Annotated in this window: 38 protein-coding genes (1 of these 38 only partly in view); 27 read left to right on the forward strand and 11 right to left on the reverse strand. The window is 59.2% G+C overall.

From position 1 onward, the window contains the following. The 10 genes from tssH to BUA42_RS05480 all read left to right on the forward strand — a co-directional run. Positions 1 to 1,697, forward strand: partial view of a type VI secretion system ATPase TssH gene (gene tssH / locus BUA42_RS05435; protein WP_072776612.1) — the 3' portion only. Its footprint begins 1,015 nt before the window's first position; the window shows 1,697 of its 2,712 coding nt (coding positions 1,016-2,712); the start codon falls outside the window, past its left edge; the stop codon is at positions 1,695 to 1,697. 99 nt (positions 1,698 to 1,796) lie between these two features. Beyond that, positions 1,797 to 3,740, forward strand: coding sequence for a type VI secretion system Vgr family protein (locus BUA42_RS05440; RefSeq protein ID WP_218588612.1), 1,944 nt, complete (start codon positions 1,797 to 1,799; stop codon positions 3,738 to 3,740). Between the two features lie 67 nt (positions 3,741 to 3,807). After that, positions 3,808 to 4,341, forward strand: coding sequence for a DUF6931 family protein (locus tag BUA42_RS05445; protein ID WP_245818956.1), 534 nt, complete (start codon positions 3,808 to 3,810; stop codon positions 4,339 to 4,341). A 3-nt stretch (positions 4,342 to 4,344) separates the two neighbouring features. Next, positions 4,345 to 4,650, forward strand: coding sequence for a PAAR domain-containing protein (locus BUA42_RS05450; RefSeq protein ID WP_072776614.1), 306 nt, complete (start codon positions 4,345 to 4,347; stop codon positions 4,648 to 4,650). Between the two features lie 9 nt (positions 4,651 to 4,659). After that, positions 4,660 to 6,105, forward strand: coding sequence for a type VI secretion system-associated FHA domain protein TagH (gene tagH, locus BUA42_RS05455; RefSeq protein ID WP_072776615.1), 1,446 nt, complete (start codon positions 4,660 to 4,662; stop codon positions 6,103 to 6,105). A 34-nt stretch (positions 6,106 to 6,139) separates the two neighbouring features. Continuing rightward, positions 6,140 to 7,480: a type VI secretion system baseplate subunit TssK gene (tssK, locus tag BUA42_RS05460; protein ID WP_072776616.1), complete on the forward strand. Its 1,341-nt coding sequence runs from the start codon at positions 6,140 to 6,142 to the stop codon at positions 7,478 to 7,480. Positions 7,481 to 7,495: 15 nt separating this feature from the next. Then, a complete protein-coding gene (gene tssL, locus BUA42_RS05465; protein WP_072776617.1) occupies positions 7,496 to 8,923 on the forward strand; it encodes a type VI secretion system protein TssL, long form in 1,428 nt (475 codons plus the stop codon). Then, positions 8,920 to 12,489 (forward strand): type VI secretion system membrane subunit TssM, encoded by a 3,570-nt coding sequence (gene tssM, locus BUA42_RS05470; protein ID WP_072776618.1) that lies wholly within the window; start codon positions 8,920 to 8,922, stop codon positions 12,487 to 12,489. The genes tssL and tssM overlap by 4 nt, the downstream gene beginning before the upstream one ends. Then, positions 12,489 to 13,172: a type VI secretion system-associated protein TagF gene (gene tagF / locus BUA42_RS05475; protein WP_072776619.1), complete on the forward strand. Its 684-nt coding sequence runs from the start codon at positions 12,489 to 12,491 to the stop codon at positions 13,170 to 13,172. The genes tssM and tagF overlap by 1 nt, the downstream gene beginning before the upstream one ends. Then, a complete protein-coding gene (locus BUA42_RS05480) occupies positions 13,169 to 13,891 on the forward strand; it encodes a PP2C family protein-serine/threonine phosphatase (RefSeq protein ID WP_072776620.1) in 723 nt (240 codons plus the stop codon). The genes tagF and BUA42_RS05480 overlap by 4 nt, the downstream gene beginning before the upstream one ends. Before the next feature lie 11 nt (positions 13,892 to 13,902). On the opposite strand, the gene BUA42_RS05485 is transcribed toward BUA42_RS05480, so the two are convergent. Further along, the gene (locus BUA42_RS05485) at positions 13,903 to 16,074 is read right to left on the reverse strand and encodes a serine/threonine protein kinase (protein WP_072776621.1); all 2,172 of its coding nucleotides are present in this window, start codon (positions 16,072 to 16,074) and stop codon (positions 13,903 to 13,905) included. Between the two features lie 34 nt (positions 16,075 to 16,108). Next, positions 16,109 to 16,690 (reverse strand): OmpA family protein, encoded by a 582-nt coding sequence (locus tag BUA42_RS05490; protein ID WP_072776622.1) that lies wholly within the window; start codon positions 16,688 to 16,690, stop codon positions 16,109 to 16,111. Between the two features lie 222 nt (positions 16,691 to 16,912). On the opposite strand from BUA42_RS05490, the gene BUA42_RS05495 reads away from it, so the two are divergent. From BUA42_RS05495 to BUA42_RS05560, 14 genes are all read left to right on the forward strand, one after another. Continuing rightward, positions 16,913 to 17,731, forward strand: coding sequence for a M15 family metallopeptidase (locus BUA42_RS05495; RefSeq protein ID WP_342715942.1), 819 nt, complete (start codon positions 16,913 to 16,915; stop codon positions 17,729 to 17,731). 287 nt (positions 17,732 to 18,018) lie between these two features. Then, positions 18,019 to 18,957, forward strand: a complete 939-nt coding sequence (locus BUA42_RS05500) for an NAD(P)/FAD-dependent oxidoreductase (protein ID WP_072776624.1) — start codon at positions 18,019 to 18,021, stop codon at positions 18,955 to 18,957. After that, a complete protein-coding gene (locus BUA42_RS05505; RefSeq protein ID WP_072776625.1) occupies positions 18,944 to 19,777 on the forward strand; it encodes a methyltransferase family protein in 834 nt (277 codons plus the stop codon). Before BUA42_RS05500 ends, BUA42_RS05505 begins: the two co-directional genes overlap by 14 nt. After that, positions 19,770 to 20,483 carry a bifunctional 2-polyprenyl-6-hydroxyphenol methylase/3-demethylubiquinol 3-O-methyltransferase UbiG gene (gene ubiG, locus BUA42_RS05510; RefSeq protein ID WP_072776626.1) on the forward strand — a complete coding sequence of 238 codons (714 nt, stop codon included), beginning with the start codon at positions 19,770 to 19,772 and terminating at the stop codon, positions 20,481 to 20,483. Before BUA42_RS05505 ends, ubiG begins: the two co-directional genes overlap by 8 nt. Then, on the forward strand, positions 20,480 to 20,872 hold the full coding sequence (locus BUA42_RS05515) for a DUF4149 domain-containing protein (protein ID WP_072776627.1): 393 nt from the start codon (positions 20,480 to 20,482) through the stop codon (positions 20,870 to 20,872). The genes ubiG and BUA42_RS05515 overlap by 4 nt, the downstream gene beginning before the upstream one ends. Positions 20,873 to 21,117: 245 nt before the next feature. Further along, entirely contained in the window at positions 21,118 to 22,383 is a 1,266-nt protein-coding gene (locus BUA42_RS05520) for a DEAD/DEAH box helicase (protein WP_072776628.1), read from the forward strand. A gap of 152 nt (positions 22,384 to 22,535) precedes the next feature. After that, the gene (locus tag BUA42_RS05525; RefSeq protein ID WP_084066116.1) at positions 22,536 to 23,273 is read left to right on the forward strand and encodes a succinate dehydrogenase/fumarate reductase iron-sulfur subunit; all 738 of its coding nucleotides are present in this window, start codon (positions 22,536 to 22,538) and stop codon (positions 23,271 to 23,273) included. Then, a complete protein-coding gene (locus BUA42_RS05530; protein ID WP_072776630.1) occupies positions 23,273 to 23,602 on the forward strand; it encodes a succinate dehydrogenase/fumarate reductase transmembrane subunit in 330 nt (109 codons plus the stop codon). The genes BUA42_RS05525 and BUA42_RS05530 overlap by 1 nt, the downstream gene beginning before the upstream one ends. Further along, positions 23,599 to 23,937: a succinate dehydrogenase, cytochrome b556 subunit gene (gene sdhC, locus BUA42_RS05535; RefSeq protein WP_072776631.1), complete on the forward strand. Its 339-nt coding sequence runs from the start codon at positions 23,599 to 23,601 to the stop codon at positions 23,935 to 23,937. The genes BUA42_RS05530 and sdhC overlap by 4 nt, the downstream gene beginning before the upstream one ends. 1 nt (position 23,938) lies before the next feature. Next, a complete protein-coding gene (locus BUA42_RS05540) occupies positions 23,939 to 25,702 on the forward strand; it encodes an L-aspartate oxidase (protein ID WP_072776632.1) in 1,764 nt (587 codons plus the stop codon). Then, positions 25,699 to 26,655: a fumarate hydratase gene (locus tag BUA42_RS05545; protein ID WP_072776633.1), complete on the forward strand. Its 957-nt coding sequence runs from the start codon at positions 25,699 to 25,701 to the stop codon at positions 26,653 to 26,655. The genes BUA42_RS05540 and BUA42_RS05545 overlap by 4 nt, the downstream gene beginning before the upstream one ends. A gap of 67 nt (positions 26,656 to 26,722) precedes the next feature. Next, positions 26,723 to 27,391: a fumarate hydratase C-terminal domain-containing protein gene (locus BUA42_RS05550; RefSeq protein WP_072776634.1), complete on the forward strand. Its 669-nt coding sequence runs from the start codon at positions 26,723 to 26,725 to the stop codon at positions 27,389 to 27,391. 3 nt (positions 27,392 to 27,394) lie between these two features. Beyond that, positions 27,395 to 28,501, forward strand: a complete 1,107-nt coding sequence (locus tag BUA42_RS05555; RefSeq protein WP_072776635.1) for a sulfite oxidase — start codon at positions 27,395 to 27,397, stop codon at positions 28,499 to 28,501. Further along, positions 28,501 to 30,069: a thiamine pyrophosphate-binding protein gene (locus BUA42_RS05560; RefSeq protein WP_072776636.1), complete on the forward strand. Its 1,569-nt coding sequence runs from the start codon at positions 28,501 to 28,503 to the stop codon at positions 30,067 to 30,069. The genes BUA42_RS05555 and BUA42_RS05560 overlap by 1 nt, the downstream gene beginning before the upstream one ends. A 2-nt stretch (positions 30,070 to 30,071) precedes the next feature. Here BUA42_RS05560 and BUA42_RS05565 read toward each other — a convergent pair whose 3' ends face one another. The 3 genes from BUA42_RS05565 to BUA42_RS05575 are packed head-to-tail and all read right to left on the reverse strand — an operon-like array spanning position 30,072 to position 32,355. Continuing rightward, positions 30,072 to 30,689 (reverse strand): glutathione S-transferase family protein, encoded by a 618-nt coding sequence (locus BUA42_RS05565; protein WP_072776637.1) that lies wholly within the window; start codon positions 30,687 to 30,689, stop codon positions 30,072 to 30,074. Between the two features lie 26 nt (positions 30,690 to 30,715). Beyond that, the gene (locus BUA42_RS05570; RefSeq protein ID WP_072776638.1) at positions 30,716 to 31,459 is read right to left on the reverse strand and encodes a sulfite exporter TauE/SafE family protein; all 744 of its coding nucleotides are present in this window, start codon (positions 31,457 to 31,459) and stop codon (positions 30,716 to 30,718) included. Further along, entirely contained in the window at positions 31,456 to 32,355 is a 900-nt protein-coding gene (locus BUA42_RS05575) for a LysR family transcriptional regulator (protein ID WP_072776639.1), read from the reverse strand. The genes BUA42_RS05570 and BUA42_RS05575 overlap by 4 nt, the downstream gene beginning before the upstream one ends. A 121-nt stretch (positions 32,356 to 32,476) precedes the next feature. Here BUA42_RS05575 and BUA42_RS05580 point away from each other — a divergent pair, with 121 nt between their 5' ends. The 3 genes from BUA42_RS05580 (at position 32,477) to BUA42_RS05590 (ending at position 35,508) form a co-directional block, all read left to right on the forward strand. After that, complete coding sequence (locus BUA42_RS05580; RefSeq protein ID WP_072776640.1) at positions 32,477 to 33,454, forward strand: Bug family tripartite tricarboxylate transporter substrate binding protein; 978 nt, start codon at positions 32,477 to 32,479, stop codon at positions 33,452 to 33,454. Positions 33,455 to 33,523: 69 nt separating this feature from the next. Then, positions 33,524 to 34,021, forward strand: a complete 498-nt coding sequence (locus tag BUA42_RS05585; protein ID WP_072776641.1) for a tripartite tricarboxylate transporter TctB family protein — start codon at positions 33,524 to 33,526, stop codon at positions 34,019 to 34,021. Then, a complete protein-coding gene (locus BUA42_RS05590) occupies positions 34,018 to 35,508 on the forward strand; it encodes a tripartite tricarboxylate transporter permease (protein ID WP_072776642.1) in 1,491 nt (496 codons plus the stop codon). Before BUA42_RS05585 ends, BUA42_RS05590 begins: the two co-directional genes overlap by 4 nt. On the opposite strand, the gene BUA42_RS05595 is transcribed toward BUA42_RS05590, so the two are convergent. The 6 genes from BUA42_RS05595 to BUA42_RS05620 all read right to left on the reverse strand — a co-directional run bounded on the left by BUA42_RS05595 (position 35,501) and on the right by BUA42_RS05620 (position 42,235). Beyond that, positions 35,501 to 36,919 carry a 3'-5' exonuclease gene (locus BUA42_RS05595; RefSeq protein ID WP_072776643.1) on the reverse strand — a complete coding sequence of 473 codons (1,419 nt, stop codon included), beginning with the start codon at positions 36,917 to 36,919 and terminating at the stop codon, positions 35,501 to 35,503. The two genes, BUA42_RS05590 and BUA42_RS05595, sit on opposite strands and share 8 nt — an antisense overlap. Positions 36,920 to 36,923: 4 nt before the next feature. After that, a complete protein-coding gene (locus BUA42_RS05600) occupies positions 36,924 to 37,424 on the reverse strand; it encodes a hypothetical protein (RefSeq protein WP_072776644.1) in 501 nt (166 codons plus the stop codon). A 24-nt stretch (positions 37,425 to 37,448) separates the two neighbouring features. Next, complete coding sequence (locus BUA42_RS05605) at positions 37,449 to 39,272, reverse strand: putative nucleotidyltransferase substrate binding domain-containing protein (RefSeq protein WP_072776645.1); 1,824 nt, start codon at positions 39,270 to 39,272, stop codon at positions 37,449 to 37,451. A 107-nt stretch (positions 39,273 to 39,379) separates the two neighbouring features. Further along, positions 39,380 to 41,161, reverse strand: coding sequence for a sodium:solute symporter family protein (locus BUA42_RS05610; RefSeq protein ID WP_072776646.1), 1,782 nt, complete (start codon positions 41,159 to 41,161; stop codon positions 39,380 to 39,382). Positions 41,162 to 41,166: 5 nt separating this feature from the next. Beyond that, positions 41,167 to 41,451 (reverse strand): DUF4212 domain-containing protein, encoded by a 285-nt coding sequence (locus BUA42_RS05615; RefSeq protein ID WP_072776647.1) that lies wholly within the window; start codon positions 41,449 to 41,451, stop codon positions 41,167 to 41,169. A gap of 97 nt (positions 41,452 to 41,548) precedes the next feature. Next, on the reverse strand, positions 41,549 to 42,235 hold the full coding sequence (locus BUA42_RS05620) for an adenylate kinase (RefSeq protein ID WP_072776648.1): 687 nt from the start codon (positions 42,233 to 42,235) through the stop codon (positions 41,549 to 41,551). Positions 42,236 to 42,381: the final 146 nt, after the last annotated feature.

Consider the following 42,381-nt stretch of genomic DNA (forward strand, 5'->3'; position numbering starts at 1 on the left):
GCACTTTACGGACCATTGGTGCGACGACGTGGGCGGAGTATAAAAAGCACATCGAAAAAGACCCTGCTTTGACAAGGCGTTTTCAGGTGGTGCAGGTGGATGAGCCGGACATCCCGAAAGCGGTGATGATGATGCGCGGCATCGCTACCATGCTTGAAAGGCACCACAAAGTTCAGGTTCTGGATGAAGGTATTGAAGCTGCGGTTTCTCTCTCTGCGCGATACATTCCGGCGCGGCAATTGCCGGACAAATCTGTCAGCGTCTTGGACACAGCCTGCGCGCGTGTTGCGGTCAGCCAGCATGCGGTTCCCGCCGAAGTGGATGACAGCCGGAAACGGATCGATGCGTTGACGACCGAGTTGGAGATCATCGAACGCGACGAGACCGCAGGTATGAATGTTGGCCAGCGTCGCGATACCATTTCGGCGCTGAAGGAAGAGGAAGAAACCCGATTGGCCGAACTCGATGCGCGGTGGGAGGCGGAAAAAGCGGTTGTCGCTGATATTCTCGATTTACGTGCCAAGCTGCGCGAAGGCGGTGCCCCTGTAGATGCGCCCGAAGCCGCCGGCGAAGAGGCGGCGGAAGCCAGCCCAATGACCGCCGAAGAACGGGCGGAACTACTGCAGCAGTTAAAGTCGAAGAACGCCGAACTCGTCGAACTGCAGGGGGAAAATCCTTTGATTCTGCCAATTGTTGACGCGCAGGCCGTCGCTAGTGTTGTTGGTGACTGGACGGGCATCCCCGTGGGTCGCATGGTCAAGGATGAACTGGCAACGGTTCTGGAACTGAAGGACCACCTCGCAAAGCGTGTGATCGGGCAAGACCACGCAATGGAGATGATTGCAAAGCGCATTCAGACCAGCCGTGCGGAACTTGACAATCCCAACAAACCCATCGGGGTTTTTCTGCTGGCGGGCACCAGCGGCGTTGGCAAGACCGAGACCGCGTTGGCCTTGGCCGAAGTGCTTTACGGTGGTGAACAGAATGTCATTACGATCAATATGTCGGAGTATCAGGAGGCGCACACTGTTAGCAGCCTGAAAGGTGCACCTCCGGGATACGTGGGGTATGGCGAAGGTGGTGTGTTAACCGAAGCAGTGCGGCGCAAACCGTATTCGGTGGTGCTTCTGGATGAAGTCGAAAAAGCCCACCCGGACGTGCATGAACTTTTCTTCCAGGTGTTCGACAAGGGCGTCATGGAAGACGGAGAGGGACGTGTGATCGACTTTAAAAATACCCTCATCCTTCTCACATCGAACGCGGGCTCGGACCTGATCATGGACATGTGCTCGGATCCGGATTTGATGCCCGAACCAGAAGGGATCGCGAAAGCTTTACGCGATCCACTTCTGAAGATTTTCCCGGCGGCGCTTTTGGGCCGGCTTGTAACGATACCCTATTATCCTTTGAGCCCGGATATGATCGGCAAGATCACTCGCCTGCAGCTTGACCGCATTAAGAAGCGTGTCACTGATGCACATGGTGTTCCTTTCGACTACTCGGACGCCGTGGTGGATACAATCGTCTCACGCTGCCAGGAGCTTGAGTCCGGTGGACGCATGATCGACGCGATTGTGACCAATTCCATGTTGCCCGACATCTCGTCCGAATTCCTGCGTCGAATGATGGAAGGGAAGTCGGTTTCGAAGGTCTCGATTGATGCGAAGGACAGTGATTTTGTCTACGAATTCGATTGACGCGGATGTGCGTTTGGCGCGGGCGAGCGCAGATACATGGTTGGTAAGTTAACGATTTCTGGGCTAGGCTGACATTGTGAGGGAAAGGCTTTTGACATGTTGATCGACCTTGATCCAAGCAAGTTTCCATTGCGGTTGGAAGGTGATTGCACTGAAAAGAAACTTCTTCCGATCGTGGCAAGGGTGACTGAGCGGATCAGCACGATCCCGACGATTGAAGTCGATTTCTTTTGTGAAAACGGCAAGCTCGCTCTTGAAGAGATCGTTGGCAAAACGATGCACCTCGTTGCTGAAAGCGATGACAAGTCAAAGAAGCGCTGGTTCCGGGGAACATGTGTATCGGCGGAATTTGTCGAACGATTCACTGTCGGGGGGCACTACAAAGCCGTTGTACGCCCGTGGCTTTGGTTTCTCACCCGGCGTACCGACTTGCGCATTTTCCAAGAGATGAACGTGGTCGACATCATCCAGGCTGTACTTGGAGAACACAATTTTTCGGGCCATCTGAAGCTGAAATTGGGAAAGAGTTACGACAACCGGACTTATTGCGTTCAATACAGAGAAACCGATTTTGATTTCATTAGTCGGCTCATGGAGGAGGAGGGCATTTACTACCACTTCGAACATGATCCGGAAACCGAAGAGATGGTGCTGTCGGATGGACTCCAAGACGCACTCTCTGTGCCTGAACCATCGTCTTTGATGTACAATCCAACGCGCATGCGCTCCACGATTGAGATCACTGACCCGTTGGTCTTCGATTGGATGGGGTCAGAGCAAGTACGCAGCGGGAAGGTTAGCCTGGAAGACTACGATTTTGAAAATTCGACATCTTCCATGAAAGCGTTGAGCACCGTGGCCGCCGGTACGTATTCGAAAGCAGCGGATGTCCGATACGACTACCCTGGACGATATCGGAGTTCTTCATTGGGTGAGCACTATGCAAAAGTCCGCATGGAGGCGGAAGCCATCCAGCATCATATCGTCAATGGCACGTCTGACGCCGTTCATCTTGCGGTTGGTCGAACCTTTTCGGTCACCAAATTGGAGCGTACAAAGGACCCGGCGAATGTTCTTCTAGTCGCTTGCAAGCACGATTTCGTTCAATTGGAAGCCATTGCGGATGGCTATTTCGAGAAAGCGGGCGAAGTGCTTGAAACTGCTGGTATAGGCGACATGCATGAACCGCACAGGGTAAGGTTCGAAGCTGTCGACAAAACCAAACAGTACCGTGCGCCGATTGTGACCTCATGGCCCAATGTCGGCGGGATACATACTGCGGTCGTGACGGGGCCGCCGGGAGAAGAGATTTACACGGACAAGTACGGTCGGATCAAAGTCCAGTTCCATTGGGATCAGGATGGCAACAAGGACGACAATACGACGTGTTGGGTCCGCACGATGATGCCATGGACAGGAAAGAACTGGGGAGCGATTGCCGTTCCGCGAATTGGGCAAGAGGTTGTCATCGACTTTGAAGAGGGCGACCCTGACCGACCTCTTTGCGTCGGCATGCTGTACAATGACCGGACGATGCCGCCGTACAAGCTGCCAGACAACAAGACACAATCGGGTGTGAAAACGAATTCATCGCCCGGAGGCGGTGGCTTCAATGAGCTGATGTTCGAGGACAAGGCGGGTGACGAGTTGGTTCGGTTCCAGTCTGAGAAGAACTACGAGGAAATCGTCAAGAACAACGCAACGGTTGAGATCGGTGTCCAGAAGAAGGATCCCGGTGATCTCACTCTGACGGTGGAAAACGATTACACGAAAACAATCAATTCGGGCGACGAAACAACCATTGTTCAGAGCGGAGATAAGACGGTCGATGTTCAATCTGGCAAGATTGTTATGACAGCTGCACGATCGATCGAGCTGACGGTAGGATCATCAACGATTTTCATGGATCCGTATTCGATCAGCATCACAAGCCCGACGATTACGGTGGAAGGTACCGGCAAGGTGGATGTGACCTCACCGCTCACAACGGTTAACGCGGACGGTCTTCTGACGCTGACCGGTAATCTGGTTGCGATCAATTGAGGGCTGGATGATGACCGCGCGTTTCGCAAACCTGACAAAAGTGCCGAACGAGCCAGCGGCAAAGTTCTTGGCGAAAAGCAACCTGACGCTGGACACGAAGGTAACTGCCCCGACAAGTGCGCCGGTCGACGTTGTATTGAAAGAATTGGCAGAGGCTGAAAAAAGCGACATTGACATGCTGCGCTTGCTTGCCGCGATCCTGCCTGTCCGGGAACGTGTTTGGTGGGCCTGTCTTGCTGCGCGGGATATCATCGGTCCAGGTGTGGAAAGCGAAACTCCGTCTGTCCGAGCTGCCGAGGCATGGGTGTTCCGACCAACTGACGAGAACCGAGAAGCGGCAATTGTCAGTCTTGATCAGGCCACAGTGAAAGACCTCACGCGGCATTGTGCTATGGCGGTGGCCTATTGCGACGACACCCTTGGTCCGGGCGAGATGGCCGAGTTTCCCGCACCGCCCGGCGCCAGCGCCTTGGCGGCGTTCTCTATGAACCTTGAAGCTCTCGTGGCGCATCGCGCGGATTGGGACGGGCATCTTCATATTTTGATCGACCGAGCGCTCGACATCGCGCGGGGCGGTAATGGCAAAGGTGAGAAGGCTTAATTCATGGGCAAGCCACAGGCACGAATGTTCGATTTGCATGGCTGCTTCACGCCAGGACCGCCACCGGCACCGCCGGTCCCGATTCCAGTGCCTACCCCGATCAATCCGCCATGCTGCGCCACGGTGCATGTTGTCAAACAACCCGCAGCGCGGATTTTCGATCTCGCCAATCCGGCCTTTCCCCATCCGATCATTATGGGTTCAAGCACCGTGATGATTGGAAAGTTGCCAGCAGCACGTATCGGTGACCAATGCATCTGTACAGGCGCTATCGTGACGGGTGCGTTCAATGTTTTGGTTGGAGGGTAATCGCAGCGCATGGGCGTGACGCTTAAGTTCCAGTCTTCGGGGATGGTGCCCGGCAATGGCGATCCGGTGCCGATGCGAGGTGGCAGCTTGACCGTGGGCCGCGGGCCCGCGAATGATCTGACGTTGCCGGACCCGGACCGCGTTTTGTCGAAGAACCACTTTGTGATCGAGGATCACAACGGCCGGGTTGTGATCGTGGATTTTTCGACCAACGGGACGTTTTTGAACTATTCGAAAGTACCGCTGGGAAGGACGCCAACGACGTTGAATAACGGCGATGTCTTATCAGTTGGGGCTTATGAGCTGGTTGTCGAAATTGGCGACGATTTGCCGGATCTTGATGATCTTTTGGCTCCCGCGCCTGGTGTGGCTGAACCGACTGCCCCGGCCTCCTCTGATCCATTGGATGTTTTGGATTCTCCCGCCGGCGAAGGTGATTTTCTTGATGACCTGTTGGGGGCTGAGTCCGGCCCGACCGGGCCCAAGCAGTTGGATACCACGGATCCGATTGATGAGCTTCTGCCGCCCTTGGGAGAGCAAGAAGATCCGTTCTTCAAAAAGCCTCAGGATGGGCGCGAGGGCAGCGGGGCGTCCCTGCCGATGCACAATCCGTCTGCGAGCGACAGTTTCTCGGCTTCAGCAAGCCTGATCCCGGACGATTGGGATGATCTTCTTGCACCAGACACGCCGGAGTTGGATGCACTGGAAGACGAGGAAGAACCTTCTTCGCTTAGTGCCAATGTGACGCCAGAGCCTATCAGCTCAGAGCCTGCAGCTGTACCTGACATGCCTTCACCAGCAGAAGAGCAACCTGAGCAAGTTGAGCCTGCGAAGGTGTCGACTGCGATCCCAAGCTCACCTGTCTCAGAAGGGGACCAATCTGCGGCGCGCGCGTTTCTGCAGGCACTCGATGTCGAAGACCTAGAGATCAAGGACGCGGACCTTCAACCGACAATGGAACGGGCCGGTCGCATCCTGCGCAAGATGATTGTGGGCCTGCGCGAAATCCTTATGACGCGGACATCGATCAAATCGGAATTTCGGATCGACCAGACGATGATAAGCGCTGGCGGCAACAATCCTCTGAAGTTTTCGCTAAGTGAAGACCAGGCGGTCGAAGCGCTGATGAAACCGAAGTCGAAGGGTTATCAGGCCCCAGAAACAGCCGCAGCCGAAGCCCTGGACGACATCAAGGCGCATGAGATCGCCATGGTCACGGGCATGGAAGCGGCGATCAAGGGCGTTTTGGCAAAGCTTGATCCCGAGATTCTGGCTGGGCAGATCGAAACGTCTAGCGCCATCGGCAGCATGTTTAAGGGCAAGAAGGCGCGATACTGGGAAGTGTACGAAAAGATGTATGCGCAGATCTCGGACCAGGCAGAAAATGATTTTCATGAACTGTTCAGCCGCGAATTCGCGCGTGCGTACAAGGAACAGCTCGACAAGTTGAAATAGCGCCTTTTGGCGTAACTGAACGGGAGACCGCCCATTGTCGTGGGAGAACAAGGTGCTTTGGACCGAGGGGTTGTTTTTGCAGCCTCACCATTTTCAGCAGGCTGACCGCTATACCGAGTCTTTGGTGGCCGGACTGGCTAGGCGGACAACGCCGTATGCCTGGGGGTTTGATGCGCTTGAGATTGACGAAGAAGCACTGAAAGTTGGCAAGTTTGCAATCAAGTCTTGTGCCGGGCTGACACAGGATGGTGTGACGTTCCGGGTGCCGCAGGCGGAAGACCATCCGCCGTCTCTGGAAGTGCCTGAAAACGTAAAGGACTGCGTTGTCTTGCTGACCGTACCGCAGAGACGCCAAGGGGCGACAGAGGTCGACCTGACAAATGTGGATCACTCGGCGTCCCGTCTCCGTCCCGCGGAGGTCGAAATCACGGACACGATGGGAGCGGACAAGAAGCCAGTGCCGATTGGTGTCGGCAAGTTGCGCCTGCAATTCGCGTTGGAGGTAGACGACCTGGCCGATCTCTTGGCGATCCCCATTGCCAAGATTATCGAGGTTCGGCCGGACAAGGAAATACTCTTGGATCGGGCGTTTATCCCAAGCTGCGTAGACATCCGCGCAGCCCCGGCGTTGGCCGGGTTCGTGAGCGAGTTGGAGGGGCTTTTGTCACATCGCATGCAAGCATTGGCTGGGCGGCTGTCTGAAAGTGGCCCGGCGCGCGGCACGGCGGATATTTCCGACTTTCTGCTGCTGATTGCCGTGAACAAAGCACTTCCGTTGTTCAGGCATTTCGCCAGCATCGAGAACCTGCATCCCGAGCTGGCTTATCGCGCATGTGTCGGTTTGGCTGGAGAGCTGGCGTCATTCATGGCAGACAACAAGGAAGCGCCGCAGTTTCCGCCGTACAAGCATGACAACCTGCCCGCGACTTTCACGCCTGTCATTCGGATCCTGCGCCAATATCTCAGCGCGGTGCTGGAACAGAGCGCCGTCTTGATTGCACTGGAAGAGCGCAAATACGGTATCAGTGTTGGTGTGATTGCGGATCGCAAGCTGCTTTCGACAGCGGGCTTCGTTCTGGCAGTGAAAGCGGATGTGCCTGCCGAGGATGTGCGGCGCCATTTTGCTGGCCAGTCCAAGATCGGGCCTGTGGAAGAAATCCGCCAGTTGGTGAATTCTGCCTTGCCCGGGATCACGTTGCGCCCGCTTCCTGTTGCGCCGCGGCAGGTGCCGTTTCAGGCGGGAACCGTTTATTTTGAGTTGGATGCGGATAGCCCATCCTGGGGAAAAATGACCACTTCGGGCGGGATCGCCGTGCATGTTTCAGGTCAGTATCCCGGGTTGAAGATGGAGCTTTGGGCGATCCGGAATAGCTAAGGGAAATTAGTCGCGATGTCTGACGAAGACCCGTTTGCCGAACCTGACGACACCGACAGGACGGTCATCAAGCCAAACCCCGGAGGGCGGCGCACTGCAAAGCCGCCGGCGCCACCGGCTTTGACACCGCAGCCGCAGCCTCCACAGCCAGAACCGCAAGCAGAGGCTGTGGATGCGTTTGGAATTCCGGCCCTGAGCCCCGATCCGTCAGGCCAGCCCGCCGCGCGTGGCTCGCAGGAACCAGAGACCGAGCTTGTCCTGACAGGAATGAATCGTCTGAACGCCTGCGCCGCGCCATTGTTCTCGCTCATCAGCCGCATTCGCAACAGGGCGCAGCACATGGACGCCGAAAAGCTGAGGCAGTCGGTGGTGTCGGAGGTGCGTGCATTCGAGAACAGGGCGTTGCAGGCTGGCATTCCCGCGCAGACGGTCAAAGCGGCTCGTTATGCGCTGTGCGCAACCTTGGACGATGTGGTTCTAAACACACCGTGGGGAGGACAGTCGAGTTGGGGTTTGCAATCGATGGTCGGCACTTTCCACCGTGAGACGGTGGGCGGGGATCGCTTCTATGACCTTCTTGCGCGGTTGCAGAAAGAACCGGCGAACAACATCGACATGCTCGAGTTCATATACATGTGCCTGTCGCTTGGGTTCGAGGGGCGGCTCCGTGTCGAACAGGGTGGGACGGACAAGCACCTGCGCATTCGACAAGGACTTGCGTCGGTCATCAGAACGCAGCGTGGCGCGGTTGAACGCGACTTGTCTCCGAACTGGAGAGGGGTGGATAAACCGCACAAAGTTTTGTCCGCGTGGAAGCCGGTGTACGCAGCTTTGGGGGTGACCGGCCTGTTGCTCGTCACAGAATTCGGCGGGTTGAGTTACGTCCTTTCGAACCGTACGGAGAACCTTGTGGGTCAATTGTCTGTCGTAGAGGCTGGTCCTGTCGCAGAGTTGCTCCGCCGCGCTCCGCCGCCGCCTCCAGCCCCTCCGCCGCAGGAAAGCAATGTCGAGAAGGTGGTGGCATTTCTTCAGCCAGAGATTGACGAAGGCCTGGTTACCGTCTTTGGCAAGGGGAATGCTTTGATCATCCGCATCGCTGGTTCGGGCATGTTCGGATCGGGCTCGGACGCGTTGGTCGATCGGTTCAGAGTACCCATCTCACGCGTTGCGCAGGCTTTGAACGACGAGCCCGGCAAGATCATCGTGGTGGGGCATTCGGACAACGTACCTATCCGGTCTTCGCGGTTCCCGTCGAACATGTTTCTGTCCCTGGCGCGGGCAAAAACGGTCATGGAATCCATGGCCGGCGCGATTGACGATGACAGCCGCCTGAGCGCTGAAGGCCGTGCTGATGCGGATCCGATTGCGGATAACAGTACGCGTGAGGGGCGGGCAACGAACCGGCGGATTGAAGTGGTTCTGATCCAGGAGCAGGACGCATGAAGGTCTTACGTGTTTTTACATCCATTTATTTCGTTTTGTTCTTTACTGCTATCGCTCTGTCGCTGGCGGCCTGGTATTTTGGCCCTCTGATCGGCACCGGCGATAGTAGACCTCTGGCTTCGACCGCAGTGCGATTGGTGATGGCAGGGCTGATCTTCCTGGTTTTCGGAATGATTGGCCTGACCGTGTTCATGATCCGCGGAAAGCGCGAGGCAGAGTTGACCGAAGAAATCGCTGAAAGCGTCGACACAGGCGATTCCGGCGACGACATGGTTACAGGTGAGATCGCCGAATTGCGGACCAAGTTGAAAACCGCAATGACGGAGCTGCGCAAGTCCAAGAACGGACGCAAGCATCTGAACGAATTGCCGTGGTACATCATGATTGGACCGCCGGGCGCGGGAAAAACGACGGCGATCGTGAACTCCGGGCTGCAGTTTCCGCTTGCAGATGAGATGGGCAAGACTGCGATCGGCGGGGTCGGCGGCACGCGGAATTGCGATTGGTGGTTTACCAACAATGCCGTGTTGATTGATACCGCAGGACGATACACGACACAGGAAAGCGATGCGCAGGTCAACAATGCATCTTGGCTGGGCTTTCTGGGGCTGCTCAAGAAATTCCGCAAGCGGCAGCCAATCAACGGGGCGATTGTGGCGATCAGCCTAAGCGATTTGGCCTTGCAAGACGAAGTGACGCAAAAAGGCCATGCCGCCGCAGTGCGTGCGCGCCTGACCGAGCTTCGCGAAAAGTTAGGTGTGCGGTTTCCGGTTTACGTGCTGTTCACCAAAGCCGATTTGATTGCCGGATTCACGGAGTTTCACGACAACCTTGGCAAAGAAGATCGCGAACAAGTTTGGGGCTTCACGCTGCCGTTGCAGAGTGCCAAAGGCGAAGTTTCTCCTGTCGCCGAGTTTGATGAGGAGTTCGCGCTTCTGCTCGAAAGGCTCAATTCCCAGTCTCTGGAACGGATGCAGAGCGAGACCGATGCACAGCGCCGCACCCTTATCGCAGGGTTCCCGTCGCAGGTGGCGTCGATCAGGCGGGTCGCGAAGGCGTTTTTGACCGAGGTGTTTCAGGAGAACCGGTTTCAGCACCGACAGATGCTACGCGGGGTCTATTTTACCTCGGGCACCCAAGAAGGCACTCCAATCGACCGACTGATGCTAAGTATGGCGCGGACCTTTGGTATCGGCCGTCAAGCGATTGGCAGCGGGCAAGGCTCTGGTCGATCATACTTTCTCACGCGGCTGTTCGAGGGCGTAATTTTCCCCGAAGCAGGCCTGGTCTCAGCTGACGACAAGGTTGAAAAACGCTATCGTCTCACAAAATGGGCTGCGATCATCGCCACTCTGATGGTGGCGACTGGGACGGGTGCGCTGTTGGTGCGGTCCTTCAACGGAAATACTGAGTTGATCGCGCAAGCGAATGCGGCGGTGACGGATTACCGGACGGCGTCTGCGGTCTTGCCAGGGAGCCCTATAGGCGACACCGATTTAGTGCCGGTTGTGGACGCGTTGAATATCTTGCGGGACATGCCCGCGAACCCCACAGTTGCCGATCCTGAGCCCGAAGCGCGGCTCACCTACGGTCTTTATCAAGGTGAGGTCATCGGCACGCAGGCAGCGCAAACCTATCGCCGGGCGCTGAATCAACGTTTACTGCCGCGCCTCCTTTTGCGTCTTGAAGAGCAGATCAGCGCAAACATGAACAACCCCGATCTGCTCTATGAAGCGCTGAAGATTTATCTCATGCTCGGGCTTCAAGGGCCCATGAACCAAGATTTGGTGAAAGAGTGGATGGCGCTCGATTGGTCGCTTGCCTATCCCGGCCCATCGCGGGATCAGTTTCGTGCTGATCTGGAAGGGCATTTGGACGCCATGCTTGATCAGCCAATGCAGGAGATCGCGTTGAACGGTCCACTGGTGGACCAAGTGCAAGGGCTCTTGTCCGAGATGCCTCTGGCGCAACGAGTTTACAACGGGATCATCAACAGCCCTACAGCGGTTGCACTGCCCAAGTGGCGCATCACGGATGTCGGCGGTCCCGCTGTTTCCCGGGTACTGGTGCGGTCGTCGGGTAAGCCGCTAACCGATGGTGTGGATGGCATCTTCACCCACGATGGCTTTAATCAAGTTTTCCTCGGAGAAGCGCTGGGCGTCGCGGTGCGACTTCAACGCGAGAGTTGGGTGCTTGGTCCGCGCGGCGAGGCAGAGCAGTCGGAGCAGGCGCTCGCGGCTCTCAGTCGCGATGTTCTCGATCTCTACTACAACGATTACATCTCGCGTTACGACACGCTTCTTGGTGATATCGACATCATTCCACTTGAATCACTCAGCCACGCCGTTGAGGTGACGAATGTCCTTTCGGGGCCGACGTCCCCAATTGTAAATATCCTCGAGGCGGTTTCCGACGAGACGCGGCTTGCCGAGGAACGCGCTGGCGGCGTGGCCGATAGCCTTGCCGGTGGAGCGGCGACAATTGCGGAAGACGGGGTTGAAAGGAATGCAGGGTTCAGGACGCGAATCCTTCTCGAAGCGCTCGCGCAATCGGCAGCGGTAAGCGGGCAAGAGGCGCCACAGCCGCCAGGGACCTATGTTCAGGACCGGTTTGGCTGGCTGCACCGCTTAACCGAGGCCCCGGAACCGGGCGTACCGTCCCAGCTGGACGAGTTGATCGGGTTGCTGACGCAAGTTTACCAAGAGCTCAACAAGATGAGTTTCTCGGGGTCTTCCGACGGTGGTCAAGGGGGCATGGCGATCCGTCAATTTCAGGAAGCCGCAGCGCGTGCCGAAGGTCCTTTGGAACGTTGGGCGACGCAGATAGGGTCCGGGTCGACAGGGATCACGACAGACAACACGCGTTCCGGGATCAATGCCCGTTGGCAGGCGAGCGTGCTTCCGTTTTGCGAACAAGCCCTGAGCGATCGATACCCGTTCAACCGTCGCGCTCGAGCAGATGTTGCCTTGGCGGACTTCCAGAAACTGTTTGGACCGGCAGGTCTGATCGACAGCTTTGTGAACGAAAACCTGCTGAACTACATTGATACAAGAACAAGACCTTGGTCTTGGAAAACGGTCAACGATGTCGATCTTGGGATCAGCCCTGCAGTCCTTCAACAGCTGCAATACGCGGCAGAAATCCGGGATGCTTTCTTTGCCGGGGCAGCACCGCCAGCCATCCAATTCCAGATGATGCCACAGGCACTGGATCCGAAGGCACAGGCGGTCCTCTTAGAGGTGCATGGCAAACGTGTTCATTTCGCACATCGCGGTGGTGCGCCGACACCCATCTCCCTTGATTGGCCCGGCGGGCTTGGCCTCGCCCGGATCGCATTCGAGCCCGAAGCCAGCAACGTGGAAAGTATTCTCCAGAAGGACGGCCCGTGGGCCTGGTTCAGACTTCTTGACGCCGCCGAGGTACGACGGACCAATGTGTCGGACCGCAAGCGGGTCATCTTCAACGTCGGCGGGCGGATCGCGATCTTTCAATTGCAGTCTGGATCGGTTCTGAACCCTTTTGCGCTACCGGCGCTCTCGAAATTCAACTGCCCCAAGACGTTCTAATGACTGTCGCTGCGGTAGGTGCCTTTGGAAAAATCCCAGCGGCGGGCGATTTCCTCCGTATTAGGGCACCATCCGGCTTTGTGCAGGTCTGGGATGAATGGTTGCAGAAGTGCCTCGTTTCAGGGTCGCACACATTTGGCTCGCATTGGGAGTCGCTTTACATGTCAGTCCCGATCTGGCGTTTCTGCCTTTCCGCCGGCCTCGCTGGGCCTCAGAGGATCATGGGCGTCCTGATGCCGTCGGTGGATCGGGTTGGGCGGCGGTTTCCCCTGACACTCATGGCTGTCTTACCGGAAAACGGATCGGTATTGCTCGACCACTTTTCGCGGGACGACATGTTTGCGGCCATGGAGGATCTCGCACTAGCGACGTTGGAGGATGATGCTTCGCGCGCTATCTTGGAAGACGGACTGTCCGGCCTGAATACCGACGTTTCAGGCTTCGATGCGTCCATTGCCAAGACTGCAAACGCTTTGGTTCTGCGTCATTCGCATGGGTCGAACCTGACGCCGTCAATCTTGGCATCTGACTGCTTGTCGCCGACGTTTCAGGCTCCCAGCATCTGGAGCGCGGTCATGGAAGGCGACGTCCGTCTGATGCTGTGCGACGGTTTACCGGACGGATCGAACATGCAAGGTTTGTTCGATCTGGATGCGGACATTTGGAAGGCAGATCCAGCATGAACGTGGTCCATCGCGTGCGATACAGTGCTCGCAGTCATATCGGTTTGAAGCGCAGTGTAAACGAAGACGCTGTATTGGCATTGCCCGAGCAGAATATCTGGGTGGTTTCGGACGGTATGGGAGGACACGAAGCCGGAGACTATGCCAGTCGTCTGATTACTGACCTCATTGCGACCATTGACCCTGAATTGTCTGCGACCGAGCGGATGCATGCACTGAGGCAGGCCATTCAGCAGGCCCACAAGGTGATCCGTGCGGAGGCAGAGGAACGAGGCGTGGCCGTGATCGGTGCGACCGTAGCGAGCCTGATGCTGTCGAATTCTCATTTTCTAGGTATCTGGGCCGGGGACAGCCGAATTTACCGCGTGCGGCACGGGGCAATTCAGATGCTTACGGCGGATCATTCCGTCGTGGCGGGCCTCGTTGAGTCCGGGCAGATGAGCTGGGACGAGGCGGAGCATCACCCGCATTCCAACGCCATTACCCGCGCCGTTGGCGTGGGCGAAGAGCTTGAGCTGGACAAGGTGCGCGGCGAGGTCGAAGCGGGAGATCGGTTTCTTCTTTGCTCAGACGGGCTGACCAAGTACGCGACTTTTCAGATGCTTGAAGACATTCTGAAGAAAGAACCTTTGGAAACGGTCGTGGATCAGCTGATCCAGATAGCTTTGAACGGTGGTGGTGCGGACAACATCACCGTGGTGGTGGTCGATATCACCTGAGGGGCATCCGCTCAGCGCGCCATGGTTTCGAGAATGCGGCTGTCCAACGAATAGATCCGGGACGCAGCATTGCGGTCCTCCTCAAGAAGCGCTTCCGAGTAGCTGAGCGCAGACTCACTCGTTGGACGCATCTCTGAAAACAAGGGTTCGCTCGAGTGGATTGCGAGGATTTTGGTCTTTCCAAGCGTTGAATCATCGACCCGAAATGCCAACCCGCCATTGGTCTGCGCTTCTGCGATCGAATAGGCGACGCGGACTGATATGGCGCCAGTTTGTCCGTCGCGCAGCGCTTGCACCGAATTGTCTGGACGATTGATGTTGGGCAATAGGTGAAACACATTGCCTGACACATCCAGTACGGAGACCGAAAGGTATCCATCGACCGTATCGCCAGGGATTTCGACATCGATAACTGGGTTTTCGCCGACTACGAATACTCCCGAAGGATTTGGCGCGTTGTCTTGATCCCCTTGGAAAAAGGCAATGTCTATTGCGCTGGACGGTGCCTTGGGCATCACGCTTTCGATCAGGCAAAGCGTTGGATTGAGGATATTGGTGTCGATCCGGACGGGGCGGTCGCCGCTGATCGCGGCCAGCGAGTTACTGAGATTGGCGCGGCTTTCCTCGCTGGACAGAGTGCCTCGCACCTCAATTGTAGCCTCCGGCCCATAGCCAGCTGCAGGTGGATTGGTCAAGAACAGAGGTCCACAATCCGAGAGCGACGCAAGGATGGATTCAAGGCGCTGCGGCGCGAGAATTAGCTCTTCGAGTGTGACGTTCACGTCGCCGTCCAGAACACCAAGCACACCTGCGTCAAAGGCGGCTTGAACAGCGTCGTACAACGGTTTTCGTGTGGTCGTGCCTTCGACTTCCACGCGATTACCGGAGAGCGAGACGCGCCATGCGTCCAATTCATCGACCGTTTCGAGGACAGCTATGACATCGTCCCCCCATGTTTCGCCAATCTCGCCAGCCGCTAGGGTCAGGTCTGAAGTTCCTTCTTGGCGTGTCATGTGCTCGCGCAGCTCGTTTGCCACGGTTTCCGACGGAACGAACCCCACTGCGCGAGGCGTCGCGTCCTTGGGCTTTGCAATCGAAAGGCGATAGGGATCCGCGATAGGCAACTGCGGCTGGGTTGTGAAAACGCCGGACATGAACGCCGCAGCCAATCCTGCAATCACCACCGCGGCGGCGCCAATCGGAACAAGTAGTTTTTGGGTCGACTTCGGCGTTTCCGCTTTGCGTGCGGGTTTTGGTGTCTTGGAGGGCGTGTTTTTCGGATTTGTCTTCTCAGCAGTCGCTGGCGGCGGGGCGATCACTGTGGCTTCGGAGAGTTCGCCGTCACCTCCGTCATCCGGAACAACGCCCCCGAGCGCCGCCAGTACCTCGCTTGCGGACTGAAAGCGTTTGTCCGGGTCTGGGTCGGTCATCTTGTCTAGGAGAGACTTCAACGGCTCTGGCACGCCTTCAGTGTCTAGACGTTCGGCCTTCTTTTGAACAACTTCCATCGGGTTCTTACCGATGTCGGGCGACTGACCCCGGAAATTTGCCAACAAGAGCGCACCGAGCGAGTAGATGTCGGTGCGTTCGTCAGTGTTCCCGGCAAGCTGTTCTGGCGCAGCATAAGCGTATTTGCCTGCAAACTCGTTTCCGACAATTGTTTCGGCACCCGGGTTCGTATCTTTTGCGATGCCAAAATCGATAATGACGGCCTGTGCGGGATCGCCATCGCGCAGGATGATATTGTCGGGGGACAAATCCCGGTGACAAATGTTGTGCGCATGTGCGGCTTGCAACCCTTCGGCCACGCGACGGCAGATCACCAGCAGGTCCTCTGCTGGTATCGGGCCTTCCTTGAGCTTTTTGTCTAGGCCAGGCCCTTCGACGTAGTCGATCAAGAGATAGACATGGCCATCAGGCGTCCGATTGTTGTCAGCATATCGCACCACGGCATCATGGCGGATCTCACGCATAGCCTCTTCGCGGGTCAACAGAAGAAGGTAATCGTCGTTGCTGGAGAATTCTGACTTCAGCACTTTCAGCGCCATCAGACGCCCCGAAATCTCGGAGCGCGCTTTGTACACGTCGGAAGTGCCACCTCGACCGAGGATCGCCTCAATCCGATAGGTGTTGTTCACCAAATCGCCAGGTTGAAACAGGTCGCCTGGGCGGGAGTCAGCCATAATGTCTCCGGTTCAAATCGGTCTTCCGAAGTCATTAACCCAAAGCTTGGAATTCAACCCGACGGTTTTCGTCTCCGCGCGGATCGTCGGCATTGTACGGAACGCCTTCGCCCATACCGATGGCTTCAAGCCGTGTTTCAGCGATGCCACAGTCGTTCACAAGATGGCGTTTGACTTCTTGAGCGCGCAAGAGTGACAGATTCTGATTGTAGGAAGCTGACCCGGAACTGTCTGTGTGGCCGACAATCTGGAATAGTTGCACATCAACAGATTTCATCACCTGGCACAGCGTGGCGAGTTGGGGTTTCTGATCGTCGCGCAGCGTTGCGCTGTCGAAATCGAACTGGATCTTGATGTTAACCTGATCTGCCTTGTCGACCTCGGTGTATTCCTGTTCTGCAACGGCAACTGTGGTTGACGGTGTAGCCTGATCTGTCGCGGTTTCGGCGCCGTCTGCCGGTACAAGGACGAGCCCGCGTGTTTTTTGCTTTTCGAAAGCGCGTGTGATCTCTTCGGCGGTCATCTCTTCCGAGGACTGGGCAGAGACATGCTCCGCCACCGGGAAAGCAAGGGCGACCGCGATTGCGACGCTGGTAATGAATTCATGGCGTGTCATGGCAAATCGTGTCCTATAATGCATTAAATCGGTCTGACAAAAGGTTATCCCACGCGACGCGGACCGACAACTTTTTTCATCGGTTGTCGACGTGTCGCGGAAAAGCCCTTCAGGCTTGGCGCGTCGCGCCAAAGAGGGTTTAATGGCAACGTGACCTGAAGGGACACAGTTTGATTTGAGGTTTTTTTGAATATGCGCGTGCTCCCAGCCGCCATTATCGGTTTGGCAATCATAATCGCGTCAGTGATATGGGTGTTTCTGCCAAGTTTGCTCATCGAAGAGGAGTCCTTTGATGGCCCCGCGATAGACTCCGGCGCCCGTATCGAAATTGAGATGCTCAATCAGCGCGTTGAGGATCTGCAGATCCGAATTGACGAGCTTTCGCAAGAAGTGGCTGAAGTTAAGGCGCGACCAGTGCCTCAAAGCGCTCCCACCTTCAATACCGCACCGCAGGAGCAGGAGCCTTTCCAGCCGAGCGGACCTAACGACATCATTGACGCGTACGCACAGGTCGTTCTGATCGCCAACCGGAAAGAAGTAAACCAAGGGCTTCAAATCGCCGGACCGAGTTACCTCGCCCGAACCTTCGGCCCTCCGCGAGAGCAGCTGTCCGACCGTTGCGAACAGATGACCAACCGAAGATTGGCAGACAAGTTGGTGCTGGAAAAAGTGGGTCCGATCCGTGTGCAAATGTTGCAACCCGCCGTGGACTCGCTGCGTCGCGTCTTTGAGAATATCCGACTAACCGATCCTGACCTGTATGCACGGATCAATACCGCTGGAGCACTGTGTGTCCGCCAGATCCGGGGCACGAGAGGTCGCGCATCGACCCATGCCTTTGGCCTTGCAGTGGACCTTAATATCGACGGAGTGCTCGACACACTTGGCGATGGAAAGACGCAACTTGGATTGACGATCCTCGCGGATTTCTTTCGAAGTGAAGGCTGGGTATGGGGTGCCGCATGGCGTCGCGAGGACAGCATGCATTTCGAAGTAAGCCGTCAGAAGCTTGACGAATGGATCTCAGAAGGGCGGCTTTGAGCGTTCAGGTTGAAGGACCGGACCTGCGGGCAGCTCAAATCCAGGTTTCTTCAGCGCGATGGTGGGACAAAAGCCAGAATTGAGTTGAGCTTGAACGAGCACACCAAGTCGCAGCTTCACTCGCAAATGTTTCGGACACTTCGAACGGGCTGGTTCCTTGCCGTTTCGTGAACGCGACGCCTTTTCTTCGATCTGACGTAAGCTGCAAGTGACTGACAATCGCGTGCCCTCGACGGCGGTTGCGTTCGGGTTAAGTCTCCCGCGGCAGGCATACGGAGTGGGGCTGAATGAGGATCGCGATTATCGGGGCGGGTATGGCGGGATTGTCTTGCGCGCGGGCCTTGGTGGATGTGGGTTTGCATCCCGTTGTGTTCGACAAGGGGCGGGGCATTGGTGGACGCGTTGCCACGCGACGCGGTTCGGATGGGATTCAATTCGACCACGGGGCGCAGTTTGCGACCGCGACAAGCCCGGAGTTCCAGAGCGTGCTCGACAGCGCGAAACGGGCGGGCTGGGCCGACGACTGGGTGTCGGGCGGGCAAGCCTTGGGTGTCGTGGGGGTGCCGGGCATGACAGGGCTGGCGAAGCACCTGGCAGACGGTGTCGAGGTGAAGCAAAGCACTGAAGTGCATGCGATCGAAGCGGAAAGCGGGATGTGGCATCTGAACGGCGACGGACCATTGGGCGCATTCGACCTTGTGGTTTGTACGGCACCGGCGCCGCAGACGGCGGTGGTGTGCGCGAACGTGTTGCCGAACGCGGCTGACCTGGACGCAGTGCGATACGATGCCTGTCTCACGCTGATGGTGGCGCTCGACGCAGGCGTGGACCTGCCGGACACGCAGGTGTCACCGACTGAAGAAATCGCCTGGATCGCAAGAGACAGTTCAAAGCCCGGACGCGGAGACGCCGCGTGTTGGGTGGTGCAGGCCACGCCGGAGTGGAGCGTCCGGCATCTGGAGATGGACAAGCCAGACATATGCGCGCTGCTGCTGGAGCGGTTCCTGTCACATTGCGGTGCCGCGGCAAAGGATGTGCGCCACGCGGCGGCGCATCGTTGGCGGTATGCACAGGTGGCGCAACCACTTGGACGGCCGTTTCTGACCAACCAAGACAACACGCTTTACGCAGGCGGCGACTGGGCGCTTGGGCCAAAGGTCGAACACGCCTGGAAAAGCGGAACCGAAATCGCGCGGGATCTGTTGAGGCAGCATGACCTTATCTGATCCCCGTATCGCCCGACTGATCACGCTTGTGATAGCCGCTTTGCGTCCGCCTGCCGGACGTCGCCGGATTGCGCTCGCTCTATTTATGGGCGTTCTCTGCCATGCCGTTTTCGCGGTCGGTGTTCTGGCCATGATGTGGGCGATGTTTTTCGGCATGAGCGAGAGTTTTGGATCGGTGCCTTGGCCCTGGGCCTTTGTCGCGAACGCGCTCCTCATTCTTCAGTTTCCGCTGGTGCATTCCTTCCTGCTGACCAAGCGGGGGATGGGGCTTTTGGCGCGGATGTTGCCCGGACCGCATGGCGGGACGTTGTCGACCACGACTTATGCGATCATTGCATCGGTGCAGCTGGGCGCGCTGTTTCTGCTTTGGACACCTTCGGGCATCATTTGGTACCGGGCCGAGGGGCTGGCATTCTGGGCCATTTGCGCGGCCTATGCCGCGACTTGGCTGCTCTTGATGAAGGCGAGTTTCGACGCCGGTGCAGAGGTTCAATCGGGCGCGTTGGGCTGGATGTCGCTCTTGGGCAAGATCAAACCAAAATTTCCGGACATGCCGACCCAGGGCCTGTTCCGGATCATCCGCCAACCGATTTACGTGGCGTTTGCACTGACACTCTGGGCGGTGCCGGTCTGGACACCCGATCAACTTGTCCTCGCGCTCAGCTATACGGCCTATTGCTTGTTGGCGCCGAGACTGAAGGAAAAGCGCTTCGAGAAGCGCTATGGGGACGCGTTTGATCGCTATCGCCGCGACGTGCCGTATGTGATGCCGCGGTTGAAGAACGGTGCCGGGAAAAGCGAGGAGGGCCATAATGCCTGACGGACAGCGCAACAACCTTGCGATCTATGACGACGTGGCCGCGCAGTGGTGGTCGGACGACATCCGCTGGGTGCGTACGCTCAAGAACATGGTGCCGGGGCGGCTGAGCTGGTTCAATCGGCACATCGATTGGGCAGGCAAAGAGGTGCTTGATCTGGGATGCGCAGGCGGGTTCATGGCCGAAGCATTGGATGACGAAGGGGCGAATGTGACCGGCATCGACCCCGCCAAGGACGCAATTGAAGCAGCCAAGGCGCACGCTGTGTCCGAGGGGCGGGACATCCGGTATGATGTCGGCGTGGGTGAAGACTTGCCTTATCCGGACGCGTCCTTTGATGCAGTCGTATGCGTTGACGTTCTGGAACACGTCTCGGACCTGCCGCAGGTCATACGCGAAGTGGCGCGGGTGCTGCGCCCTGGCGGGACATTTCTTTTTGACACGATCAACCGCAATGCGATTGCCAAATTCGCAACGATCACCGTGGCCGAAGATGTTCTGAAGCTTCTGCCCAAAGGCACACATGACCCCGACATGTTCGTCAAGCCGACAGAATTGGAAAAGCACTTGAAAGCGGCTGGTTTCGACGTCGGGCCGATGACCGGGCTCGGTCCGCGAGGCATCAATCGAAGGGGTGATTTCGTGTTCGGCCGCGTGCCTGGCACGATGGTCATTTACATGGGAACGGCACAAAAGGCAGCGACGTGACGACATTGGCGCTTTTGACGACGGCACTGCTCTTCGGAGGAATGGTGCTCTATTCCTTTGGTTTCGCGGCGTTTCTGTTCACGGCTCTGCCTGCCGAAACGGCCGGGCCCACCATACGGCGGGCGTTCCCGCATTTTTATCTCTTCGTGATCGCGGGTGCGGCGGTTTCGGCGGTCTTGCTGGCCTTGTCCGATCCGATTGGCGCGCTCATCATGGCCGCCATTGCCGCAACAACCGTGCCGACGCGGCAAAAGCTGATGCCCGCCATCAATGCCGCGACGGATGCTGGTGACAAGAAGCGCTTCGCGCTGTTGCATGGCGTGTCGGTTGTGATCACTTTGATCCATATCGTCGCCGCCGCGTATGTGCTTCACCGCTTTATTGGTTGACTTCCTGCGGCGCGACGCCCATGTGCAGTCTATCGCTGCGCAGCCGCGTGAGCTTGCCGCGCCCGGTTGAGGCGCATCAGCGAAACGATTTCAGTTCCCCATCACGCAGGGTTCCTGACGCACTGCCACCCGATCCGGGATGATCCCGTTCGGTCAAATGGCGCTGCGAGACCCTCGACGGCCGCAGGCTTTGCGGCACTGACAATTCTGCGTGCCGGACGGGTGCGTGGACGAAAAGGATAATTTTGTCTGACTTTGACACACTGGGCCTGAGGCCCGAACTAAACGCCGCGCTGAAAGAGGCCGGCCTGACATCTCCGACCCCGATCCAGTCGCAAGCCATTCCGCTTGCTACCGAGGGGCACGATATTCTGGGGCTGGCACAAACCGGAACCGGAAAAACGCTCGCCTTTGGCTTGCCATTGATCTCTCATCTTCTCGACATGCCCGAGCGACCGGCGGCGAAGACGGCCAAAGCGCTTATCCTTGCACCGACGCGTGAACTGGTAAACCAGATCGCAGAGAACCTTCGAGCGATGACGCAAAAGACCAAGCTGCGCGTGACCGTCGTGGTCGGCGGGCAGTCCATCAATAAACAAATCCACCAGCTTCAGCGCGGAACGGATGTTCTTGTCGCGACGCCTGGGCGCTTGATCGACCTGATGGATCGGCGCGCCGTCGATCTGGGTCAGGTGCGGCATCTGGTGCTCGACGAAGCGGATCAGATGCTCGACATGGGCTTCATTCACGCTTTGCGCCGGATCGCGCCCAAGCTTGGCACGCCCCGCCAGACCATGCTGTTTTCGGCAACGATGCCGAAACAGATGGAGGAGTTGAGCAGAGCCTACCTCACCAACCCGAAAAAAGTGCAGGTTTCACCTCCGGGCAAGGCGGCGGACAAGATCACGCAGTCTGTGCACTTTCTGGGAAACAAGGCGGACAAGCAGGTCAAACTGCGCGAGATCCTGTCCAAGGATATGGATGCGCTCACATTGGTCTTTTCCCGCACGAAACACGGTGCGGAAAAGCTGATGAAGGGGCTTGTCGCCGATGGATTCAACGCCGCGTCGATCCACGGCAACAAGAGCCAGGGTCAGCGCGACCGCGCGATCAAGGCATTCCGGGACGGTACGATCACCGTTCTTGTGGCGACCGATGTTGCCGCGCGAGGTATCGACATTCCCGGCGTGGAATACGTGATCAACTATGATCTGCCCGATGTGCCAGACAACTACGTGCACCGCATCGGACGCACAGCCCGCGCCGGACGTGAGGGGGAGGCGATTGCCTTCTGTACGCCGGACGAGGCAGATCTCTTGCGACAGATCGAAAAGCTCATGAAAATCGCCATCCCGGTGGGCAGTGGCGAACCGCCGACCGATCCAGTCGCCCGAAAACCGCAACCGCGTGGTCGCGGACGTGGGCCCGCGCAGGCGGCGCGACCCGAGGGACAGAAGCCGAAAAGCAAGAGCCGCGGACGCCGCCGGTCCCGGTCGCGACAAGCGGCGTAACCGTTTGAACGAATTGGAAGCGGCCTGTTTAGCGACAGGCCGCTTTTCTTTTTGTAAGAAGAAATATCAGAACCCATAAGAAAATTTGGCTTTTGGTTATCAATGCTGACCGTTACTGTGCGCGTGGGGACTTCCGAGACCAAGCGGTGGGAATGCACGTGGCAGAACACGGGTCAGTCATGAACGTGACGGTGCAACGCGGATCGGCCGATACGCCGACGCGCACCGAGACGTTCGATGTGCCCGCGTATGACAATCAGACAGTGCTCGACGTGGTGTCTTGGATCCAGCAGAACGCGGACCCGACGCTGACCTATCGCTTCGCCTGCCGGGTCGGCATGTGCGGGTCCTGCGCAATGATGGTGAACGGAGTGCCACGCTGGACCTGCCGGACGCATGTCAGCAAGGTTCTTGACGGCAACAAAATCAACATCGCACCGCTGCGCAATCTGCCGGTCATCAAGGACCTTGCCGCGGACATGGACCCATTTTTCGACAAATGGGTGGCTGCCGAGGGGAAGCACCATCCGACACGGACGCGAGAGGAGGAGATCGCGCCCGTGGACCCGCAGGCGGAGGAACGGCAAGCTGCCAGTGCCGGGATCGAGTGCATCAACTGCTCGATCTGCTACTCCGCCTGCGACACTGTTACCGGCAATCCGGACTACCTTGGCCCGGCGGCGCTGCAGCGGGCGTGGACCCTGTACAACGACGCCAAGGATGCGGATCGTGATGCGATTCTGGACGCCGTGTCGGGGAAGGGCGGGTGCCACAACTGCCATTCGATGGGGTCCTGCACGGCCTACTGTCCGAACGAACTCGACCCGCTGTCCGCCATCGCCGGACTGAAGCGCGCCACGACGCGGCGGTTCTTCGGGAGGCGCGGCTGATGCTCGACATGCGGCTTTACATGGCGCAACGGCTGAGTGCCTTGGTCATGGCCCCGTTCGTGATCGTTCATATCGGGGTGATGATCTACGCGATCCAGGGCGGGTTGACGGCGGCGGAAATCCTGGGGCGTACCCAAGGATCACTGTTCTGGTTCCTGTTCTACGGAATTTTCGTTGTCGCCGTCTCGATCCACGCGGCCATTGGGTTGCGAGTAATCCTGTTCGAATGGGCGGGACTGAAGGGCGTAGCGTTGAGCGTAATATCATGGGGGATCGGCCTTGTTCTGTTCGCCATGGGGGCCAACGCGGTCTGGGCGGTGACGGCATGAAAGTCGCGCGCGCGCATCCGCTGTGGCTGGCCTACATCCTGCACCGCGTGTCGGGCATCGCACTGGCACTGTTCCTGCCGCTGCATTTCTGGGTCCTCTCGTTGGCGCTGACCGATGCCGCGCGGCTCGACAGTTTTCTGACGCTGACCGAGATGCCGTTGGTCAAGCTGGCCGAGTTCGGGTTGGTCTTCCTGCTGGCGGTGCATCTTTTCGGGGGGTTGCGGCTTTTAGCGATGGAGTGGCTGCCGTGGACCGCACCGCAAAAGACATGGGCGGCGGCGGCGGTGGCCGGGTCGCTTTTCGTGTCCGGCACGTTCTTTCTACAGGCGATTTGATATGTTCAGCACGTGCGACATCGACCGCCACGATACCGACATCCTGATCCTCGGCACGGGCGGGGCGGGCATGTTCGCCGCTCTGCACGCAATGCAGACCGCGCCCGAAGGCACGAAGGTGACCATCGCGGTCAAGGGCCTGATCGGCAAATGCGGCTGCACGCGCATGGTGCAGGGCGGCTACAATGTGGCTCTGGGCAACGGAGACAGTGTTGAGCGGCATTTCATGGATACGATCGAGGGTGGCAAATGGCTGCCCGATCAGGACATGGCGTGGCGGTTGTGTGAACAGGCGGTGGTGCGCATCCGCGAGTTGGAAAACGAGATCGGCTGTTTCTTCGACCGCAACGCCGACGGGTCTTTGCACCAGAAAGCCTTTGCCGGGCAAACGGCGGACCGTACGGTGCACAAGGGTGACCTGACTGGTATCGAGATCATCAACCGGCTGATGGAGCAGGTGCTCTCGCGCCCGGTCGAAAAGCTGCAGGAACACCGTGCGATTGGGCTGATCCCGACGAAAGACGGCTCGGCGTTGGCCGGTGTGCTCATGATCGACATGCGCACCGGCAAGTTCCGGTTTGTGCGCGCCAAGACAGTGCTGATGGCGACGGGCGGCGGCCCGACGATGTACAAGTACCACACGCCCTCGGGCGACAAGACAATGGATGGGCTGGCGATGGCGCTGCGCGCCGGTCTGCCGCTGCGCGACATGGAGATGGTGCAATTCCATCCGACGGGCCTCTTGGCGGGCGATCACACGCGGATGACCGGAACAGTGCTCGAGGAAGGCCTGCGCGGTGCTGGCGGGCAGTTGGTCAACCACGCGGGCCAGCGGTTCATGTTCGACTACGATGCCAAGGGCGAACGCGCGACGCGCGACGTGGTGAGCCGCGGCATCTATGCCGAGATGCGCAAGAACAACAATCCCGACCAGGAAGGCGTCTTCATCTCGATGGCGCATCTGGGGCCGGAGAACGTCGTGAAGAAATTCAAGGGCATGGTCAAGCGCTGCGCCGATTGCGGGTTCGATCTGGCCGGGGGGCTGGTCGAGGTGGTGCCGACCGCGCATTACTTCATGGGCGGCGTGGTCGTGGACGTGGACACGCGCACGGCGATGGAAGGACTCTATGTCGCCGGTGAGGATGCCGGCGGCGCGCACGGATCGAACCGTCTGGGCGGGAACGGAGTTGCGAACTCAACTGTCTATGGCGGCATCGCGGGGGATGTGATGGGTGCCGATATCCGCGGCATGGGTGCGTTGCGCGATCCGGATGAGACGGTGCTCGAGGCCGAACTGACCCGCGCCTGCCATCCGCTGACACGAGACCCCGCACTGGTCTTGCCTCTGCGCAAGCAGTTGCAGGAGGCGATGTGGGATGATGTCGGCGTGATGCGGACCGAAGCCGGGCTGAACCACGGGCTGAAGCGGATCGCCGAGATCTCGGAGGAACTGATGGAGGTCGGTGTGGCCGCGGACAGTCTTGCCTTTAACTTGACCTGGCACGACTGGCTCAACATGCGCTCGCTTTGCGATATTTCCGAGGTGATCACCAAAGCCGCGCTGGCACGGAATAATTCGCGCGGTGCGCATTACCGCGAGGACTTCCCCGAGCCGGGGGCGATGATCGACAGCTATTTCACTGTCGCACAGCAAAAGGGCGATACGGTCGAAGTGACGCGCGAGGACGTGAAGTTCACCATTGTCAAACCGGGTGAGACGATCCTGCCTGACGGCGAACCAGATACACTGGTGGCGGCGCAATGATCCCGATCGACCTCATCCAGAAAACCGCCGAGACGTTGATGGACAAGGCGGCGATCGAGATCCCGCAGGATTATCTCGACGGACTGCAGCAGGCGGCGAAGACCGAGGACGGCGATCTGTCGAGTTTTGTCCTGAAGGCCATGCTCGACAATTACGAAGCGGCTAAGGAAGACCGACGTGCGATGTGCGGGGACACCGGCGTGCCGCGCTGGTTCATCAAGATGGGCAACGAGGCACGGATAGAAGGCGGGATGGTCGCGCTTGAAACCGCGCTCCGCCGGGCAACGGCGAATGCCACCAACGGCGTGCCGCTGCGACCAAACCGCGTTCATCCGCTCTGGCGCACCGACCACGACAACAACGTGGGCATCAATGCGCCTGAGATCGAGTACGGGTTCGAGCCGGAAGGCGATTGGATCGACCTCATCACCGTACACAAGGGTGGCCTCTTTGGTACGGATTACCGGATGCTCTTTCCGAGCGACGGCATTCAGGGGATCAAGCGGTTCTACCTCGACAGCCTCATGGCGTTTGGCAAGCGTGGCCTCGCCTGTCAGCCGGCGATCATCGGGATCGGCCTTGGCGGGTCGAAGGACACCTGCATGGTGCTGGGCAAACGGGCGGCGGTGCTGCGCACGGTGGGCAGCCGCAATTCGGACCCCCGCATTGCCGAAATGGAGGACGAGTTCAAGGAACTGGGCAACTCCATCGGCATGGGCGCGATGGGCTTTGTCGGCAAGAACATGGTGATCGATTGCAATATCGAGGTGGGCTACTGCCACACCGGCGGGATGCCTATGTCGGTGCACGCCTTTTGCCTGTCCTCTCGCCGCGCGGTGGCGCGTGTCTGGCCGGACGGGCGGGTCGAATACCGGACCGATCCGGACTGGTTCACCGACTACCAGCGCCGCGACACCGTGGAGTGGGAACCGGTGCGCGAGGCGGCGGAATGAGTGGGCAAGGGCTTTTGAAAATCTCGGTTTACGCGATTTCGAAGGCGGTTTTCGGGAGGGATGGCCAATGAAGCCGCGTGAGATCGTCTTGTCGACCACACCCACTTCCGAGGCCATTGCGGAGTTGCGGCTGGGCGATATCGTCTACCTCAACGGTCTGATGTACACGGCGCGTGAGGGCGTCTACATGCGCGCTCTGGAGGAAAAAGCCAATATTCCCATGGAATTGCCGAGCGAAAGCGCGGCCAACTTTCACTGCTCCCCCGCCGCGCGGATCAACCCGGACGGCTCGTTCGAGATGGGCGCTGTGACGGCCACGGCCTCCTTCCGATTTGCCAAATGGCTGCCCGAATGGATGGACAAGACCGGCGCGAAGCTCATCATTGGCAAGGGCGGCATGTCTTCGAAAGACTACAAGTCTTACTTCGTCCCGAACGGCGCAGTCTATTTGTCGACCGTGGGATATGGCACGGGTGCGCTTCTGGGGCGCGGCGTGGAAAATGTGGAGGCCGTGCACTGGAACGAGGAACTCGGTCTTGCACAGGCGATGTGGGTCATCAGATGCAAACGGATGGGACCGTTCATCGTGGCATCAGACCTGGAAGGGAATTGCTTGTTCGAACGGGAAAACGCGAAGATCGCGGAAAACATCGAACGGGTCTACGAAGGCACGAAACCGGCGGTGCTGAAGCGCTATGGCGAAAGCGACGACCGGTCTGACGAAGTGATCGGGTGACCCATGGAAGCGAGTCCGTTCCAACCCGGATACCCGCGACCTGAGACGCGGGATGGCGTCTTCTCGCGCGAGGAAGTCGCGCTGGCGAACCGGAACTCCGGCATTCTCCTCGAAACGCTGTCTCTCGACGTCACACCTGTCGGTCTGCACTACCTGCTCAATCATTTCGACGTACCGCTGATCGACGAGAACGATCATCGCCTCCTTCTGGACGGTGCGTTCGATGCGCCTCTGACCTTGAGCATGCAAGACATCCGCGCGCTGCCGCAGGTCACGGAACGGGTGACACTGGAATGTGCCGGCAACGGGCGCGAAGGGGTCAGCCCGCGCAGCCATTTGATGCCGTGGATGTACGAGGCGGTCGGCACCTCCGAATGGATGGGCACGCCGCTCGCGCCTTTGCTGGAGCGGGCCAGGCCGCGTGAACATGTGCAGGATTTCGTCTTCACCGGGGCTGATTTCGGGTTCGATAAAGGCCATGCGCACAGCTTCGCGCGCAGCTTGACGCCGGATCAGATCGCCGATCTGGAGGTGATGCTGGTCTGGGGAATGAATGGCCAACCGCTTTTGCCTCAACACGGTGCGCCGCTTCGGATCATTGTGCCCGGATGGTACGGGATGGCGAGCGTCAAATGGCTGACGTCGATCACGGCGCTGACCGAACGGTTCGATGGCTACCAGCAAAAGCACGGGTATCACTACCGGCAACGCAGCGATGAAGCGGGGACGCCGATCACACGTATTCTGGTCAAATCGCTCATCAAGCCGCCGGGAGTTCCGGATTGGGTAACGCGCAAGCGGTGGCTTGTGGCCGGACCCGTGACGCTGGAGGGTCGGGCGTGGTCCGGGGGCGGAGTTCCAATCGAGAGCGTGGAGGTCTTTCTTGATGGCGTATGGCAGGAGGCCGACCTGACGCGCCCCAAAAGCCGGTACGCTTGGACGCATTGGCAGGTTGAGTGGGCGGCCACACCGGGAGTTCATCACCTCATCTGCCGTGCCACGGACGCGGAAGGCAACACCCAGCCGATGCAAAGCCGGTTCGATGCGGCGGGATTCGGAAACAACTCTGTCCATCGCGTCGAGGTGCACGTTTCGGACATCCCTGCGTGATGCGTGGCGCGGACCACGTGATGCGGACACTGGCCGAGCTTGGTGTCCGGGACATCTTTGCGCTTTCCGGCAATCAGATCATGCCCTTGTTCGATGCCAGTCTGGAGGCCGGCATACGTCTCTACCACACGCGGCACGAGGCGGCGGCGGTCTACATGGCCGAAGGCTACGCCCAGCTTGCCGGCGGGCTTGGGGTCGCGCTTGTCACGGCAGGCGCGGGATTGGGCAACGCCATCGGTCCGCTTCTTACCGCAAAGGCCTCAGATACGCCGGTGCTCTTGCTGAGCGGGGACAGTCCCGTCGGGAAGGTTGGGCAGGGGGCGTTTCAGGAAATGGATCAGGTTGCGCTGACGCAATCCTTGACCAAGTGGTCAACGCGCCCGAACCGCGCCGAAGACGTCGGAGCCGTGATCCGAAAAGCGGCCCGTATCGCGCAATCGGGGCGGCCCGGCCCCGTGCATGTCTCTTTGCCCGCTGACGTTCTGACGACAGCGGCGGATGCCATCACGGGAGATGACGCGCCGCAAGACGCGCCGATTGCCGTGGCCGAGATTCAGGCGTGGCTGCGCGGGGCAAGCTCCCCGGTGATTGTGTTGGGGCCGGCCTTGTCCGAGACGCGACAGCCTGGCTTGCGGGAGCAGTTGGCCGATGCGTTGGACGCGCCCGTGATCGTGATGGAAAGCCCGCGCGGGTTGAACGATCCGGCGCTGGGCAATCTTGCGTCGATCTTTGACCGGGCAGATCAGGTGCTGCTGCTGGGCAAACCGCTCGATTTCACGGTGCAGTTCGGAACTGCCGCACCCGCCGCGTCCTGGGCCATCGTGTCTGGCGACAAGGCCGAGGTCGCGCGGGCAAAGCGAAATGTCGGCAAGCGGTTGGATATGGCCTTGCATCAATCCCCTGTCGAGACAGCACGGCATCTGGCCCGTGCATCGACCGAACCAGCTCATCGATCCGAGTGGCGCGCCTTTGTGGCAAAGCAGACGTCACAACGGGTCGCCTTGGCGCCATCGGAGGACGCGATCCTCCCCGATGCGCTGTGCAAAAGCATCAACGCGCATATCGCCAAGGCATCATCGCCGGTGCTCATCTGCGATGGCGGTGAGTTCGGGCAATGGGCGCAGGCGGGCATCTCGGCCCCTCGGCGCATCGTCAATGGGGTGTCCGGAGCGATTGGGGGCGGGCTGTGCTACGCCATGGCGGCGCGCGCCGCCGATCCGAACGCCACGGTGTTTGCGCTGATGGGGGACGGCACCGTTGGATTTCATCTGCCTGAATTCGAAACCGCTGTGCGGGAAGACCTGCCTTTCGTCGCAGTGATCGGCAACGATCAAAGCTGGAACGCCGAACACCAAATCCAGCTGCGCGATTTTGGCCCCGAGCGTGCGCACGGCTGTACCCTGAGCGGAGCGCGCTACGATCAGGCTGTCGAGGCACTTGGCGGCTTTGGGGCGTATGTCACTGACCTGTCGGATCTGCCCTCTGCGTTGGATGACGCCGTCGCCTCTGGCAAGCCTGCCTGTGTGAATGTGGCGATCAAGGGAATGCCCGCGCCGACACTCACCTGACGTCAGAGGTCATGCGCCGCCATCACGGTTTGGGTCGCAGGGCGGGACATCAGGGCGTCCCGGTGCGCAGCGAGTTTCGGGAATTCGTTGATATCAACGCCGGCCTTGGACAACCACTGCGGCACGAGGATCATGTACGCATCGCAGGTCGTGTACTGGTCGCCGAGGATCCACGGGCCTTTGAGGTAATGTGCCTCGATCAACTGCGCACAGTCCCTGAGGTTGGCGGGAACCTTCGCCGCCATGTCCTCACGCGCCTGTTCGGTGTCGGCCCAACGTGCTCCGCGCAGTTTGTGGGCAAAGGCAACATGCATCGTGGCGCACAGATATGCGTTGAACGCGTCGGCCTGTGCCCGTCCAAAGGAAGTGTCCGGAAGCACGCCCGAGGCGGGATGCGTCGCCGCCACGTAGTTCAGGATCGCGGGGTTTTCGGTGATGATGCCCTCTGCCGTCTCCAAGGCCGGCACCCGCATCTTCGGATTGATAGCGCGATACGCGCCTTCCTTATGCGCACCGGACTGGATCGAGATTTCGTGCGCTGTGTAGTCTGCACCGACCTCTTCGAGCAGCAGATGAGAGGCCAGTGCCGAACTGCCTTTTGCAAAGTAAAGCTTGAGCATGCGTGATTTTCCTCGTGTGGTGTCGGTCAGATCAGTGTGCGCAGAAGGATGCCAAGACCGAGAACAAAAGACAGGCCGATCAGAAGGCGGCGGAACGTGTTGTCGGTAATGCGCCGGAAAACCAAAATACCGATTTGAGCCGAAAGAAGAGATGCCGGAAGCGCGATCAGAAAGGCCGTGACGGTCGGGCCGTCATAGGCTCCGCGCCACCAGAGCATGAGAGACGTGGCCGCCAGAACGCTCATGTTGAAGGGTTGAAGAACGGCGCGCGTTTCCGCCTTCGGCCAAGGACGCATGGAGCACCAGATCATCGGCAAGGCACCCGAAAGCGACGCCATGCCGCCAAGCACGCCTCCGGTGAGACCCACGCCAGCGTCAAGAACCGGCGTGCGCCGTTCGAATTTCGGAAGGTTGGCACGGAAGCTGAAGAACCCGCCATAGACGATCAGGAACGCCGCGATCACGAGCTTAAGTGTATCAGCGTTGATATGAGCAAGCAAAGTGATGCCAAGCGGCACGCCCAAGAGGCCGGGCACGATGAACCGCATCAGGCGCGGCACATTGCGGGTCAGCGCGCGGCGGACCTCCCACAGGCCCTGAAATCCGGTGATTACAGATAGCAGGGTCACCACCGCAACAGCGCTTACGGGCTCAAGAACGGCAAGAAGAAATCCAAGCGCAAACAGTGCTGTACCGAAGCCAGCTAATCCATTGATGAAACCTGCGGCGACCGCACCCATCAGGATGTACAGAACGGAATCGAACGTCATGAGGCGTCGGCCTCGGACGGCGCATTGGCGGCAATCGCGTTCAGGAGGGCTTTGTGCACCTCTTCGATCACACGGATTTTCGGGTGTTCCTTGTGGTAAAGCAGCACAAGCTCCCGCGACGGGGCGTTCTGGCCCAAGGGCAACCGGCGGATCGGAATGGCATATTTTGTGACAACGCAGGGTGTCGGCACGATCGACACCCCAAGGTTGGCGTGCACCATGCTTGAGATCGCCTCGAGGTTCTCAAGCTCCATCGTTTCGCTGACGCGGACGTTGTTTTCCTGCAGCCAGGTTTCGATCTGCGTGCCGACGACCGCATCGCGATTGAAGCGGATAAACGGATTTGTTTCCAATACCTTGATCGGATCCGATACGTCGATCTCTTCTGCCGTTATAAGGTGTAGCGGTTCTTCGGCGACCCTGAGATAGGACATGCCGGGCGGTAGAAGAACCGGTTTCGAGATCAGCGCGACATCAAGCGTGCCGCGATCGAGGCTCGACATCAGCGCCGAGGTGAGCGCGGGATGAATCCGGACGTGCAGATCAGCGTATTTTGCGCGCAAGATCCGCATTCCCAATGGCGCGAGCCCGGTCAGCGTGGTCGGAACGGCCCCGAGCACAATCTCGCCCGAAAAGCCGTCGTCACCCAAAACAGATGGGACAAGCGTGTCGTAGTCGTCGACCAGTTTGCGCGCACGCGCAACCACGGCACGGCCCAGCGGTGTCAGTTCAGGCGTCCGGCGGCTTCTGTCGAAAAGCGCGATCCCCAATTCGGTTTCCAGCGTGCGCATCTGCTGACTCACGGCCGCATGGGTGATGAACACCGCGTCCGCAGCCGCGCTGAAGGTTTTGTGGTCCGCCACGGCGACCAGTGTTTTCAACAACCGAATGGACATGGGGTGGATTGCAGTTTCTGCTTACAGAACTTGTAAAACTTTATTTCTTCGTCAAAGCTCTACTTAAGGTTAACGTAAGTCAAGAGCCCGCACGGGGCCGAAAATCACATGGGAGGAAAGTATGAAACTGAGGACACTTGGTTCAGTGATCGCGCTCGGGGTGGGTGTGATGGCGGGCGCCGCGATGGCGGAATACCCGGAACGGCCAATCAACATGATCATTCCGTACGGTGCCGGCGGTGCGACGGATATCTCCGCACGGACCATCGCAGAACCTTTGGGAGAAGCGGTCGGTCAAGCGCTTGTCATGGCCAACGTGACAGGAGCGGGCGGCGCAACTGGATCGGTCGCGGTTCAGAACGCGGCGCCGGATGGCTACACCATGCTTTTCGCGCGGGTCGGTTCACACTCGGTGAACCCGGCGATGAAGGCCACACTGCCATATACGCTGGACGATTTCCGCTTTGTAAACGTCTACGAGATCAACCCGTTCGCCTGCACCGTGAACGTGAACTCGGACATCATGTCGATGGATGATCTGATGGCGAAGGCGAACGGCGAGGGCCTCAGCTTTGCGTCATCGGGCGTTGGCTCGGGTCCTCACCTGGGGGCTGTGATGGTGCTGGACGCGTTTGGTCTTGAAGACGCGAACAACACCGCGACACACATCCCGCAGCAGGGCGGTGGCGCTGCGATCACAGCGGTTCTGAACGGGACGGCCGATCTTGTCTGCACGAACTCGTCGTCGCTGGCGAGCTTTGTTGCCAACAACCAGCTGCGCCCGCTTCTGGTCACAACTGAGGAGCCGGTGGTTGGCTTTGACGCGCCGACCGTGAACGAGTTGGGCCAGCCGGGGCTGAACCAGCTTGTCGGTTGGACCGGCATCGCGGGTCCTGCCGGTTTGCCGGACGATGTCGCGGCCAAGTGGGAAGAGTGGATGGCAACCGCAACAGCGGACGAAGAATTCCGCTCGGCCATGGAAGCGCGTGGGTCGGTGATCGAACTCATGGGTCCGGTCGAGGCGAACGAATTCATTCAGGGCCAATACAACGTCTTCCGCGCACTAGTAGACAATTTGGGGATGCGCATCGAAGGCTAGACCTTATGATGTGATGACCAATTCCGCGCCGGGGTCCTGGACTCCGGCGCGTGTCCTATCGGAGCGAGCATGACCACCAAATCCCTGCATTTGCGGATCGGTATTGCCACGGTACTGGGCGCAGCGTTTTTGACGTTCTACGCCATTCCGACCTTCGTTTTTTCGCCCTCTAACGTCAGCAATATCGTGCTGGCTCCGACGTTTTGGCCCTACGTCCTCTCTGGTTTGACAGGCATCGTGGGCGTGGGATTTTTGGCGACTTCATTTTTCAGCGATCTGTCCGCGCAGGACCACTCGGATGAGCCCGATATCGGGCCCGGTCTTGCGCCGTGGCTGCGGTTGGCGGCGCTTGCAAGCATCATGGCGTTGATGATGTACGGTCTTCCCCGGCTCGGAATGGTCTGGACATCAATGATCGCCTTTGTTGCGTGCGCGTTCCTGTTTCGAACCCGCCACCCGTATCTTGCACTGGTCTGCGCGGTGATTGTGCCGCTTCTTCTGTACGCGTTCTTCGCGCATGTGGCGGGCGTTGCTGTCCCGCAGGGTAATTTTGTGAGGCTGCCATGAGCCTGATGGACAGTCTTGCCGCCGGCCTTTCACTGGTCGGCAACGTCGAAGCCTTCTTCATGCTGTTCTGCGGGCTCGTCATCGGCGTGATCGGCGGCGCGATTCCGGGCCTGTCGGCGACGATGGCGGTGGCATTGACGCTGCCCTTCACGTTTTCGATGACGCCGATAAACGGCATTCTGTTGCTCTTGGGGGTCTACAAGGGTGGCATTTTCGGCGGATCAATTCCCGCGATCCTGATCAAAACACCGGGTACGCCTGCCTCTTCCGCCACCATCCTCGATGGCTATCCGATGGCAGAGCGGGGGGAGGCCGGGCGCGCCCTGGGTATGGCGCTGTACGCGTCCTGTACCGCCGATGCGGTGTCGAACCTCGCGCTGATCCTCTTCGCGGGCTGGCTTGCGTCTTTCGCCCTCAACTTCGGGCCGCCCGAGTTCTTCGCCCTGATCCTCTTTTCGCTGACCATCATTGCGGGTGTGTCGGGCGAAAGCCTTTTGCGCGGTGCGCTGTCGGCTTTAGCCGGGTTGTTGCTGGCCACGGTCGGTCTGGACCTCGTCTACGGGACCAATCGCTTTACCTTCGGCGATCCGAACATGATGGGGGGCCTCAACTTCATCGCCGTGCTGATCGGTCTTTTCGCGATCCCCGAGATCATCGCGATGGCGTGGAACCCGGTGGCGCACTTAGGCAAAACGCGCGCCTTGGGCAAATCCCGGGTGACGCTGGCCGACTACCTGAGCTGTTTCAAGAGCATCATCCGAGGCAGCATGATCGGCGTTTTCCTTGGGTCTATCCCCGGTATCGGAGCGGCTCCTTCGGCCTTCCTCAGCTATTCCGAAGCGCGGCGAACGTCCAAGAACAAGGAGAATTTCGGCAAGGGCGAGATCGAGGGCGTTGCGGCCTCTGAGGCCGGAAACAACGGTGTTGCAGGCGCGACGCTGATCCCGCTTCTGGCGCTGGGTGTGCCCGGCGACGTGATCACCGCGATTATCATCGGCGCGTTCATGGTGCACGGGCTGCAGCCGGGTCCGATGATGTTCATCCTCAATGTCGATATCATTTACGGGCTGTTCATCGGACTGATCGTCAGTTCGGTTTTCCTTCTGATCGTCGGCTCCGTGGCGATCCGTGGGTTCAAGTTCGTTGCCGACGTGCCGAAGCGTCTGCTGATGCCAGCCGTGCTTGTCCTTTGCGTCTACGGCGTGTTCGCAGTGAACAACAACATCTTCGACGTGGGGGTGATGTTCGCGATGGGCTGGGTCGGCTACATCATGATGCGCAACCGTATCCCGGCCGCACCGTTCCTGATTGCCTTCATTCTCGGACCCTTGCTGGAAGATAACTTTCGCCAGTCGATGCTGATGTCGGGTAGCGACCCGAGCATCCTTTTGCGCGGGCCGATCACGTGGTTCTTCTGGGTGCTGACGGTTATCACCGTGGTCGCAATCACGCGGAGTACGCTGCGCCGGAAAGTGCCGCTTAGTTAAGGTCTTCGAGCAGCCGGCCGTGGCGGCGGGTTTCCTCGATGACCTGACCGAATGTTTTCAGACCGCGCGCGTCGAGCATGGGAAGCATCCGAACCAGCACCTCGGCAGTGGCTTGCGCGTCCCCCAGAGCCGTGTGCCGCAACTCGGTTGGAATAGTCACGTTCAGCCGCTCACACAACGCGTCGAGCGTGTGTGTTTCACTGGCCCCGAACAGCACCGCGGACAGCAACACAGTGTCGAGGATCGGGTGGTCCCACGTCACCCCGGAGTCCTTTGCATGGCGATGCAAGAACGCCATGTCGAACGGTGCGTTATGGGCCACGATCACCGCATCGCGCGAAAAGGCATGAAACCGCTTCGCCACCGCCCGGATATCCGGCTGGCCCTGAACCATGGCATCCGTCACCTTGTGGACCTTTGTGGATGCGGGCGGGATCGGACGGCCGGGATCGACAAGCTGGTTGATCTGTTCCCCTTCGATGATCCGTCCGTTCAACACGCGCACCGCGCCCAATTGCACGATGTCATCCTTGTGGGGCAGAAGGCCGGTCGTTTCCGTATCGAACACAGAAAAGCACAGGTCCCGGATCGGACGGTCCTGCAGCTTTGCTTCGGCATCGGTCTGACGCCGCTCCAGCAGATCGAAATCGTAGACCAGGGGACGGGCGGCATCCGGGGCGATGTCGAGTGTCTGGCTGTCGATCACCATCAGGTAACCTCCGCCGTCCATGGGTTTGAGCTTGACGTCGAAACTCTGCGCCTTGTCGTTCGAGCGCCCTTCGAAGGCGACGTCTTTGCCGGTCTTCTGCAGGTTTGCCACCGCTTTTTCGAGGGAACTGGCCTCAAAATACTCGGTTATCTGGGCGTTGAGGCGTGGAACGCCAAGTTGCGCGAGAACTTCGGCAGCCTGCCCATCGTAAAGCACGATCTGGCCGTCCGCATTGACGAGGATCGTGGCGACCGGCACCTCGCTCAGCAAGGCCGTCAACCGTGCTTTCTCGGCCTTCAGGCGGGCGGTCTCGGCGGCGACCGTCTGGGCCGTGCTCAGGGCCGTTTCGTTCAGTTGCTTGGTCACGGCGCAGGCCGCTGGTGCCAGATCACCCAGATACCGCGCGGCGCTTGCGTCCATCTCGCGGTCGACCCCGGCATGGGCCCGCGTGCGCATCTCGGACGCGAGCCTTTCGATCGGTTTCGCGACGTTTTCATCGAACAGAAGCCAGATCGTAACGGTCAACGCCAGCACAAGGAACGCCGACAGGATGGCGGCGAACGTAAAACCATTGGCGACGGTGGTATCCATGGCCCGGGCATAACCGAACCAAAGCGAAACCCCGACAGAGGCCAATCCGCCAAGCCCCAGAAGACAGAAGAAAAGGAAGATGCGCAAACGCAGACTGAGTTTCGCGAGCATGGGCCTAACTCCTGCGGCAGACACCGCTGACGATGGGGTCATCCTCTGGCACGTCGCGCCAGATCGGTGGGCTGTCATCACCCAGTGCCGGGTCCGCGCGTTGGCCGGTCTGGCAATTCACCATGACCTCGACCGATTGAACGGTGGTCCAGCGTCCAAAAAAATAGAGATCGGCCAGGTAGAGATCCGACTGTTCACTGTTGGCGCGGACATTTTCCTGATCGATGGCAACGAAACGGTCGACATACGGGAAGAGGTACGTCCAGGGCCGATAGATCGCGGTACTTTCAACCGTTTGCACAACTTCCAGACCGTCCGGCAAGTTGCCCGACGTGCGGGCGAACCAGCCGTATTCGCTGGAGATCGTGGTGCCAAGCATCGCCAACCCGGCCGCGACCGGGATGATCCATTTCGGCAAGCGCCCGCCGGACAGTTTCGAGATGGCAAGCATCACACCCGCACCCGCAAGGCCCGCGACGATGACCGCGATGAGTTCCAGAAACATGTATCCTCCTCCCAAACGGCAGCGTTAACTGAGCATGCCGCGCCCGTGTCCCACTGCCGATTGCATGGACTTTATCACCACGAAAGCATCCCTCAGATGACTTCGCTCAAAGTCCGACAGGTTCGTGGGACTCAAGTAATTGTTTGGTGTCTCGCCCGCGCGGACCTGTGCGGCCTGATGTTCAAGCCGCGTCTCCGCGATCAAATCGTAGGCGTCGCGCAGATCCTGACCGCCGGATTGGCTCAGAACGCCAGCGGCCACAGCGGCTTCGAGCCGCGCAGCCGTGTTCACAGCGGTCAGCTTGCCCTGAAGTGCATAGATGCGGGCGAGGTCCACCACCGGGACGACGCCGTTGTGCTTCAGGTCGATCTGGTTCTTGTGTTCACCTGATCGGATCGTGGCGAACCCCCTCAGCAACCCCAGAGGCGGCGTGTGTTTGAGCGAGTTGGACACCATATGGGCCACGAAGATCGAATTCGACGCCGCCGCGTTCAACGTATTGGCTTGCAAGTCCTCGAAAAGCTTCAAAGCGCCGCCAATCGGCCGAAGATCGAACATCACGCTGGCCAGCATCTGCGCTTCGGGGTTCGGCGTTTTGATCCAACCGGCGAAATAGTCGCGCCACACCCGCACCGGCTGACGCCAACGCGGATTGATCGCCATCATGTCACCGGGGCAGTAGACGTAACCGCAGGTGTCGAGCCCGTCGCAGACAAATCGGGCGAGCGCTTCGAAATAGGGGAGGTGATCGGGCTGAACGCTGTCGTCGAGGAAAAGGCAGTTGTCCTGATCGCTGACGCCGGTTTGCTCCTGCCGACCCTGGCTGCCACAGGCCAGCCACAGGTAGGGTACGGGCGCCGGACCTAGGGTCTGTTCGGCCAGCGCGATGAGCCGCCGTGTCGCCGTATCGGCGATGTCGGTGATCAGACGGGTGATGACCTCGTGCCGGTTGCCGCCCGCCACAAGCTGCGCCAGCAGTTGCGGGATACGTGCGGTCACCTTGGCCATCTCTTCTGCCGTGTCGGCATAAGCGATCTCGGACACGAGCTCGGCGGAACTGACCGCCTGAAAGCGGGTCAGATCCGTTTGCGTCACGATCCCGACGAGCTTGCCCGACTGTTCGACCGGCACATGACCGATGCGGCGCTCCATCATCATGTGAAGCACGTCCGATCCAATCGCGGAGGGGGGCAGGGTGACGGGGTCCGGGGTCATGATCTGACTTATGGGTGTGCTGAACGACAGGCCGTTGCCGACAACCTTGCCCGACAGGTCCCGCACGGTGGCGATGCCACGCAGGGCGTCGTTCTCTGCAATGCAGATCGATGACACATGCGCGTCCCGCATCAGCCTCGCAGCGGTCTGCACATCGGTGTCCGGCGTACAGGTCAGCGGCTTTGTCGCCATCAGCTCTTCGACGCGCGTGGTCGCAAGGTCGGCTTTCTGCGGTCGCTCCAGGCGGCTGCGGTCAAAGAACTTGCGAAAATTCGGATCATCAGAAAGCGCCTGATGAAAGCGTTTGGCCGGAAGAACAAGCAGGATCGTCTCGGTTACAGCACGGGCCGAGGTGAGGCTGACCCCCTCGCGCAGTAGGCCGCGTTCGCCGAATGAATTCCGAACCCCCAGAAGAGAGATCGGTACGTCATGCTCATCCCGGATTTCGACATTGCCCTCGAAGACAACAAACAACCCGTCCAGCGTCTCGCCGAGCGCGTACACCATGTCGCCATCGGCGTAGCTGCGAATGTCGAATGCTCCGATCATCGACATGAGGGCAGCCTGCTCCATCGCGTCGTAGGGGTGGATGGCAGACAAAAACTGCAGAAGCGTTTCAGGCGTCGGTTTCATTCCGGTGACGTACCTTCAGACATAAATGATCCCGCTCCAGAGTTTCCGGCGCGGGACCTGTTTAGAAAAGGATGCGCCACCCGTCCGGGGCAGCGCACCGCTTGCATTTAGTGGTCCTGAGCGGCGCCTGCGCCACGCGGCACACGCACGCTTTCCACCAGCTCTTCGATCTCTTTCGGGATCGCGGCTGTCATCTTCGACACGGTGAAGGCAACTGCGAAGTTGATCATCGCGCCAATCGCACCGAAGGAGGTGGACTTCACAGTACCCAAGAGCGGATCAGCATCGGTGAAGCTGTTCGTATCCGGGATGAAGAACCAGCCCTTGTGCAGGAAGATGTAAAGCAGGGTCACGATCAGACCAGCCAGCATACCGGCAACCGCACCTTTGTTGTTCACCTTCGTGAAGATGCCCATCATCAGTGCAGGGAAGATCGAGGCCGCCGCCAGACCAAAGGCCAAGGCCACCGTTTGCGCCGCAAAGCCCGGAGGATTGAGACCCAGATACGTTGCCACGGCAATCGCCACCGCCATCGCGATCCGCGCGGACAGGAGTTCGCCCTTTTCGCTGATATTCGGCGTCAACTGACCCTTCATCAGGTCGTGGGACACCGCCGAGGAGATTGCAAGAAGCAGACCCGCCGCTGTTGAGAGCGCGGCAGCAAGACCACCGGCAGCCACAAGACCGATCACCCAACCCGGCAGGTTGGCAATCTCGGGGTTCGCCAGAACAAGAATGTCACGGTTGAAATTGGTCAGCTCGTTTTCCGAGCCCCAGCCAGCCGCTTCCATCATGGCCACGGTTTCTGCGTCACGGTCGTTGAAGTACGCGATACGACCGTCACCGTTCTTGTCTTCCCAGCCCAGAAGGCCGGTTTGCTGCCACGTCGCCATCCAGTCATAGGCCGGATCGCTTGCGATGGTTTCGGTGGAGACAGGCTCACCCGAAGCACCGTTCGGCCAGAACTGTTCGGTGATGTTCAGACGCGCCATCGCACCAACAGCTGGAGCTGTGAGGTAGAGCAGGGCGATGAACACGAGCGTCCAGCCAGCGGACCAGCGGGCGTCAGCCACGCGCGGCACGGTGAAGAAGCGCATGATCACGTGCGGCAGACCCGCAGTACCGATCATCAGCGACAGGGTGAAGAGCACCATGTTGAACGTGTCACCGTGGTGGGCCGTGTATTCGTTGAAGCCAAGCTCCGCCACGATCTGGTCAAGCTTCTGCAAGAGCGGCTCACCGCTTTCGACAGACCCGAAGAGGCCGAGACCCGGGATCGGGTTGCCCGTCAGTTGCAGCGAGATGAAGACCGCCGGAATGGTGTAGGCCATGATCAGAACGCAGTACTGCGCCACCTGGGTGTAGGTCACACCCTTCATGCCGCCGAAAACCGCGTAGGCGAACACCACACAGGCACCGATCAGAAGACCCGTCGTATTGGACACTTCAAGGAAGCGACCGAAGGCAACGCCCACACCGGTCATCTGACCGATCACGTAGGTGGTGGACGCCACGATCAGACAGATCACGGCAACCACACGGGCTGTGGGGCTGTAGAACCGGTCGCCGATGAATTCCGACACCGTGTACTTGCCGAACTTCCGCAGGTACGGCGCAAGCAGAAGTGCCAGAAGCACGTAACCGCCCGTCCAACCCATCAGGAAGGTCGAGTTGTCATAGCCGGTAAAGGCGATGAGGCCAGCCATCGAGATGAACGAGGCCGCGGACATCCAGTCCGCCGCTGTCGCCATACCGTTGGTGACCGGGTGAACGCCGCGACCGGCGGCGTAGAATTCGGATGTGGAGCCCGCGCGGGCCCAGATCGCGATGCCGATGTACAGCGCAAAGGACGCGCCGACAAAGAGCAGGTTAATCGTAAACTGATCCATGTCCGTTATTCCTCGACGCCGAATTCTTTATCGAGCTTGTTCATCCGCCAGGCGTAGAAAAAGATCAGCGCCAGGAAGACGAGGATCGATCCTTGCTGGGCGAACCAGAAGCCAAGATCGGTACCGCCGACGGCGATGCCGGACAGCATCGGGCGTAGCAGGATGCCGAACCCGAATGAGACCAGCGCCCAGATCACGAGGCTGATCAAGATGATGCGCACGTTTGCGGCCCAATAGCCCGCGTCGGACTTTTCGGCAGCTTGCGCTGTTTGAGATGTTTGGTCCGCCATGTTGCGGCTCCTCCTTTTCCTCCGTTGGCACACACCCACCCGGATGTGCGCGTCCCTCGTCTGCGGCCCCGTTCGTGGACCGCGAACAGCCGCCGCTCTAGGCGGTGGCTTTCTTCACGATCGCTCCCAGGTCGGACGCGATGTCGTTGATGGCTCCCATCGCATCCACACGGGCGAGTGCGCCCTGTGCGAGATAAAATGCAATCAAGGGAGATGTTTGAGCATGATATGCATCAAGTCGCGCCGCGACGGTTTCTGCATTGTCATCCGCTCTTCGTTTGAAATCAGTGCCTTGGCACTTGTCGCATACGCCTTTGGTCGTAGGCGCTTTGAACGTGTCGTGGTAGCCTTCGCCGCAATTTCCGCAGGTGAACCGGCCGGAAATCCGTTCGACCATGGCCGCATCGTCCACATCGAGGCTGATCGCGGCGTCGATTTTCTGACCTGATTCTGCGAGCAGCGAATCGAGCGCTTCGGCCTGCACCGTGGTGCGCGGGAACCCGTCGAGGATCACGCCGTTGGCGCAATCCGGTTCGGCCAGACGGTCGCGCAGGATGGCGATAACGATGTCGTCGCTCACCAGCTCCCCGGCTTCCATGACCGCCTTGGCCTGCTTGCCCGCCTCGGTGCCTGCTGCCACCGCAGCGCGCAAGAGGTCACCGGTGCTGAGCTGGACAAGGCCAAACTGCTCTTCCAGCATCCGCGCCTGTGTGCCTTTCCCGGCGCCCGGAGGGCCGAGAAGGATAAGAACCGGGGCGGTTGTGGGTGTACGCGTGCCATCCATGACCCTTACCCCTTGTTCATTCTGTTGTTGATGAGGTCATCGACGACGGAGGGGTCGGCGAGTGTTGAGGTGTCGCCGAGGGCGCCGTAGTCGTTTTCGGCGATCTTGCGCAGGATGCGGCGCATGATCTTGCCGGAGCGGGTTTT

It is taken from the genome of Marivita hallyeonensis, from assembly GCF_900129875.1.
GTDB classification, from domain to species: Bacteria; Pseudomonadota; Alphaproteobacteria; order Rhodobacterales; family Rhodobacteraceae; genus Marivita; species Marivita hallyeonensis.

What these genes read in the sequence shown, in the direction of transcription:
- BUA42_RS05450 (WP_072776614.1), top strand. Translation starts at nt 4,345, where the DNA reads ATGGGCAAGCCACAGGCACGAATGTTCGATTTGCATGGCTGCTTCACG.
- tagH (WP_072776615.1), top strand. Translation starts at nt 4,660, where the DNA reads ATGGGCGTGACGCTTAAGTTCCAGTCTTCGGGGATGGTGCCCGGCAAT.
- tssL (WP_072776617.1), top strand. Translation starts at nt 7,496, where the DNA reads ATGTCTGACGAAGACCCGTTTGCCGAACCTGACGACACCGACAGGACG.
- tssM (WP_072776618.1), top strand. Translation starts at nt 8,920, where the DNA reads ATGAAGGTCTTACGTGTTTTTACATCCATTTATTTCGTTTTGTTCTTT.
- tagF (WP_072776619.1), top strand. Translation starts at nt 12,489, where the DNA reads ATGACTGTCGCTGCGGTAGGTGCCTTTGGAAAAATCCCAGCGGCGGGC.
- BUA42_RS05480 (WP_072776620.1), top strand. Translation starts at nt 13,169, where the DNA reads ATGAACGTGGTCCATCGCGTGCGATACAGTGCTCGCAGTCATATCGGT.
- BUA42_RS05485 (WP_072776621.1), bottom strand. Translation starts at nt 16,074, where the DNA reads ATGGCTGACTCCCGCCCAGGCGACCTGTTTCAACCTGGCGATTTGGTG.
- BUA42_RS05490 (WP_072776622.1), bottom strand. Translation starts at nt 16,690, where the DNA reads ATGACACGCCATGAATTCATTACCAGCGTCGCAATCGCGGTCGCCCTT.
- BUA42_RS05500 (WP_072776624.1), top strand. Translation starts at nt 18,019, where the DNA reads ATGAGGATCGCGATTATCGGGGCGGGTATGGCGGGATTGTCTTGCGCG.
- BUA42_RS05505 (WP_072776625.1), top strand. Translation starts at nt 18,944, where the DNA reads ATGACCTTATCTGATCCCCGTATCGCCCGACTGATCACGCTTGTGATA.
- ubiG (WP_072776626.1), top strand. Translation starts at nt 19,770, where the DNA reads ATGCCTGACGGACAGCGCAACAACCTTGCGATCTATGACGACGTGGCC.
- BUA42_RS05525 (WP_084066116.1), top strand. Translation starts at nt 22,536, where the DNA reads ATGCACGTGGCAGAACACGGGTCAGTCATGAACGTGACGGTGCAACGC.
- BUA42_RS05530 (WP_072776630.1), top strand. Translation starts at nt 23,273, where the DNA reads ATGCTCGACATGCGGCTTTACATGGCGCAACGGCTGAGTGCCTTGGTC.
- sdhC (WP_072776631.1), top strand. Translation starts at nt 23,599, where the DNA reads ATGAAAGTCGCGCGCGCGCATCCGCTGTGGCTGGCCTACATCCTGCAC.
- BUA42_RS05540 (WP_072776632.1), top strand. Translation starts at nt 23,939, where the DNA reads ATGTTCAGCACGTGCGACATCGACCGCCACGATACCGACATCCTGATC.
- BUA42_RS05545 (WP_072776633.1), top strand. Translation starts at nt 25,699, where the DNA reads ATGATCCCGATCGACCTCATCCAGAAAACCGCCGAGACGTTGATGGAC.
- BUA42_RS05550 (WP_072776634.1), top strand. Translation starts at nt 26,723, where the DNA reads ATGAAGCCGCGTGAGATCGTCTTGTCGACCACACCCACTTCCGAGGCC.
- BUA42_RS05555 (WP_072776635.1), top strand. Translation starts at nt 27,395, where the DNA reads ATGGAAGCGAGTCCGTTCCAACCCGGATACCCGCGACCTGAGACGCGG.
- BUA42_RS05560 (WP_072776636.1), top strand. Translation starts at nt 28,501, where the DNA reads ATGCGTGGCGCGGACCACGTGATGCGGACACTGGCCGAGCTTGGTGTC.
- BUA42_RS05565 (WP_072776637.1), bottom strand. Translation starts at nt 30,689, where the DNA reads ATGCTCAAGCTTTACTTTGCAAAAGGCAGTTCGGCACTGGCCTCTCAT.
- BUA42_RS05570 (WP_072776638.1), bottom strand. Translation starts at nt 31,459, where the DNA reads ATGACGTTCGATTCCGTTCTGTACATCCTGATGGGTGCGGTCGCCGCA.
- BUA42_RS05575 (WP_072776639.1), bottom strand. Translation starts at nt 32,355, where the DNA reads ATGTCCATTCGGTTGTTGAAAACACTGGTCGCCGTGGCGGACCACAAA.
- BUA42_RS05580 (WP_072776640.1), top strand. Translation starts at nt 32,477, where the DNA reads ATGAAACTGAGGACACTTGGTTCAGTGATCGCGCTCGGGGTGGGTGTG.
- BUA42_RS05585 (WP_072776641.1), top strand. Translation starts at nt 33,524, where the DNA reads ATGACCACCAAATCCCTGCATTTGCGGATCGGTATTGCCACGGTACTG.
- BUA42_RS05590 (WP_072776642.1), top strand. Translation starts at nt 34,018, where the DNA reads ATGAGCCTGATGGACAGTCTTGCCGCCGGCCTTTCACTGGTCGGCAAC.
- BUA42_RS05595 (WP_072776643.1), bottom strand. Translation starts at nt 36,919, where the DNA reads ATGCTCGCGAAACTCAGTCTGCGTTTGCGCATCTTCCTTTTCTTCTGT.
- BUA42_RS05600 (WP_072776644.1), bottom strand. Translation starts at nt 37,424, where the DNA reads ATGTTTCTGGAACTCATCGCGGTCATCGTCGCGGGCCTTGCGGGTGCG.
- BUA42_RS05605 (WP_072776645.1), bottom strand. Translation starts at nt 39,272, where the DNA reads ATGAAACCGACGCCTGAAACGCTTCTGCAGTTTTTGTCTGCCATCCAC.
- BUA42_RS05610 (WP_072776646.1), bottom strand. Translation starts at nt 41,161, where the DNA reads ATGGATCAGTTTACGATTAACCTGCTCTTTGTCGGCGCGTCCTTTGCG.
- BUA42_RS05615 (WP_072776647.1), bottom strand. Translation starts at nt 41,451, where the DNA reads ATGGCGGACCAAACATCTCAAACAGCGCAAGCTGCCGAAAAGTCCGAC.
- BUA42_RS05620 (WP_072776648.1), bottom strand. Translation starts at nt 42,235, where the DNA reads ATGGATGGCACGCGTACACCCACAACCGCCCCGGTTCTTATCCTTCTC.